The following is a 57,671-nucleotide window of genomic DNA, read 5'->3' as shown; positions in this document are numbered from 1 at the left end:
CCAGCACAACCCGTCGGTGCGTGTGTCCGATTTGCAGGAGGCGATGATGCAGGTGCATCTTGTCCGGACTGAACGGACTGACGCCCGCTTTCGTCCGGCGGATCACGGCCAGGAGCATGTCCAGCATGGGGATGAACATCACAGCTCCGACCAGCAACAACGGCGCGAGAAGGCCGACGAGGTCGCGGGTTCCGTAGGCAGCGAGCGGAATACGACCGGACGCGCTGGTCGAGATCGCAGCCAGCATCAGACCGATCAACATCGACCCGGAATCGCCCATGAAAATGCGCGCTGGATTGAAGTTGTGCGGAAGAAAACCGAGACAAGCGCCTGCCAAGGCTGCCGCGATCATCGCCGGCGGATAGACGCTCGCGTCGCCGCCCTGATCGTGGAGCAGACCGATCGAGAAGATGAGGATCGCCAAGGCCGCGATGAGGCCCAAACCGGCGGCCAATCCGTCGAGACCGTCGACGAAGTTCATCGCGTTGATGGTCGCCACGGCGATAGCCACCGTGAACAGTCCCGATTGAATCTGATCGAGGATGATCGTGGACCCACCGTCTCCACCGAAAGGGTTGTAGATGATGAACCAACTGACGCCCATCACCACAAGAACTCCGGCAGCAGTCACCTGACCCACGAACTTGGTGAGAGCGTCGAGGCCCCACCTGTCGTCGATCACGCCCACGAGGACGATGACGGCGCCCGCGACGAGCGCAGCGTGTACATCTGGACTACCGAAGCCGAAACCTCTTGTGAGCGCCGGTAATTGCTGCGCGAACAGCAGACCGACAGCCATGCCGATGTACATTCCGACGCCACCGAGGCGCGGAATCGGCTCGACGTGAACGTCCCGATCACGAGGAATCGCGACAGCGCCGAACCGCAGCGCCAACAACCGGACAGCGCCAGTCGCCAGGTAGGTCACCACCGCCGCCGTACACAGCACGAGCAAAAGTTCACGGATGGGAACACCCGCTCCCCCGCCACCCTGTGCCAGATACGTGGTCGCCTCGTAGGAAGTGATCACTGCGCGAGATCACCCGTCTGGCGGGCATAGGCAGGCTTTGCCCGGACCAATTCGCGAACGCCGTCGGCAACTGCTGCCAACTCGGCCTCTCCAGACGTGGTGGCGGGGTCCGCGACAACTGCGCGCGCGATCAACTCCCCCACCACGCTCATGTCGGAGCGGTTGAAACCCTGGGTCGTGACGGCCGCAGATCCGACGCGGATTCCGGACGTGACGGCGGGCGACTGCGGATCGAACGGAATCGCGTTCTTGTTGAGCGTGATCGAAGCCAGTCCGCACCTACGCTCGGCGTCGACTCCGGCGACGCCGATTGCGCGCAGGTCGAGAAGCGCCAGATGCGTGTCGGTTCCCCCGGACACGGTGCGCAGACCGCGAGCTTCCAACGACTGCGCGAGTGCCGATGCGTTGGCAACCACTTCCTGTGCATACCAACGATATTCCGGCGTCGACGCCTCTTTGAACGCAACCGCTTTCCCGGCGATCGCATGCATCATCGGGCCGCCTTGAATGAAGGGGAACACCGCACGATCGACAGCCGAGGCATGCTCGCTGCGGCACAGGATCATTCCGCCGCGCGGGCCTCTGAGGACTTTGTGCGTCGTCGCGGAGACGACGTCGGCATAGGGAACGCACGACGGTATCGCCCGACCTGCCACCAGTCCGATGAAGTGGGCGGCGTCGACCCACAGAATCGCACCGACCTCGTCTGCGATCGACCGGAAGGCTGCGAAGTCGATGGTGCGGGAATACGCGGTAGCGCCGGCGACGATGATTTTCGGCTTGTGCGCCAGAGCCAGGGTGCGAACCTCGTCGTAGTCGATCAATTCGGTGGCCGAATCGACGTGATAGGGAACGGTGGTGAACCACTGCCCCGAAAAGCTGACCCGAGACCCGTGAGTCAGATGCCCACCGTGCGGCAGACTCATCGCCAATACGGTGTCGCCGGGCTTGGCGAAAGCGGCATACACCGCGAGATTCGCAGTGGCCCCCGAATGCGGTTGGACGTTGACGTGCTCGGCGCCGAACAGCGCCTTTGCCCGATCGATCGCCAGATTCTCGGCTACGTCGACGTACTCGCACCCGCCGTAGTAACGCCGACCCGGATAGCCCTCGGCGTACTTGTTGCTCAGGGTCGAACCCAAGGCAGCCAGTACGGCAGGGCAGGTGAAGTTCTCGCTCGCGATGAGTTGAAGTCCGTCGCGCTGACGCTCGAGTTCGGCCAGCGCAATAGCCGCGATCTCGGGGTCTGCCGTGGCAAGCTCACCGAAATCCGGTCCCCAGTACTTGGATTCCCCCGCGCGCTCGCCGCCGGCGCCGACCATCGTTACGAAGCTCCCTCTACGAGGCTTTCCGGACTGGTGCCCAATACCTCGGCGATGGATTCTGCCGAGACGGCACCCACTCGCAAGATACGCGGTGAATTGCCGGTCAGGTCGACGATCGTGGAAGCAACGGCGTGTTCGGCCTTGCCTCCGTCGAGGTACACGCTGGCAGATCCGCCGAGCTGATCTCGGGCTTCCTCGACGGTAGTTGCCGGCGGACGCCCCGAAATGTTGGCGCTCGAGACGGCAAGCGGTCCGACATCGCGCAACAATTCGAGGGCAACCGGGTGCAGGGGCATGCGAAGCATGACCGTTCCGCGGGTATCGCCCAGGTCCCAGGCGAGTGAAGGTGCCTGCTCGACGACCAAGCTCAGTCCACCGGGCCAGAACGCGCGGATCAGATCCCGCGCCTGCGGGCGCACGCTGTAGACGAGTCCGTCGATGGTGTTCCACGATCCGACCAGAACCGGGACAGGCATGTCTCGTCCGCGGCCCTTGGCGCGCAACAGACTCGTGACAGCTTCGCTGTCGAACGCGTCGGCGGCGAGTCCGTAAAGGGTGTCGGTAGGGAGAACTACGAGTCGGCCTGCCTTGAGCGCGTTCTTCGCGGCGGCCAAGCCTGCGGTTCGGGAATCTGTCTGACTGCAGTCGTACACGGTGCTCACTCAGCCATCCTTTCACTCTGCGCTTCGGGCGTTCGATTCCGCTGGGCTTCGACGTCGGTGGCGACACGTCTGGCGACGACGAAGCGCGGACGACCGGCAAGATCTGGATGCTGCGCGACCTCGCCGAATACCCGGCGCGCCGAGAACAGCGCAGCGACGCCGTCCCCATTGGTGTCGTCGTGCTCGATGCCTGCCGCGCCGCCGATGCGAAGCCACCGCGCGATGTTGCTGATCATGGGTTTGATGACGGACAGACCGTCGGCACCGCCGAACAGTGCGGTGTGTGGGTCGTAATCGATGACCTCAGGCTGCAATTGCGCGCCTTCGGGGATGTACGGCGGATTGGAAACGACCAGATCGACGCCCCCCTCGAGCCCTGGCAACAGGTTCCGATCGGTGACATCGCCCTGATGCAGATGGATCGGTGTATCACCGGCGGCCTCGCGGTCGGCGGCATTACGACGCGCCCACGCCAGCGCGGCGGGCTCCTTCTCCACGGCGTGCACGACTGCGTCGGGGCGAGCCTCGGCGATGGACAGCGCGAGGACACCCGATCCCGTGCACAGGTCCAGGACTACCGGCGGCTTACTCCCGCAACCTTCGAGGAACGAGAGCGCCCAACCCATGAGCAGTTCGGTTTCGGGCCGTGGAATGAAGACACCCGGACCGACAGCGACGTCGATGTTGCCCATCGACGCGACTCCGATGATGTGCTGCAACGGAATCCGCTTCACTCGTTGCGCAACCAACTCGTCGAACGCCGCGATGACCTCGGGATCGACCAACGGGATCAAACCGAGACGCGTGCGTTCGACGCCGAGCAGGTGGGATGCCAACAACTCGGCGTCGGTGCGTGGGCTGGGCACACCTGCGGCGTCGAGCTGTTTTGCAGCTTCGATCAGCGCCAAACGAAGTGGAAGTCGACTCACGGGTACAGCCTGCCACGCTCGACCGACACGCGGTTCACCGAGTTCCCGGCGGGGGGAAGGTCAGTCATGGTCTGCATCTACTCGGCCGCGAGACGCGCCTCTCGGTCCGCCTTGCCCAATGCGTCGAGGAGTGCGTCGAGGTCACCGTCGAGCACCGCATCGAGGTTGTGTGACTTGAATCCGATGCGGTGATCGGTGATGCGGTTCTCGGGGAAGTTGTAAGTGCGGATGCGCTCCGAACGGTCCACCGTCCGAACCTGACTCTGGCGACCTGCCGACGCTTCTGCGTCCGCGGCCTCCTCGGCGACTACCTGCAAACGGGCTGCGAGCACCTGCATGGCGCGAGCCTTGTTCTGAAGCTGTGAACGCTCATTCTGACAGGTGACGACGATGCCGGTCGGAAGGTGCGTGATTCGAACAGCGGAGTCCGTCGTGTTGACGCCCTGACCGCCCTTGCCGGACGAACGGTAGACGTCGATACGCAGGTCACTTTCGTCGATCTGAACCTGCTCGACCTCTTCGGGTTCCGGGTACACCAGAACGCCGGCGGCCGAAGTGTGAACGCGTCCCTGGGATTCGGTGACGGGCACTCGCTGGACGCGGTGAACGCCGCCCTCGAACTTCAGCCGCGCCCACACTCCGTCCGGGGTGTCGGACTTGCTCTTGATCGACAGCGTGGCTTCCTTGTATCCGCCGAGATCGGAGACCGTCGCGTCGAGAATCTCGACGCGCCAGCCGTGCCGTTCCGCGTACCGGACGTACATGCGGGCCAGGTCCGAGGCGAAGAGTGCGGATTCTTCGCCACCCTCACCGGACTTCACTTCGAGGACGATGTCGTCGCCGTCGTGCGGATCTCGGGGTGCTAACTGATCGGTCAGCGTCTGCTCGAGCTGCGTGACCTCGGCTTCGAGATCGGGGATCTCGGCGGCGAAGCTGGAATCGTCGGCAGCGAGTTCGCGCGCGGCTTCCAGATCGTCTTGTGCGGCCGTGAGCTTGTTGTACGTCGACATAATCGGCGAGAGCTCGGAGAAGCGCTTACCGACACGCCTGGCAGCCGCAGGGTCGTTGTGCAGCGCCGGATCGGACATCTGTGCTTCGAGACCGGCGTGCTCCGCCAAGATGTCGTCGATGGCCGAGGGCTGGGTTGCGCCTGCCATGGTTCGCTCCGCTCTGAGTTTCGATTCCTACGGTGCGCGCTTGAAGGTATTTCGACGCCGGGACCCGGGAAACGCGCAAACCGAGTGCAGGCACAAAAAAGCCGACGCCCGATCTGCGCATGGCAGATCGGGCGTCGGCGGAACAGCTAGGACTCGGTGGCCGGGACCTTGCTGTCTGCGCGCTTGCCGTAGCGAGCCTCGAAGCGAGCGACGCGTCCACCGGTGTCGAGAATCTTCTGCTTGCCCGTGTAGAACGGGTGGCACTGCGAGCAAACCTCGACGTTGATGCGTCCGGACTCCTTGGTGCTGTGGGTCTCGAACGTGTTACCGCAACCGCAGACGACGGTGGTCGCTACGTAAGTTGGGTGGATTCCTGCCTTCATGGTGTCCCTTTCAATGGTCGCCGGGTCGACGTCGCCAATCGACATCGTGAACCGGAACCGGACTCGGCCGTTCAGTATGCCAGATGCGGTACCTCACCAGATAATCCGCGTCTCGCACGCCTCGGGGTGGCTGTACGAAGGTGTCAACGCACTGCCCCTCGGTTTTGTTCCGCCCATGCAAAAGGCCCACAACCAGCTGGTTGTGGGCCTTTTGACGTCGAGTCGATCAGTCGTCGATCGCACCCGGTGCGGTCTTGGAGACCTGCATCAGGAACTCGAGGTTGTTCTTGCTCTTCTTCAGTCGATCAATCAGCAGATCGATGGCCTGATGCGAGTCCAGACCGGACAGGACGCGGCGGAGCTTGTGCAGCACCGCAGCTTCGTCCGGGCTCAGGAGCAGCTCGTCCTTACGCGTGCTGGACGGGTTGACGTCCACGGCCGGGAACACGCGGCGTTCGGCGATCTTGCGATCGAGCTTGAGCTCGGCGTTGCCGGTGCCCTTGAACTCTTCGAAGATCACGGTGTCGCCGGTGGATCCGGTCTCGACCATTGCGGTAGCGATGATGGTGAGCGATCCACCGTTCTCGATGTTGCGGGCAGCACCGAGGAAACGCTTCGGCGGGTACAGGGCCGTCGAGTCGACACCACCGGAGAGGATGCGTCCCGATGCCGGCGAGGAGTTGTTGTACGCACGACCCAGACGCGTGATGGAGTCGAGCAGTACGACGACGTCCTTACCCATCTCGACCAGGCGCTTCGCACGCTCGATTGCCAGCTCAGCAACTGCGGTGTGATCTCCCGGCGGGCGGTCGAAGGTGGAGGAAATGACCTCACCCTTCACACTGCGCTGCATGTCGGTCACTTCCTCGGGACGCTCGTCCACGAGGATGACCATCAGGTAGCACTCAGGATTGTTGGTGGCGACGGCATTCGCGATCGCCTGCAACACGCTGGTCTTACCGGCCTTGGGAGGGCTCACGATGAGGGCACGCTGGCCCTTACCGATGGGCATCACCAGGTCGATGACACGCGTCGTGAGAATGTGCTGCTCGGTCTCGAGGCGCAGACGCTGGTTCGGGTACAGCGGCGTGAGCTTGTTGAACTCGGGGCGCTTCTTCGCGGCCTCGATGTCGCCGCCATTGACCGTGTCGATACGGACCAGTGGGTTGAACTTCTGACGCTGACTGCCCTGCTCACCGTCACGCGAGACCCGGACGGCACCGGTGATGGCGTCGCCACGGCGAAGGCCGTTCTTGCGGATCAGGTTCATGGAGACGTAGACGTCGTTGGGACCGGCGAGGTACCCGGACGTACGCACGAAGGCGTAGTTGTCGAGGACGTCGAGGATGCCGGCGACTGGCTGCAGGACGTCGTCCTCACGGATCTCGGTCTCGCGCGAATCGTTGGGTGCGCCACCCTCACCGCGGTCGCGACCACGGCCACGACGCTCACGGAAGCGGCGTCCGCGGCGTCCGCGTCCACCCTCTTCGTCGTCGTCCGGGCCGTTGTTGCGGTTGTCCGTACGCGGACCGGCGTTGTTCTGGCCTGCGTTGTTCTGGTTACCGCGATCCTGGCGATCCTGACGGTCCTGGTTGCCCCGGTTGCCTTGGTTGTCGCGCTGGCCCTGGTTGTCGCGCTGGCCCTGGTTGTCGCGCTGGCCCTGGTTGTCGCGCTGACCCTGGTTGTCGCGGTTGCGCTCGCGGCGGGGACGCTCGTTGCCCTGCTCAGCGGGCGCCTGATCAGCGTCGGACTTGCCCTCGGTGCGTGCCGGACGCTCGGCCGGAGCCTCAGCCTGGGCGGTCTCGTTGGCTTTCGAGGTATCGGCGGCCTTCGCGGTGTCCGCGTCGGACTTGGCCGAAGGTGCTTCCTGCTCGATGCTCAGTTCACCCTGGTCGGGTGAACCTGCACGACGAGCGGCGCCGCGACGCTGACGTCCGCGACGGGGTGCGCTCTGATCGGAATCCTCGGCGGATTCGGTACGCGCAGGCGCGGCCTCGGCAGGAGCGGATTCGGCTGCCGGAGCTGTTTCGGCTGCGGGGGTTTCGGTACGTGCTGCGCGAGTGCTCTTGGCACGAGTGCGCGCAACGGGTGCGTCGTCGAGCGTGAGTTCGCTCTGTGCGGGTGCAGCCTTTGCGCTGCCGCCCTGGCGCTCCTTGATGGCTGCGATCAGGTCGCCCTTGCGCATACCGGAAGTGCCTTTGATGCCCAGTTCACCCGCAAGAGTGCGGAGTTCGGTGAGCACCATGCCGGAGAGTCCGGCACCACGACGCGTTTCCGCACGCTTCGTGGAGGTCGCCACCGCACCGTTCGATGCTGAAGATGACGCCTGAGAATTGTCGCCTGATTCCGACCCGGCGGGTGCAGAAGTGGCGATGAGGTCCGTATCGGTCACGGAGGTCCTTTCCTTCCCTCACTCGCACTGCGCAAAGTCGAGGGTTCGTCCCGCAGTTCGATTGAATACCGAACTCGGTGGTGCCGTACGTGGTTGCTGTCCAGAACTGCCGGCTTGTCCGCCGTCACATGATTGTCAGAAACTCTCGCCTCAAACTTTTCATGCGCTCGCAAACCTGCCCAACGCGCCTTCGTCGTCGATTCACTCCCCCGTGTGGTGAACCCCAGAGTTGTGGAACCTCTGAGTGTTCGATCCGCGGAGGATCCAAACCTTCGGAGAAGGTACAAGCGCGAGGATCATGCCTGCGAGAATCATGCCAAGGACTGTGGACCCCGATTGGGAAGGAGTTTTGCCCCCTGGTGATGCACCGGCGACTGACGCGCACGATGTACGGACATAGCCCAGGATAGCGCCCAAACCTGAGTCCGGCAAGAATTTGGACGACTGGGTGTGTCAGTTCACTACCGATCGGTAGTGCGCGATCACCAGGACCAAGGCAGGGATCAGACCGTGGTCGTGGATACTTCGACGCCGTCGGCGATGTCCAATTCGAGCACACGGAGTCCGTCTGCCCGCGCCGCTTCGGCGAGTTCGACGGGGAACGGTTCTGTGCTGAGCGCCAACACGGTGGGACCTGCTCCGGAAACGGTCGCAGCGATGCCGGCCTCACGCAGGATGCCGATCCACCGAGTCGTGAGCGGTAGAGCGGGCGCGCGCTGTGCTTGATGCAGGCGATCTTCGGTAGCTGCCATCAACAGATCAGGCCGAGCCGTGAGCGCGACGACGGCAAGTGCACTGCGGCTCGCGTTGAACGACGCATCCTGGTGCGGAACCAATTCGGGCAGGAGCCCACGGGTGTGTGCGGTGGACGACCGTTCCTCGGGAACCAGTGCAACGGCACGGATATCGGGATGTACGTCGAGTTTCGCCGCGGAGTAGATCGGCTCGTCGCCTTCGATGGCCGGCGGGCAACTCCACGAGACGACTGCGCCGCCGAGAACACTGGCAGACGCGTTGTCCGGGTGACCTTCGAACTCGGAAGAGAGCTGAACCAACTGATCTTCCGTCAAACCGATCTCGGCATCGAGCGCGCGTGCCAGACCGTTGGCCGCAGCGAGTCCGCCGACGGCCGCGGAAGCCGAGGACCCCAGCCCGCGTGAATGCGGGATCGCGTTGCGGCACAACACGTCCAGGCCACTTGCCCACACTCCAGCCGCTTCGAGACCACGCTCGATTGCGCGAACCACGAGATGCGAAGGACCCCAAGGGACGTCGGCAGCACCTTCACCCTCGACGCGAATCTGGAGACCTGAATCCGTTGTGGTGACCACAATTTCGTCGTACAACCCCAACGCCAGACCGAGGGTGTCGAACCCCGGCCCCAAGTTTGCACTCGAGGCCGGGACGCGAGCAGTCACCGAAAGACCGATAGGCAGGGTTATAGTCATGTCAGACACCGGATTCCGCGGAGTGGTCGATGAATCCACGGACACTATGCAAGCTCGAGGGCAGCCGCAACGGCAACGGGATCGACACCGATCGGCTCGACGTTCGGCATACCCTTCAAAGCCGTGTCAGGATCCTTGAGACCGTTACCGGTCACCGTGCACACGACGGTCAGGCCTGGCTCGAGCCAGCCCTCTGCACGTGCGGCGAGCAGGCCGGCGACGCTGGCTGCCGACGCCGGTTCGACGAAGACGCCCTCGGTGGCGGCGATCAGACGGTAAGCCTCGAGGATCTTCTCGTCGGTGGCGGCACGGAACGCACCGTTCGACTCTTCCTTCGCGGCGACAGCGCCGTTCCAAGAAGCGGGGGAACCGATTCGGATTGCGGTAGCGATGGTTTCGGGATCCTTGACGGGTGCGCCGTTGACCAGCGGAGCCGCACCGGCAGCCTGAACGCCGAGCATGCGGGGCTTCACCGTGGTCAGACCGTCCGCGTAGTACTCCGAGTAACCGCGCCAGTACGCGGTGATGTTTCCGGCGTTTCCGACCGGGAGGGCGTGCACGTCGGGAGCCTTGCCGAGCACGTCCATGATCTCGAATGCCGCGGTCTTCTGACCTTCGATGCGCACCGGGTTGACCGAGTTGACCAGACCGATGGTGGGGAATTCCGCCGTGGTCTTGCGTGCCAACTCGAGGCAGTCGTCGAAGTTGCCCTGGACCTGAATGATCTTGGCGCCGTGCATGACTGCCTGCGCGAGCTTGCCCATGGCGATCTTGCCCTGCGGGATGAGCACGGCGCAGGTCATGCCGGCCTTGGCTGCATACGCCGCGGCCGAGGCGGAGGTGTTGCCGGTGGACGCGCACAGAACTGCGCGCTGGCCACGGGCCAAGGCGTCGGTGACGGCCATCGTCATGCCGCGGTCCTTGAAGGAACCGGTGGGGTTGAGACCCTCGACCTTGAGGTAGACGTCGCAGCCGGTGATCTCGGAGAGGTGGCCGGCCGGCAGGAGCGGGGTGCCACCTTCGCGCAAGGTGACGGTCTTCCAGTTGTCACCGATCGCGAGACGGTCCCGGTATGCCTCGATGAGACCCGGCCATGCCTTGTGGACGGGGTTGACGATGCCGGTCATTGTTCAGTGCCTTCCAGTCGCAGCACGCTGGTCACAGCGGTGACGAATTCGAGTTCGTTGAGGGCCGCCACGGTCTCGGACAGAGCCGCGTCGGTTGCTACATGAGTGACGACCACCAGACGCGCGCCGGCGCCGGCGCCCTCCTGGCGGACGACGGAGATGCTCACGCCGTGCTTGGCGAACTCGGCGGCGACTGCGGACAGCACACCTTCCTTGTCCGCGACCTCCATGTTCACGTAGTAGCGCGTGAGGATGTCGCCCATCGGGGCGACCTTCAGCTTGGCGTACTTGGACTCGCGGGGGCCGCGGCCGCCGTGAACCTTGTTGCGCGCCGCCATCACCAAGTCACCCATCACCGCGGAAGCGGTGGGGGCGCCGCCTGCGCCCTGGCCGTAGAACATGAGCCGGCCGGCATTCTCTGCTTCCACGACAACGGCGTTGAACGCGCCGTTCACCGAAGCGAGCGGGTGACTGAGCGGAACCAGCGCCGGGTACACGCGAGCGGAAATCCGCTCCTTGCCCTTGGGTGTGACGATGCGCTCGCAGATCGAGAGCAACTTGATCGTGCAGTCGAGTGCCTTCGCCGACGCCAGGTCGGCAGAGGTGATCGTGGAGATTCCTTCGCGGTACACGTCCGCGGCAGTGACGCGGGTGTGGAATGCGATCGACGCGAGGATCGCAGCCTTCGCCGCCGCGTCGTAGCCTTCGACGTCCGCGGTTGGATCGGCTTCCGCGTAACCCAGGCGTCCGGCTTCGGCCAGTGTCTCCTCGTAGTCGGCCCCGGTCTCGTCCATCGCGGAGAGGATGAAGTTGGTGGTGCCGTTCACGATTCCGGCGACCTTGTTGACGCGGTCTCCGGCCAAGGACTGCGTGAGCGGACGGATCACGGGGATCGCGCCGGCAACAGCGGCCTCGAAGTACAAGTCGACCGAGTTGGCCTCTGCAGCCTCCGCCAATTCACCGGTGTGGTCCGCGAGCAGCGCCTTGTTGGCGGTCACGACCGACTTGCCGGAGTTGAGGGAGGAGAGAATCAGCTTGCGAGGGAGCTCGATTCCGCCGATCACCTCGACGACGATGTCGACGTCGTCACGACCGACCAGGGACTCGGCGTCCGTCGTCTGCAGTTCCTCGGGAATTCCGCGGTCCGAGCCGATACGGCGAACGGCAACTCCCCGCAGTTCCAACGGGGCACCGACGCGAGCTTCGAGTTCCTCGGCCTGCTCACGAATGATCCGGACGACCTCGCTCCCGACGTTGCCGAGGCCGAGAACGGCCACACCGATAGCGCGATGCGCCGATTCGCTCGTCACTGCGATACCTCCAAGCTGAGCAGATCTTCCACTGTTTCCCTCCGCAGAATCACGCGTGAGACTCCGTCACGCACCGCCACCACGGCTGGGCGGGTGAGCAGGTTGTACCTGCTCGACATCGAATAGCAGTATGCACCGGTCGCTGCTACCGCTAGTAAATCACCGGGCCCGACGTCCTCGGGCATCCAGGTGTCCCGAATGACCACGTCACCGGACTCGCAGTGCTTACCGACGATACGTGCAACGACAGGATCAGCCTCGGAAGTTCGCGAAACCAACTTGGCTTCGTACTCCGCACCGTAGAGGGACGTGCGGATGTTGTCGCTCATCCCGCCGTCGACGCTGATGTAGCGGCGTGTCAGCGAGCTACCCACCGTGACGTCCTTGATGGTGCCGACCTCGTAGAGCGTCACCGTGCCCGGTCCGGCGATGGCGCGGCCGGGTTCGACGGCAAGCGTCGGCTCCGGCAGTCCGGCCAGTGCGGACTCGTTGCGCACGATGTGACCGAGCTTTGCTGCCAGTTCGTCGACGGGCGGCGGGTCGTCGGACGGGATGTACGAGATCCCCATGCCGCCGCCGAGGTCGATGATCGAAATCTGCTTGGTCTTCTCGACGCCGAACTCGGTGACAACCTCGCGGAGCAATCCGATCACGCGGTGTGCTGCCACCTCGAAACCGTCGACGTCGAAGATCTGCGAGCCGATATGGCTGTGCAGTCCGACCAGTCGCAGGTTGTCGGCGGCGAAGACGCGGCGGACCGCGTCGATTGCCGCTCCCCCAGCCAGCGAGAAGCCGAACTTCTGGTCTTCATGTGCGGTGGAGATGAATTCGTGGGTATGCGCTTCGACGCCGACGGTCAGGCGGATCAACACGTCCTGAACGACACCAGCCTCACCGGCGACGCGATCGAGGCGGTCGATCTCGATCGCCGAGTCGAGCACGACGTGCCCCACACCTGCGGCGACGCCGGCGGCCAGTTCGGCGACGGACTTGTTGTTGCCGTGCATGGCAATTCGCTCGGCCGGGAAGTCCGCGTGCAACGCGATCGCCAGTTCGCCGCCGGAGCAGACGTCGAGCGAGAGGCCTTCGTCGGCGACCCAGCGTGCGATCTCGCCGCAGAGGAAAGCCTTGGATGCGTAGTGCACCTTGGCATCCGGGCCGAAAGCGCGGGCCATGTCACGGCAGCGCGAGCGGAAGTCGTCCTCGTCGATGACGAACAGCGGGGTGCCGTACTTCTCGGCAAGTTCACTGACCTTGACGCCCGCGAGGGTTACTTCGCCGTCGTCACCGCGAGAAGCGTTGCGCGGCCACACCTGCGGTGAGAGTTCACCGAAGGCTTCGGGGGTGGCCGGACGGTCGGGCAAGCCGGGGGCCTGCAACTGCTCGGCATGTTTCGGGCCGGCTGGGTGCGCGTTCACATTTGCTCCGGTGCGGTGACGCCGAGCAGTTCGAGGCCGTTGGCCAGGACCTGTCGGGTGGCGGCGCAAAGAGCCAGACGTGCGCGATGCACGTCAGTGGCGTCTTCGTCGCCTTGCGGGAGGATGCGGCACGCGCCGTAGAAGCGGTGGTACGCACCCGCGAGTTCTTCGAGGTAGCGGGCAATACGGTGCGGCTCACGCAGATTCGCTGCGCTCGACACGACGCGCGGGTACTCGCCGATCGTGCGGATGAGATCACCCTCCTGCTCGACGGTGAGCAGGGCGAGGTGGCTCGCGTCGGCCGAGAGTCCGAGGTCTGCGGCGTTGCGGGCGATCGCGGAAAGGCGGGCGTGCGCGTACTGGACGTAATAGACCGGGTTCTCGCTGCTGGTCTTCGTCCACAGGTCCAGGTCGATGTCGATGCTGGAGTCGACCGACGAGCGGATCATGACGTAGCGCGAGGCGTCGACGCCGATTACCTCGACCAGGTCGTCGAGGGTGATGACGGTGCCTGCACGCTTGCTCATCTTGACGGCGGTGCCGTCCTTGACGAGGTTGACCATCTGGCCGATCAGCACCTCGACGGTGTCCGGATCGTCACCGAAAGCGGCGGCGGCAGCCTTGAGACGGCCGATGTATCCATGATGGTCGGCACCGAGCATGTAGATGCAGAGGTCGAACCCGCGGGCACGCTTGTTCTGGAAGTAGGCGATGTCACCGGCGATGTAAGCGGCGTTGCCGTCGCTCTTGATGACGACGCGGTCCTTGTCGTCGCCGTAGTCGGTGCTCTTGAGCCACCACGCACCGTCTTCGTGGAAGAGGTTGCCCGAACCCTTGAGGGATTCGACAGCCTTCTCGACCGCACCGGATTCGAAGAGCGAGTTCTCGTGGAAGTAGACGTCGAAGTCCACGCCGAAGTCGTGGAGGGTCTGCTTGATGTGCGTGAACATCAATTCGACACCGATGGCGCGGAAGGTTTCCTGCTGCTCGTCGGCGGGCAGGTCCATGACGTCGGGACGCTGCTTCAGAACCGAGGCGGCGATGTCGGCGATGTATGCACCGGCGTAACCGTCTTCGGGAGCAGGTTCACCCTTCGCTGCAGCGATCAGCGAGCGCGAGAAGCGGTCGATCTGAGCACCGTGATCGTTGAAGTAGTACTCACGGGTGACCAATCCACCCTGCGCGGACAGAATGCGTCCGAGCGCGTCTCCGACTGCGGCCCAACGGGTTCCACCGAGGTGAATCGGTCCGGTGGGGTTGGCCGAGACGAATTCGAGGTTGATCTTCTTGCCGGCGAGGGAGTCACCCGAGCCGTACGACGCACCGGCTTCGAGAACCGACACGACGATCGCGCCCTGGGCATCCTTGTCGAGCCTGATATTGAGGAAGCCGGGTCCGGCGATCTCGGCGGATTCGATTCCGTCGGCAGCGGTGAGGGCTTCGGCGATCCAGCCCGCCAACTCGCGGGGATTCGTGCCGACCTTCTTGGCTACCTGCATGGCAATGTTGGTGGCGTAGTCGCCGTGCTCGGGGTTGCGTGGTCGCTCGACGGTAAGGGTTTCGGGCAGCACGGATACGTCGAGGCCACGATCGGCAAGGACGCTCGCTGCGGTTCCGCGGAGCAGTTCGGCAAGGTCAGCTGGAGTCACAGGTATTCATCCTATTGCCTGGACACCGGAAGTGGAGACTCGCCTCACGCCTCGCACGCGGCGAAGCTAGTCGAGGCCGCTGTGGCGTGTCGCACGCCACTCTCCAAGTTTGCCCTCAGACTCGGAAAGTACAGTGGTAATGCCCGAGCTACCACCGCGTACCTTCATGCGCGGGCGCGCCACACCTCAAGCCCACACACCGAAAGAGCCCAATCGATGCCAAGCGGTTCCGATAGTCGCGGTCCCAACAAGAACTCCGGGGCCAAATCAGCCAAGGCCATCAAGGCCGCCAACAAGAACAGTCGGCCGGCCAAGAAGGGCAAGGGTGGCGTCCCCGCTCCCCGCCAGATCCCCTGGCTGTCGATCGGCGCCGGTGTGGCTGTGCTCGCACTCATCGCCGTGCTCGGTATCAATCTGTGGCCCAAGGTCGAGGAGCGGCAGGCCCTCGAGCCGTACAAGTACAGCTCGGAGAACAAGGATCCGTCAGACAAGATCGACGGTGTCCTCAAGATCGAGTACCCGGCGGGCCAGCACGTCGATTCCACTCAGCGCGTCGCGTACGACCAGACCCCGCCGTTCGGTGGCCCGCACGACGCCACCTGGGCGAACTGCACCGGAACCGTGTACGCAGACCCGATCCGCACCGAGAATGCCGTCCACTCGCTCGAGCACGGTGCCATCTGGATCACGTACAACCCTGATCTCGTCGACCAGGACCAGATCGACAGCCTTGCCGGACGCGTCAACGGCAAGTCCTACATGCTGATGTCGCCGTTCCCCGGCCAGAGCAGCCCCATTTCTCTGCAGTCGTGGGGCCATCGCCTCGAGATCGACAAGGTCGACGACGATCGCATCGATCAGTTCATCACCGCGCTGAACCAGAATCCGAACGTGTACCCCGAGGTCGGCGCGAGCTGCACCAATCCGCTGTTCACGCCGTCTACGTCGCCGTTCGATCCGACACCTCCGGGCCCCGACGCCATCCAGATGGACGGTGCGGGCGCTACCCCGGCCACCGACGAGCAGATTCCCGCCGGTGGATAGTTCACAGAAGACCGATCAGTCTTCGAAGCCGAGTCAGCGCACCGCACTGCTGATCATCGGTCTGATCGGCGCGATCGCCGTCGGTTTTGCATTGGGCGCATTTACCAACCTCCTCGGACCCGACGCGAAGTCGTCACTGACCGTTCCGGCTTCGGATTCGGTGGACGTCGGATTCGCGCAGGACATGAGCGTGCATCACAGCCAGGCCGTGGACATGGCGTCGATCGCTCTGACGAAGTCCACCGACAACGACGTGCGCACGCTCGCATTCGACATCTTGACCACGCAGCAGAACCAGCTCGGTCAGATGCAGGCGTGGCTGACCATGTGGGATCAGCCGTTGTCGAAGGTGGGCCCGTACATGGAGTGGATGTCGTCCGATTCGGGCTCCGGCCACGGGTCGCACGAGACTTCGGGCACGATGGACATGGCTCATTCGGGCCCGGTCGACACCATGCCAGGCATGGCGTCCCCCGAGGACCTTGCCGCTCTCCGCGCAGCGGAAGGACAGCAACTCGACACCTTGTTCCTGCAGTTGATGCTTCGTCACCACGAAGGTGGGCTTCCGATGATGGAGTACGCAGCAGCCGACGCCACCGAGGGTCCGGTGCGCAGCCTGGCGCAGACCATGGTCAACACGCAGCAGAGCGAGTCCAAGCTGATGACCGACATGTTGGCAGCTCGCGGCGCAGTTCCACTGCCTATGAACTGAGCAGAACCGAATTGAACTGAGCCGAGAACGTTCAGACCCGAACTGGGCCTGGTCCTGAAATTTCAGGACCAGGTCCAGTTTTCTACCTCCGGCATGTCTTCGAGGTGCTCGACGATGTAGCGCGAGTGCTTTTCGAGCTGGGTGCGGCAGAACTCCGCCAGCTCGGACGCGCCGGCCGGACGACGCTTGGAGCGTCGTAGCGCCTCGATCACCAGGTGGTAGCGGCTCATCTTGTTGAGGACAACCATGTCGAACGGTGTTGTGGTTGTTCCCTGTTCGCTGAATCCGCGAACGTGGAAGCGCTCGGGACTCGGACGCCCGTGAATCAGTTCGTGCACCGCACGCGAATATCCGTGGAATGCGAACACGACGTCGGTCTGCGCGGTGAACAAATCGAGGAAGACCCGCTCCCCGAATCCGTGGGGATGCTCGGTGGGGGTCAGCAGGGCCATCAGGTCGACGACGTTGACGACACGGGTGATCAACTCCGGCGTGTGATCGCGCAGCAACTGTGCAGCAGCCAGGATCTCCTGTGTCGGTACGTCTCCGGCTGCGGCCAGGACCACGTCCGGTTCCTGTCCGCGCGCTTCGGTTCCGGCCCATTCCCAGACCGAAGCGCCCGCCGCACAGTGCTCGTGCGCTTGCTCGAGCGTGAGGTATTGAAGGTGCGGTTGCTTGTCCACGACTATCAGGTTGACGTGGTCGGTACTACGCAGGCAGTGATCCGAGATCGAGAGCAAGGTGTTGGAGTCCGGCGGCAACCAAACGCGGATCACACTGGGGGCCAAGGGAATAACGGCGTCGATCATGCCGGGGCCCTGATGACTGAATCCGTTGTGATCGTTGCGCCAGCATGTACTGGTCAACAGCACGTTGAGCGAAGCAACGGACGCCCGCCACGGCAGGTCGACAGAATGTTGGAGCCACTTCGCGTGCTGGATGAGCATCGAGACACTCACCATGGCAAACGCTTCGTAGCTCGCGAACATCCCGTGTCGGCCAGACAGCAGATAGCCCTCGAGCCAACCCTCGCAGAGGTGCTCACTGAGGACCTCCATGACGCGACCATCCGCGGACAGTCCGTCGTCGTAGTCGGTGATCGGCAGTTGCCAGCAGCGATCGGTTGTCTCGAACACGGCGCCGAGGCGATTGCTCGACGTCTCGTCCGGACAGAAGAGTCGGAAGATCCCGCCGCTGTCTTCAGTTTCGGTCGCGGCGTAGATGTCGCGCAGAAGCTCACCGAGCACTCGCGTCGTCTCGTGGAAGGTCGAACCCGGGGATTGGATGGGAAGCGCGTACTTTTCGAGCGGCGGCATCGGGAGATCGACACGAAGTCGTCCACCGTTCGCGTAGGGAGTGCTCCCCATACGCTTGTCCCCCGCCGGCGAGAGCGCCGCCAGTTCCGCAACCAGTGATCCGTTGGCGTCGAACAACTCGTCCGGACGGTACGACCGCATCCACTCCTCGAGTTGCCGCAGATGTGATTCGTTGGTTCGCACGCCGGACAACGGCACCTGGTGCGCACGATGTGTGCCCTCGACCAAGATTCCGTCGACGGTGTGTGGACCGGTCCATCCCTTCGGCGTCCGCAAGACGATTGCCGGCCACGAACCCGTCCACTCCTCTCCGCGGCGTGCGGCACCCTGCATCTCGCGGATCTTCTCGTGCGCCTGCGAGATCGCTTGATACAGCTGAGGAAACACCACGTCGGGGTCGTCACCGGAGACGACGATCGGCGCCCACCCCTGGCCACCGAGATAGGCCTGGATGTCTTCGTCGCTGCTGCGTCCGTACACCGTCGGTCCCGCGATCTTGGCACCGTTCACGTGCAGGATCGGCAGCACCGCGCCGTCGCGTCGTGGATTCAGGAACGCCGGGAGCTTCCACGAGCCCGACAACGGCCCGGTCTCCGCTTCGCCGTCGCCGATCACACAGGCCACCACTAGGTTCGGATGATCGAAGGCCGCGCCGGCCGCATGGGCAAGGGCGTAGCCGAGTTCGCCGCCTTCGTGAATACTTCCGGGTGTCTGCACACTCACGTGGCTGGGCACCCCGCCCGGAGCCGAGAATCGCAGACACATCCGGTGAATGCCCTCGGCGTCGTCCGAGACTTCCGGATAGATCTCCGAATACGTTCCCTCGAGATACGTCGAGGCGACCAGCGCCGGTCCCCCGTGACCCGGACCGGTGACGTACAGCCAGTCCGCTTCGGTGGCGACGATGTGCCGATTGAGGAGCGTGTAGATCATCGACAGGCCGGGGCTGGTCCCCCAGTGCCCGAGCAATCGAGGCTTGATGTGCTCGGCACGCAACGGTTCACGCAGAAGCGTGTTGTCCTTCAGATAAATCTGCGCAACGGTCAGGTAATTGGCCGCTGCCCACCACTTCAGGTCGAGCGCGAGTTGGTCTTCGGAATAGTGGTGATCGGTCATCAACGACTCCCGTACCTCACGAGGGTGCCCGAGCAGTCCGCCCGAGCCTGTGCTCAGAGCCGAGCCTAGGCGTAAAAAGCATCCGAGTCAGTCGGTACAGATGATTCGACGACCATGGTCCTCGGCCGAGTACTCGACCACCTGGAGCGAGGACGCCATGCCGAGACGGGGACCGGTTTGGTCTTGTCCCCCCGTGATGCGCTACGCTAACGCAGCCCAATCGGCACACCGAATATTCGGTGCGCCCCCGTAGCTCAGGGGATAGAGCGTTCGCCTCCGGAGCGAAAGGTCGCAGGTTCGAATCCTGCCGGGGGCACCACGAAAACGCAGGTCGGCGACAGATTTTCGACCTCGTTACGGTGCCATACCAACAGATCCAGAGTCTTCTCCCCGACTACTGTCGATCTCATGCCTCGCGCCGATCCCGCTCCCACGTACACGATGCGTCAGCTGGCTGCGTTTGTCGCGATAGCCGAGACCGGAACGATCAGCGCCGCGGCCGAGCGCCTGCACCTATCTCCTTCCGCCCTGTCCGCGGCGCTCACCGAACTCGAACGCGCGCTCAAAGTTCAACTGTGCGTTCGCCGTCGCTCATTCGGTATTCAACTGACCCGCACCGGCGAATCCGTTCTGGTGCGCGCCCGGGCGCTACTTCAGCAAGCCGGGGAGCTCGAATCCGATGCGCTCGGAGCCGGCGGAAGCGTGTCGGGGCCCATCGCGATCGGTTGTTATCCCGCGCTGGGGCCGACGGTATTGCCGTCGATGATCGCCGGGTTCACCCGTAAGAATCCTGACGCGCAGGTGGAGTTCCGCGAGGACACTCAGAATCGACTCCAGACACATCTCGAGAACGGCGAGTTGGACCTCGCGATCGCGTACGACCTGGATCTCTCGCCACAATTGCGCACAGTTCCGTTGGCCATCCGCGAACCCTTGATCGTCCTCGGTGCCGAACACCTACTCGCGCGGTCCGAGCGACCGATTCATCTTCCGGACCTCGCGGAACACCCGATGGTTCTCCTCGACGCGCCGCCGAGCACCAAACACGCGCTCGACGTCTGCCGCGCAGGCGGATTCATCCCGAAGGTTGCATACAGAACCGCGAACTTCGAGACGGCGCGGGCATTTGTCGGGCGCGGACTCGGCTGGACGCTGTTACTCCAGCGCCCCAAGATGGACGTCACGTACGAGGGGCTCGAGGTAGTCGTCAAGACCATCGCTTCCCCTGTCGTGCCGTCGGTGCACGTCGTTCTCGCGTGGCACCAGAACACTCGCCTCAGCCGCGTCGCACGCGCTTTCATAGAATTCGTTTCACCCTCGGAACCTGCCCACTAGTCCCACTACCAGGCAGTGGAGCTGGTTCCACGTATTTTCCGTGCAAGAACCTCCAATTCTTTCGCTTTTCAATTGTTGTGGCGCACGTCATTGTTTCTTCAAGCCACATTCATCTCGAAAGGCACTTCATGACCTCCATCGCCTCACCGACCGCTACGCGCACCGCCGCGACGGTCAAGGCGCGCAAGGCCGCCCTCGGCAGCTTTGTCGGCACCGCCATCGAGTGGTACGACTTCTTCATCTACGGCACCGCCGCCGCGCTCGTGCTCGGCAAGCAGTTCTTCCCCGGCACGTCCGATCTGGCCGGCACCCTGGCCGCCTTCGCCACCCTCGCCGTCGGATTCGTCGCGCGACCCATCGGCGGAATCGTGATGGGCCACTTCGGCGACCGCATCGGACGCAAATCCATGTTGGTCACCTCGTTGATGCTGATGGGCTGCGCCACCGTTGCCATCGGCCTGCTACCCAACTACGCCGCCATCGGCGTCTTTGCCCCCATACTCCTGGTGACCTTGCGATTCGTTCAGGGACTCGGTGTCGGCGGCGAGTGGGGCGGCGCAGTTCTGGTCGCAACCGAAAACGCACCGGAGGGCAAGAAGGGGCTGTACGGCAGCGCACCACAAATCGGTGTTCCCGCAGGCGTACTGGTGGCCAATCTCGTCTATCTCCCCCTCGCCGCCTTCATGGACGACGATGCATTCAACTCCTGGGGATGGCGAATCCCGTTCCTGCTCAGCGCAGTTCTTGTGGGCGTCGCGATGTGGATCCGTCTCGGCCTCGAGGAAAGTGACGAGTTCACCGCTTCGAAGTCCGAAGCACCGGCGGAGTCCATGCCGATTCTCGAGGTTCTCACCAGACACTGGAAGACTGTGCTCCTCGCCGGTGGAACCTTCATCGCCACCAACGGAATTGCGTACGCGTACATGGTCTACGTCCTCAAATACGGCGAGACCGAACTCGGCTTCAGCAAAACCACGATGCTCTTCCTCCTCATCGCATCCTGCCCGTTCTGGATGGCGGGAATGGCTTTCAGCGCTCACAAGTCGGACACTCTCGGACGCCGGACCGTCTACATCCGCAGTTCGATCACCCTGGTAGTGGCGGCAGCGGTGTTCTTTCCGCTGATCGACACAGCGATCGTCCCGGTGATGCTCGTATCGATGATCGCCCTCGGCTTCACGCTCGGCTGCTGCGCCGGCCCACAAGCGGCACTGTTCGCCGAATTGTTCCCCGCACACATCCGCTACAGCGGAGCGTCACTCGGATACCAGATCGGCGCAATCCTCGGCGGCGGTCTGGCCCCGATGATCGCCACCGCGCTCTACGCCGCCTTCGACACCTCGTTCGCCATCACCGTCTACTTCGTGATCATTGCCGTGATCAGCTTGGTTTCCATCCTGCTACTCCCGGAACCTCACCTGATCCCGAAAAACACTGCCGCACAGAAAGCCTCGTGACCATGTCGACCTACTTTCATCCGAAAAAGCACCCACCCGAGGACTTCGCTTCCCTGGCGCCTTCGGCCGACGCACTTCCCGTCGTGATCGTCGGAGCCGGCCCAGTCGGCATGGGCGTAGCCATGGGCTTGGCGCAGCGCGGCATTGCCGTCACGATTCTCGAAGCGGCCGATCAGGTCTCCTTCGGCAGTCGCGCGATCTGCGTGTCACGGCACAGCCTCGAAGTTGCCGAACGCCTGGGTTTCGGTGCCGAGCTCGAAGACATCGTTCTGCCGTGGGTGGGTGGTCGGAGTTACTACCGCGATCAGGAAGTACTGCAGTTCCGGATGGCATCCGCCGAGCACGACGCGCGCGGACCCATGGTCAACGTCTCGCAATCCGAGTTCGAGCAGATCATGACCGACAAGTTGCTCGCTCACCCACTGGTGAACTTCCACTGGTCGTCGTCGATCGCCGGCATCTCCGGCGGTGACGACGAGGTGACACTGACCGTCGACACCGCGTTCGGAACCCGCGAACTGCGCGCGGCGTGGGTCGTGGCTGCCGACGGTGGACGCAGCAAGATGCGCGAACTCAGCGGAATCCGCTTGCAGGGCAAAAGCTACGAAGGCAACTATGTCATTGCCGACATTCATTGGAAATCGAAACTTCCGGCCGAGCGTCTGGTGTGGTTCGACGCGCCCAGCAACCCGGGGTCCACGATCATCATGCACCGCCAACCACGGGAAATCTGGCGCATCGACTACCAACTCGATGCGTCCGACGATCCGGAAGCGGAGACGCAAGAAGATCGCATCCGTGACCGCATCACGCGTCACCTCGAATGGCTCCAGAGTGACATCCCCTGGACCCTGGAATGGTTCGGCTTCTACCGCGCCCATGCACTCGCCCTGGAAGATTTCACTCACGGCCGTGTGCTCTTTGCCGGCGACGCCGCGCATCTCGTTCCGATCTTCGGTGTTCGCGGCCTCAACTCCGGCATGGAAGACGCCGAGACCTTGGTGTGGCAACTGGCCGCCGTCATCAACGGAGTTGCCGATACCGCCATCCTCGACGCGTATTCGAAGGAACGTCGCAGCGCGTGGCAGCAGAACGTCGACAACGCAGGCAAGTCGACGCTCATCATGTCGCCAGGCAGTCACGGCTACCGAACCACCCGCGACGCCGTACTCGAACTCGCCACCACTCGAGGCGAATTCGCACACCTGATCAATCCTCGGCAGTCGAGTGCCACACACGTCCGCCTCTCACCACTGACGTGGCCCACACCGGCGGGCACCGAGGGCGTACTACCCGGGGATCCGTTGGAAGACAGAGTCGTCCAGGTCTCGGCGGACGGTTCGGCAACCTCGTTGAACAGTCTGCGCGGCGCCGGATTCGGCCTACTGACTTTCGGACTGCCGGCTGAGTCGGTTACCGAACTCGCCGCACAGGCCGAGATTCTTGCTCAGGCGATTGCTCCGGAAACCATGCGGGTGATCACCACGGGAACTACCGACTCCACGATTCCCGATGCCGAAGGCAATCTCGCATCTACCCTCGGTGCTCGTGTCGGCGAGATCTTCGTGATTCGGCCCGACGGATTGGTGCTCTGCCGCATCAGCGATCCCACGCAATTGAACGACGTGGCCAAGCACCTGACGGCCGGCACTGCGCCGACGCGCTTCGATGCGGCACCGTCGGCGACTACTGCGGTGATCGACGACGAGGGCCGCCGCGAACACGTCTGGCTGACACTGTCGAACGCACTCGATCAGGCTGATCCGTCCGACCGCGAAGCCATGTTGGTGCGGCTGGCGCTGATTCTCGGTTCGCAAGCTACGTCGACAAGCTTCGACGTAGCTCTGAAAGACGCTGCCCTGAAATCTGCCACACGATAGTTCAGACACAGCAACTCGGCCGCGCAGGATTGTCTCCTACGCGGCCGAGCGCATTCGCGGATGAAGCGAGTATTCAGTTGACCTCGGCCAATTCCATTTCTTCCTCAGAGCGACTTTCACGCGCGGAGCTTCCCCGCAGCGACCTCCCACGTAGCAGCGGCGAGACCGTGATCGCCAAGCCCACCAACGCGACCCCGGTGACCAGGATCAGTCCGGGATGGAACTGCTCGAATCCGGCGGTACCGGCGCCGGACGCGGTGTGCGATCCAGCGGTTACGAGGGCAGTGGTCAGAGCGAGCACGAGCGCCGCACCGACCTGAGCGGAGGTGTTCACCAGCCCGGACGCCAAACCCTGCTCCGAGTCGTCGACACCCGAGGTGGCCTGGGCCATGATCGAGGTGTACCCCAGCGCAAATCCGAGTCCGAGCAGGATGACGCTCGGCAGAATCGCCACGACGTACGACGGTGAATCGCTGCCCGCGAAGAGGAACCAGAGGTACCCGACGCTGAGCGACGTCAGTGCCGCGATGATGAGCTTGGCACTGCCGTACAGGTCGACCAGCCGCCCGACGAACGGCGATCCGAATGCGACGATGATGCCCGCAGGAAGCAGTGCCATCGCCATCTTCAGGGGCGACCAGCCGAGGGCCGACTGCAGGAAGATCGTCATCATGAACTGGAAGCTCAGGTAGGAACCGAAGAGCGCGATGATGGCCAGATTCGCACGAACGATGGTGCCGACGCGCAGAAGCCCAAGTCGCACAAGCGGATGCGCCACCTTCTTCTCCACGAAGAAGAACGTCGCCAGAAGCACGGCGGCGACGGCGAACGAACCCAGCGTCGTCGGGTGTGCCCATCCACGGGTCGGAGCCGAAACCATCGTGTACACCGTGAGAAGCATTCCCGTCACCAGGGTGACGGCGCCGACGAGGTCGTGTCCCCCGGTATCTGCGGGACGGTCCCGCGGAATGAGGAAGTACCCACCGATCAGTGCGATGACGGCAAACGGAACCGGCATCAGGAACGTGAATCGCCAACCGGCACTGGTCAACAGCCCGCCGAGGATCAAGCCGGACGAGTAGCCGCTAGCGCCGAACACCGAGAACACCGACAGCGCACGGTTACGGGCCGGCCCCTCCTTGAAAGTCGTGGTGAGGATGGACATTGCGGTCGGCGCAGTGAAGGCCGCAGCGAGTCCCTTGACGAATCGTGATGCGATCAGCAGTGTTCCGTTGTCGACAAGTCCACCGACCAGCGAGGCGATTGCGAACACGGTCAGCGCGATCAGGAAGACCTTCCTGCGCCCGAGAAGGTCGGCGGTACGTCCACCGAGTAGCAACAGGCCGCCGAATCCGAGGACGTAGCCGTTGATGATCCACTGCAGCGAAGTAGTGGACAGGCCCAGTTCATTGCCGATGGACGGTAGAGCGACGCCCACCATCGACACATCGAGACCGTCGAGGAACAACACGAGGCAGAGCACCGCGAGGATGCCCCACAGCTTGAGGGACCAGCCCTCCCCTGTGGCCGGGTCCGTGGATTCCGTAGAACCCGGGGTTTCCGGCGAATCGAATGGTTTGAGTGTCGAGTCTGTGCAAGTCACGTCAGCGAGAATAGATGCACATGCACATAATGCACAAGCATTTAATGCAATTGCACGTAATCGAGTCTTCAACTAGAATGCAGTCGTGACGTCGGAATCCGAATTGCGCAACACCTGGCGCTCGCTGTCGACCAGCTACAACGACATCGCGTGCGAACTCGATCGCCAGATGCAGTCGGCGCATGGGCTGAGCATGAGCGACTTCGAGGCTCTCGACCGGCTCATGGACGCCTCGTGCGAACGTCCACGCATGCAGGAGCTTGCCTCGGAGATGTACCTGAGTCCCAGCGCGCTCTCCCGTAGCGTGGCCCGTCTCGAGAAGGCCGGACTGGTTCAGCGAGCACTGTGCGAAGCCGACCGGCGCGGGGTGTTCGTCGACGTCACCGACAAAGGACGTCAGGTACACGCGGACGCCAGCAAAATCCAACTGGCCGTACTGGATTCACGCCTGCGCGAGCAATAGCCGTACGGCGGAGGAGCACCGTACCGCGCCCGGCCACCGGGCACGGACCGTTCCGGACTAGACTGAGCACATACCGACGCGCCTTTCTGTTGCCGTCGGCGATCGACAGCAGCGCAGCCGGCACGCTTTCACGCGATCCTGGCCGAGGCAATCTGCCAGCGTTTCTGCGGCTTCTGCTAGTCCCTCAGGCGCCTGCCTGACATCTCTACCTGCTCCTATCGAGAGATACACAATTGAACAACGCACGCACCCTTGGAGTCATCGGACAGTCGAGCAAACCGGCAGAACGCCGGTTGCCGATCCATCCTGCGCATTTCGATCGCATCGATGCCGAATTACGTTCTCGGATCTACCTCGAAGAAGGCTACGGCCACCCCTTCGGTTACTCCGACGACTACCTCTCGCGCCTGGTGGCCGGAATCCGCACGCGCAAGCAAATTTTGGCGGAAACCGATGTGGTTCTGCTACCGAAGCCGTTGGTGCGTGACCTCGCCGAACTCCGATCAGGTCAAGTTCTCTGGGGCTGGCCGCACTGTGTCCAGGACACCGAGCTGACACAGATCGCGATCGACAAGAAACTGACCCTCATCGCCTTCGAAGCCATGAACTTCTGGCACAGCGACGGATCGTTCAATCTGCATGTGTTCCACAAGAACAACGAGTTGGCCGGCTATTGCTCGGTACTGCACGCCCTGCAGTTGATCGGTTCCACCGGAGACTACGGCCGCCGTCTCACTGCTGCCGTGATCGGTTTCGGTGCCACTGCACGCGGTGCTGTCACAGCACTCAAGGCTCACGGTATCCACGAAGTGGACGTCCTCACCCAGCGTGGAGTTACCGCCGTCAGCTCCCCCATCCACTCCGCGCGAATGGTCTCGTTCGACAATAACAACGGTGACGTCCGTGGCAGCCACGTCATGCTCGACAACCACAGCGTGCCGGTGCCCGGTTTCTTGGCCGAGCACGACATCGTCGTCAACTGCGTACTGCAGAACACGGACGCCCCACTGACGTTCCTGACCGAGGAAGACCTCATGGACTTCCAACCCGGCAGCCTCATCGTCGACGTATCGTGCGACGAAGGAATGGGCTTCAGTTGGGCTCGCCCCACGTCGTTTGCCGAGCCGACCTTCATCGTCGGTGACAACATCACCTACTACGGTGTCGACCACAGTCCGTCATACCTGTGGAACTCGGCATCGTGGGAAATCAGCGAGTCTCTTCTCCCCTACCTACCCACCGTGATGGCGGGCGAGACGGCCTGGAAGGCAGACGAGACCGTCGATCGGGCCATCGAAATCCGTGACGGCGTCATCGTGAATCCCGCCATCACACGTTTCCAGCACCGCTCGGCGGACTACCCGCACGCCGTCATCGCGGAGTAGCCGCCCCGATCAGCCCTGGCCGGCTGCCGCGTTGATCGGCGCCATGTCGAAATAGTCGCGCCAGGCGCTGATCTTTCCGTCCGCGACTTCGAATACCCCCATCACCGGGAGCGCTACCTCGGCGCCGTTGATGGTGAAGACGTCGACGCGTTCGTTCATCACCACGCTGCCGTCCGCGACCTGACGCTTGATCTGAAAGTCGATGTTTCCGAAGGCACCGACAAACTGCTCGATGAACGCTCGGACGGCCTCGCGCCCGACCACGGGTTCCATCGGAATGTTGTGGTAGACGATGTCATCGGTGAAGTACTCGACGATCTTCGCGACGTCCGCGTTTGCCCAGAGCGCACAGAATTCGGTGATCAGCTTGTCCGGTGTCATTGTGTGCCAGCCTCTTTCGCATCGGATTCATGTGGTTCGATAATTGCCATGACGCTGGCGATCTCGCCTGCCGGTATCCCGAAGCACTCGGTGACGAAGACCGTCACGGACGGCGCTTGCCCAGGTGTTCCGAGGTCCAGCAGATACCGCGCTACGACGCTCTCGCCCCACTCACGCAGCGCGAGTTCACGTATCGCCACGATTCCGCGATACTGCTGCCCCTGTTCGAGCTCGTTGCTGATGAAAGCGCCGGTGTCACCGGTTCGCTGACCGTTCTCGACCCGCCAGGCGTCAGCGGCAAAACGAACCTTCGTTGCGTCGTGAGTGAGCAAGGCATTGACGTATTCACGCGCCATGGCGACGCGCCCGCTGACCGCAGACTCCGTGGAGTGCTTGGCAATTGCGCTCAGGATCGACTCAGCCAATTCTGGTCGGCAGATCACGAGGTCCGGCAGATAGGGATGAGATTCGTTGTAGAGCAACGGCGAACCGTCGATGCGGCTGCAATGCAGTCCCGCCGCCTGCGCAACTCCGACCGGTGCCGCCGAATCCCATTCCCACTGCCCACCGGCGTGCAGGTAGGCGTCGACCTCTCCGCGCACCACCGCCATCGCCTTGGCGCCGGCCGATCCCATGTGCACGACGTCTGCGCCGAGTTCAGCTGCCACGGCTTCGGTGAATGCGGGCGGTCGCGAGCCACTGACGACTACTCGGAGCCGCGAGTTGGCAGCAACCGAGACTGCCTCGTCGCCACTGGAGTACACCGCTCCGAGCGCCGGCTGCGACACCGCGGCTGCGGTAATTCCACTGCCGCGTTCCCAAAGCGCCACGTGCACTGCCCAATCCGCATGATCAGGCAAGCCGTATTCCTTGGAGCCGTCCAGCGGGTCGATGATCCAGACCCGGGATGCCTCCAGACGATTGCGATCATCGGCCGACTCTTCCGAGAGCACGGAATCCTCCGGCCGCTCGGCGGCCAACCTGTCGAGGATGTAGGAATCGGCAGCCTTGTCGCCTCGTCGGCCCAGCTCACGACCGTCGTCGACGCCCAGGCCCTCGGCTCGGATCCCCAGGAGGATCGCGCCGGCGGCCTGCGCCAATTCCGCTGCCAGCGCCTCGTCGGCGATTCGGCTGTGTGTGGGTTCGCTCACCGGTCCAACACTTCCATAATGCGCAGTGCAAGTTCGGTAGGCGTTCCGTCTTCGGGCCGAATCACCAGTTCGGGACTTGTCGGAGCTTCGTAGGGATCGTCGACCCCGGTGAAGCCCGTGATTTCCCCGGCCCTGGCCTTGGCGTACATACCCTTGGGGTCTCGGGCTTCACATTGTTCGATCGGGGTGTCGACATAGACCTCGACGAACTTCAGTCCAGCAGCCTCGTGGGCCGCCCGAACTCGATCGCGATCCTCGCGGTACGGACTGATCAGGCAAGCCACTGCCACTGCACCTGAATCAGCGAACAACTGCGCCACGGCGCCGACTCTGCGAACGTTTTCCGCTCGGTCCTCGGCACTGAACCCGAGATCCGCATTCAGGCCATGCCGGAGGTTGTCACCGTCGAGGCGGTACGCCGGGATACCCGCGGCCACCAAACGGCGCTCGAGTTCCACCGCGATCGTCGACTTACCCGAGGCCGAGAGTCCGGTGAGCCACACAGTCCCACCGGTGGTCGCACGCTCCTCGCGAGAGACCTCCGAACTGTGCCAGACGACGCGCGACTCCTTGAGCGTCGGACCGTTGATCATTCCGGCTGCGACGGTATTGCCCGTGGTCTCGTCCACGAGAATGAAGCTGCCCGTCACGCGGTTGCGGCGGTAGGGATCGAACATCAACGGCTGCTGCGTCTTGATCGAGATGCGACCGATCTCGTTGAGGGACAGAGATTCTGCCTTCTCGTCGCGGTGCAGAGAATTGACGTCCAGCCGATAGTCGAGCTTGACGATCTGCGCCTTCGTGGAGCGCGTGGTGTGCAACAACGAGTAGCGATTGTTCTCCGACAGCGTGGTCTGTTCGGTCAGCCAACAGACCATCGCATCGATTTCCTGCCCGACTTGCGGCCGGTTGTTGAGTCGACACAATTGGTCCCCACGGCTGACGTCGAGATCGTCGGTCAGCTCGATGCACACGGCCGCGGGCGCAAACGCCTCGTCGATCACGTCGCCGCCCGGCCCGTGGACAGCCTTCACCGTCGATGTGAATCCCGAAGGTAATGCAACGATTTCGTCGCCCGGCTTGAAGACACCGCTGGCCACAGTTCCGGCGTAACCACGGAAATCGTGAAGGTCGGCGTCGGTCTGCTTCTGCGGACGGATCACGTACTGCACCGGGAACCGAGCATCGATCAAGTTGCGATCCGACGCAATGTGCACCTGCTCCAGATGGTGCAACAGCGACGGTCCGTCGTACCACGACATGTTCTCGGTCCGGGCAACGATGTTGTCTCCCAACAACGCCGAGACCGGAATGAACGTCAGATCGTGGACGTCCAACTTGATCGCGAACTGCCGGAATTCTTCTTTGATCTCCTCGAATCGTTCCTGAGACCAGCCCACCAAGTCCATCTTGTTCACACACAACACGAGGTGGGGAATTCCCAGGAGAGTCGACAAGAACGCATGGCGCCGCGTCTGTTCGAGCACTCCTTTGCGTGCATCCACCAGGATCAGTGCGAGATCTGCCGTCGAAGCGCCGGTCACCATGTTGCGGGTGTACTGCTCGTGCCCGGGAGTGTCCGCGATGATGAACTTGCGGTGAGGGGTCGCGAAATACCGATGCGCCACGTCGATCGTGATGCCTTGTTCACGCTCGGCGCGCAAACCGTCGGTCAGGAGCGCAAGGTTGGCATACTCGTCGCCGCGTTCTCGACTGCTCCGCTCCACGGCCTCGAGTTGGTCCTCGAAGATCGACTTGGAGTCGTAGAGCAACCGGCCGATGAGTGTGGATTTACCGTCGTCGACGCTGCCCGCCGTAGCGACTCTCAGGAGTTGCGGCATCAGAAGTACCCCTCTTTCTTACGATCTTCCATGCCTGCTTCGGAAATTCGGTCATCAGCTCTGGTTGCGCCACGCTCGGTAATACGGCTCGCAGCAACTTCTTCCACGACGGCAGCCGGGGTTTCGGCCGACGATTCGACGCATCCGGTGCACGTTGCGTCGCCGACCGTACGGAAGCGCACCAACGCCTCGTAAGACTCCTCACCCGCGCGGAGCTCGAGGAAGCGGGTGCGTGCCAACAGCATTCCGTCGCGCGGAACCACCTCACGCCGATGGGCGTAGTAGATGCCGGGAAGGTCGATCTGCTCGCTCTCGATGTACTGCCAGATGTCGAGCTCTGTCCAATTGGAGAGCGGGAAGATCCGAATGTGTTCGCCCTTACGGTGTTTGCCGTTGTACAGGTTCCACAGTTCAGGCCGCTGCACCTTGGGATCCCACTGCCCGAACTCGTCCCGGAAGCTGAACACCCGTTCCTTGGCTCGCGCTTTCTCTTCGTCGCGGCGAGCACCACCGAACACTGCGTCGAACTTGTTGTCGCGAATTCCGCGCAGCAACGCGTGCGTCTGCAGGCGATTGCGACTGGAACCGACTCCGGTGTCCTCGATGACGCGTCCGGCGTCGATGTCGTCCTGCACGCTGGAGACGACAATTCGCAGGCTGAAGCGATCGACCGTGTGGTCACGGAACTCGATCACCTCGTCGAAGTTGTGACCGGTGTCGACGTGCATCACGGCGAACGGCAATGGTGCAGGCCAGAATGCCTTGGCCGCTACGTGCAGCATCACGACGGAATCCTTACCTCCGGAGAACAGGAGGACCGGCTTTTCGAAAGTCGCTGCCACTTCGCGGAAAATGTGGACCGCCTCCGCTTCGAGTGCTCGCAGATGCGACAACTCGTAGGCGGGCGGGGTCTGGAGTGTTGCCATGTCTTTCGCTCCTGAGCATCACTGACTCCGTTGCGGGAACTTCGTCACCGCATCGGTACATTTATGTACCGGACTGGTTCTAAATTGAACGCAATCACAGAATAGAACTCGTTCTACCAAAAGGTCAATGACCGGCAGCCAGACGTCACAGACCGCGAACCGGACTCAGGCCACCAACTTCCGCCGTCACCGCATCGGCCGCCGAGACCAGCGCCGCGGCGCGTCGCTCGATCTCGGCACCCGAAATTGCGCCGCCGACATACAGCGTGAGCACGAGCGCCTGATGCCCTTCGGCGTCGTAGGTCGGGGCGGCGATAAGACTGACGGGATGCTCGTCGTCGGAACTGATGTCGCGCCCGAGATACACCCTCTCGCCGAGGCTCGACACCATTTCACCGAGCAGTTCACGCACCTCCGGCGGAAGATCGTGCGTCGCAACACCCGCCATCAGCGTGTGAAGTCGCTGCCCGACAGGGTCCAGACTCTCGACCAGATACCCCGCGGCGCGGCACTCGCGGACCACATTCCACAGACGCTCGCGATCCAAGCGCACCGGCAGGCTCGGTTCCTTGCTCAGCCAACTGTCCATGTCGTGATCCGAACCCCAGAGGACGTACATCAGTCCGACCGGCGGAGCGAACGGGTACACCTGACCGACCTTGGCAGCGCGACGCACTCCGACCGGTCCGGTCACTTCGAGAACGCTGATCTGATCACCGATGACACCGGATGCCGTGCATGTCGTCCCGAACTCCGCGCTCACCTTCTCCAGATGAGTGCGGGCGATTGGGCCGACGGCGAATCCTCGCTGAGCTGCACGTCCGGCGGCAATCAAGGCCGGACCGAGCCCGTAGGTCTTCGACACCTCGTCCCGAGTCAGGTATCCACGATCAGCCAGTGCCGTGAGGATTCCCAGGCAGGTGGGCTTGCTGATCTCGAGCGCGCGGGCCAGTTCCGACAGCCCGAACCGCTGATCAGGACGGCCGACGAGGTAATCGAGTACCTGAACCACCCGCTCGGTGGGAGGCGATTGCCTCCCCCTCGGGCGACCATCTTCAGGCACCTTCTCCGGTCCACCCATTGACCACTCCCTAGAACGCGTTCTATTGTCGGAATACCAAACATCTACCCCATAGGTACATATTTGTACCACGACGCTCTGGACCGGCGACATAGTCGGAACTGTGAGGAGCCAGCGTGCTGACGGACCCGTTTGCCGAGGCGATCGCCGAAGCCGAGAAATTGATCGAGACTGCGCCGCACATCAGATCCGAACAGGATCTACTGGAGGGATACCAATATCTGGCCGGCGGAATCATCGCGACGACGCATGCCGCCTGGGCCAGCGAAAAGACCCATCCGAGTTTCATCCAGGGCACCGGGCCGTTCACCAAGATGGGTCTCGACAACCCGGACACCCTGTACTTCGGCGCTCGCATCAACGACGACAAGGAATACAAGGTCACCGGAAAGCGCGGCACCACAGCCGATCTCAGCTTCCAGGTGTTGAGTGGGAACTACACCAACTCGAATGTCCCCGGAAGCGAGATCGCCTTCGACGACCGCGAACTGGAGATAGACGACGACGGCAACTTCGTCGCTTGGTTCGGCCCCGGCCCTGCCGACGGCCGAGCCAACTACTACACCCTGGCGCCCGGTTCCTCGCAGTTGGTCGTTCGCGAGGTCTACAGCGACTGGAGTCAGCAGCGCGGCATGATTCGCATCGAGCGCACCGATTCAATCGGGATCGCACCGCCACCGCTAACCGCCGAAGAGACCGAGAAGCGGTATGCACGGGCTGGAAAGGCACTGGTCACGCGGGTCAAGACGTGGCTGCAGTTTCCGGAGTGGTTCTACCTCAAGCTCACGGTCAACACCATGACCGAACCACGTCTGACGCCGGGCGGACTGGCGACGCAGTACTCGTCGGTGGGACATTACGAACTGACCGACGACCAGGCGATGATCATCACAGTTCCAGCGTCGGACGCACCGTATCTCGGCTTCCAACTCGGGAGCCTCTGGTACATCTCACTCGACTACGTCAATCATCAGACCTCCCTCAACAATGGCCAGGCACAGGTGGATCCGGACGGGATGGTCCGAATGGTGGTCAGCGAGAAGAACCCCGGTGTCACCAACTGGATCGAAACCGTCGGGCACCCGCGCGGCATTCTTCAGTTCCGGTGGCAGCGGGTCTCGCGCGAGCTGACGCCCGAGGACGGCCCCACCGTCGAGATCGTTCCAGTGCAAGACATTGCGAAGCACCTGCCGCATTTCGACACCAACGCCATCAGCGCCGAGGACTGGGCAGCGCGAATTGCCCAGCGCCAGGCCGCCATCGACAACCGAATGCTGGGGTAAACATGACCGCCTTGCTCGAAGACCGTGTAGTAGTCATCTCCGGGGTCGGCCCCGCTCTCGGCCGCGCTCTGGCGCTTCGCTGTGCGTCAGCCGGCGCGAGTCTTGTTCTCGCAGCGCGCACGCAATCGCGGCTCGACGACGTCGCGAAGGAAATAGTCGATGCCGGTGGGCGCGCCGTCACCGTAGCCACGGACATCACCGACCAGGCTTCCGCCGAGAATCTGGTGGCCGAGTCCATTGCTGCCTACGGCAAAGTCGACACTCTGATCAACAATGCATTCTCGATTCCGTCGATGAAACCGTTGGCTCGCACCGATTACCAGCACATCCGCGACAGCATCGAACTGACCGTACTGGGCGCGTTGCGTCTGACTCAGCTGTTCACGCCGGCACTTGCCGAGTCGGACGGCTCCGTGGTGAACATCAATTCGATGGTGTTGCGGCATTCGCAAGAGCGTTACGGCAGCTACAAGATGGCGAAGTCCGCCCTGCTCGCCATGTCGCAGTCCCTGGCCACCGAACTCGGCCCGCAGGGAATTCGTGTCAATTCGATTGCCCCCGGCTATATCTGGGGCGACACCCTCAAGGGCTACTTCGCGCACCAGGCGGAGAAGTTCGGCATGACCGTCGAGCAGATCTACGAGCACACCGCGTCGAACACCGACCTCAAGCGTCTGCCGACGACGGATGAAGTATCCGATGCGGCGATCTTCCTGGCGTCTCCGATGGCCAGCGCGATCACCGGCCAATGCATCGACGTCAACTGCGGCGAATTCCATCACTAGGAGCACCATGACTGAACGCACTCACGTCGGCACCGTCGAGGATCTCCATGCCTCGGCGACGCGGATGACCGGCCTGACGGACTTCGGCGTCGACGATTACACCGAAGCTCTGTCGGTCCTGCTCGAGTCCTACGACCGTGACGAGGATCTGACACCGTTCGGCAGCAAGATCTCTCGGGTATTCCTTCGCGGCGCCCTGGTGGCACGTCTGCTCAGTGAATCTGCATGGAAGGAGCATCCGGAGCACGCCGACGTCAAGATCGAGCGGCCGATCTTCGTTACCGGATTGCCACGCACCGGCACCACTGCCTTGCACCGCCTCCTCACGGTCGACCCGGCCCACCAGGGTCTCGAGATGTGGCTGACCGAGTTCCCCCAGCCTCGCCCGCCTCGCGATACGTGGGAATCGAACCCGGTCTTCGCCAAAATCGAGGAGACGTTCGGCCAGCACCACGTCGAGCATCCCGAATTCATGGGCGTGCACTACATGTCGGCCAGTGAAGTCGAAGAATGTTGGCAACTCCTACGTCAGACATTCAAATCCGTGTCGTACGAGTGCCTGGCGAATCTGCCCACGTACTCCGCGTGGCTGAAGGACCAGGAGTGGTCGAACGCCTATGCACGACACAAGAAGAACCTGCAGCTGATCGGTCTGCCCGATCAGGATCGACGGTGGGTCCTCAAGAACCCCAGCCACCTGTTTGCGCTCGACGAATTGATGCAGGCGTACCCTGACGCGCTGGTCATTCAGACTCACCGCTCCCCTACGACGATAATCCCGTCGGTGTGCAGCCTGGCCGCCCAGGCGACAGAGGGTTGGTCGAACACATTCACCGACAAGGTGATCGGCGAAAGTCAGCTCGAATTGTGGGCCAGGGGTCTCGAGCAGTTCGACCGAGCACGCGCACACCACAATCCGGCACAGTTCATCGACGTCGACTACCAAGACTTCGTCACCGATCCGCTGGGCACCGTCGAGAATATCTACACGCACTTCGACATCCCGTTGACATCTACTGCGCAGCAGTCGATGGAGGCCATGCACGAGGAGAGCCGCTCGGGTGCTCGCCGACCTTCGCACAAGTACACGCTCGAGGAGTTCGGTCTGACGAAGGAGCAGGTGGAAGAGCGATTCGGAACTCGCTGACAACCGCTGGCCGACGACCTTGCTGACAACTGAAGCCCCGCCGATCGGCGGGGCTTCAGTGATCGAAACGCGTTCAGCTGCTGAGATGCTCACCCAGCAGTCGGTCCAACTCGTCCGGCGCCTCGTCCGGAATCCAGTGGCTCACGCCGCTGAGAACCTCGAACCGGTACGGGCCGTCGACAAACGCGGGGGTGAGCGCAGAACCCTTGGGCCCGATGGCAGCATCGCCATCGCTCCAGACGTGCAGGGTCGGCACAGTGACCCGGGCAGTTGCGGGGTTCGGCTTGGTCATCCACATCGCGCGATACCAGTTCAGACCACCGCGCAGGCGACCGGGAGCCAGCATGGCGTTCAGATCGCGCCGTGCGTTCTCCGGCGTCTGTCCGCTCGAGATCAGGAACTTTTCACCTGCCGACGTGGAGGACAGAATCTTCTCGGGGACGAAGGGCAATTGGAACGCCCCCATGTACCACGACTTGAGTCCCTGTGTGCTGGTCACCATCGCCTTGATGAACGCCAGTGGGTGCGGAACCGACACCGCGGTAACGGTATCGAGCAAGTCCGGCCGTTCGGCAGCCACCTGCCATGCGACTGCGGCACCCCAGTCGTGGCCGACCAGGTGCACCTTCCCCACTCCGAGCGCGTCGATCAGCGCGACAGTGTCAGCGGCGAGTTCGGACCCGCGGTAGGCCCAGCGCGCTTTCGGCCGGGCACCGGGTGAGTACCCTCGCTGGTCCGGCGCCACGGTGCGGAAGCCGCGGGCGTGCAGTAGCGGTGCGAGCTGATCCCATGAGCTCGAATCCTGCGGAAAACCGTGCAGGAGAACCACCACCGGACCGTCTGCGGGTCCTTCGTCGCGTACGTCGAAGGTCAGTCCGGACCGGGAATACGAGGTGAGGCGATCCGCCGGTGAAGTCATAGCGCCACGCTAGTCTTCGCGACACCAGTAACCGGAGCCTTTTCACCGGCGCGCAGGAATTGACCTGTCTTTTCGGTTCCGAATCCCGGGGCGAATTGGCCGTCGCTGTAGACGAGTCGGCCGTTGATCACGGTCGCGACGGCTGCACCGTCGCTGAGGTTGACCATCCGGCTGATTCCGCCGTACTCGGGGACGGTTGCCTCGAACAACCCGTCGACCGACTCGTCGAGCCCGGCCGGGTCGATGACAACGAAGTCCGCGCGGTCACCCTGGCGTAGATGCCCGGCATCGATTCCGTACCAGTCCGCCAACTCACCGGTCAGGCGGTGGATTGCGCGCTCGATGGTCAGGAACGGCTTGCGATCACTCTGGGCGTCCTTGACGCGCTTGAGGAGCCGCACAGGGTAGTTGTAGAACGCCATGTTGCGCAGATGCGCACCGGCATCGCCGAAGCCCATCTGTACGCCGGAACTCGCCGCCAGCTTCTTGGCGAACTTGGGACGATGATTGGCAATGGTGGTGCGCCAACGAAGATCTCGCCCGTACTTGACCACCAAGTCGAGGTACGCGTCCACCGGGTGTACTCCCCGGATGTCTCCGACCTGACCGAAGTTCTTGCCGATCAACGTCTCGTCCGGGCAACCGACGATGACGGCGTCGTAGAAATTGCGGTGCCAGATGCGGGGTGAGAACTTGTTGTCGTAGTCCTTGCGGAATGCGCGGCGGTACGACTCGTCCTGGAGCAGCTTGTTGCGCTCCACCTGGTCCTTGAGATGCAAAGCGGCGGCGCCGGCACCGAACTCCTCGAACACGACGAGGTCGATTCCATCCGCGTAGACGGTGAAGGGAACCGGAAGGTGCTGCCACTTGAAATCGGTCTTGGCGAAACGGTTCAGCAGTGGGGCCGCAGCGAGCATGAAGTACACGATCACCGGGTAGGCCTTCGAATCCGCACCGGAGAGCAGCGACGTCTTGAGCGGCTTCTTGCGGCCGATCGCAGAACTCTCGGCGAAGAACGCCGCGACGTTCGGATGCAGGTTGATGGTCGGAGCGCTCTGCAAGATCTTTCCGCGATCACGAAGGATACGGTTGAGAAATCGGAACTCTTTCCACCGCGCGTACGTCGACGGCAAAGAGCGAGAGCGGTATTCGTCGCCGTCGATCTTGTCGAGGGCATTGGTCATCGACGACAGACCCAGCATCCCCGCATCGATGGCGTCCTCGAGCATCGAGCCCATTCGGCCGAGTTCCGAGCGGCTCGGCTTGATCTTCTTGTCTGTGCCTCGCCCCAATCCGAGTACGTGCGTGCGAATGTCGGAGTGACCGATGAATGCCGCGACGTTGGGTCCGAGCGGGAGCGCGTCGAGTGCGGCGGTGTAAGCGGCGGGGCCGCTCCAAGTCTTGTTCGCTTCGAGGATGCTCAGCACCGCATCGTGGGGAACTGCTTCGACTCGGCTGAACAGGTCAGCGATCTCGCGCGGAGTCGAATACACCGTCGACAGCGAGCAATTGCCGAGCACGACCGTCGTGACGCCGTGGCGAACCGATTCCGGAAGCCCTGGACTGACCAAGGCTTCGGCGTCGTAGTGCGTGTGGACGTCGACAAAGCCCGGGAGAACCCATTTGCCGGCCGCATCGATCACCTCGGTGTCCGGCCCGATCTCCAGGCGCGTCGTGGACACCTCCGCGACCACGCCATTTCGAATTCCGAGATTACGACGCAGACCTGGAGCCCCCGTCCCGTCGAACCACAACCCGTCGTTGACCACGATGTCGAAAGCAGACACTGTCGGACTCCTCGCCTCACGTATGTGTTACCTCACGTTATAGACAGCGTTGAGTAAAAGTCAATGAACGTTTCGAGCCAATACATAGAATGTCGGAATGGCTGCAGTCCCCCGCTCCCCCGAAGACCGTCAGAGGCAAATCCTCGAGGTGGCAGTACACATGTTGAGGACCGAGCCTTTCGACCAATTGTCGATGGACCGAGTTGCCGCCGAGGCCGGCGTCTCACCGCCATTGCTGTTCCACTACTTCAAGAACAAGAAGGGCTTCCAGAACGCCATCCTCGAGGCTGCCTCGTCCGATCTCGAGGATCGAATGCGACCGGATCCCGAGCTACCCATCACGTCCCAGCTGCGTTCAGGTATCGAAACTTTCGTCGACGCCGTTATCGAGCATCCCACCATTTACCTCGCCGTGATGCGGATGGCCGGCAGTGGCGACGTCCGGATGCGCACGATCTACCGCGGTATGCGCCGCACTTTCACCACGTGGATCGTCGCTGCGCTGACGAATCTAGGCATCGAATCGAACGCGACCGTAGAGGCGACAATCGCCGGGTGGCAGGCATTCATGGAGGAAATCGTCGTCAACTGGATCGACGAGCCGACGCTCGAGCGAGGCGAGATGGTCGACCTCTGCGAACGAATTTTCTACCACTGCCTACCGGCAGCGGGCATCAGCGTGGAGCAAATAGTGGCAGCCACCGTGGTCGCGACGGCCAGTGAGTCCGGCGCAACACAACTGTGATCTTCGCGCCGGGGTTTCACAGGTGGTCACGATTGGGTATCTTGCTTGCAGTGGCACTGGACCACGACCCCAACACATGAAGGATCCAACATGGAGTCTGTCGAAAACGTATTGCCCGAGGGTGTCAAGCTCGAAGACGTCTTGAGTGTCCTCAAGGTCGCAGTTGCGGGCATCGGCCTCATCAGCGCACTTTCGGCATTCAGCTGATCGCAAAGCGTCATCGACAGGCCGGACTTCGGGGAGTCCGGCCTGTTTTTTGTTTCCGTTCCTGAACAAACCGTGAACTCTTCGGCAACTTCAGCGCAAAGTGGTCATTTCAACCCAAACAAGCGTCCAGTTTGCTAATTTGTGTCTGCGACACAAGGTCGTACAGAAACACCACGCAGACACAAACCTTGTACATACAAACCTGTACATACGACACGGAGGACCGAAACATGGGTTCCATCAACACCCTCAGCGCCGTCATCGACATCATTAAGGTCGTCCAGCCGTTGATCGCCAAGCTGGGCCTCAGCTGATTCGCTTGCACCACACCCCTGCCAGGGCGTAACTCGAAATGGGGCCGACATTGTCGGCCCCATTTTCCGTCGGTGCTTTACTTCAGCCGAGCGCCTTCTTGATCTCTCCTGCCAGCGCCGAAGCCAGTTGCGGCGGCACGGCATTGCCGATCATCGTGCGCACCGCTCCCCACTTGCCTTCGAAGACGTAGTCGTCGGGGAAGGTCTGGAGGCGAGCAGCTTCTCGAACGGTCAAGGATCGCGTGTGTTTCGGGTGCACGTTGCGTGAAGCCGAGATCATCCCGAAGGTGGTTCCGACCGTCGACGCCGGCTCGTCCCAACGCAATCGCTTGTACGTCGTGTTGTATCCGGACGACGGTCGCATGGCCGGATCTTCGTTGTCGTGAGCCGACATTCCTTCCGGCACGTCGCGCAGCCACCGCAGGACGTGCTCGGGATGCTCGACGGCCCAGTGCAACGGATCTGTTTCGCAGGCCTGTCCCGATTCCAGCGGAGCCAGGTCGACGGTGGCGTCACGAAAAGTTCGCAGCGGCGCAACACCATTCACGCCGTGAGTCTTCGGCGGAAAACGCAGTGGCCCGATACCACTGTCGCGGCGGGTCGCTACGATGAACACTCGTTCCCGGAACTGCGGGACGCCGTAATCCTGTGCATTGACCGTGTTGACCGACGCGTCGTAACCGCGTGCAGCCATCTCACCGAGAATCCGGTCGACGACCATCCCACCGTCCGGGTCCTTCATGCTGAGCAGCAGTCGCACGTTTTCCATCACCAAGACCTTCGGCTTCACCAGTTCGGCGAGCTGTAGCAGGTTCCGGAAGAGATGGTTGCGCGGATCGTCGCGGTCTCGCCGGCCGGCGAGGCTGAACCCCTGACACGGCGGTCCCCCGGCCAACACATCGATGTCCACTTGTGCCAGAAGATCTTTCACCCGGGTTTCGTCGATCGCCCGAATGTCGTCGCCGAGGCACCTCGCGCCGGGGAAGTTCCGATCGAAGGTCGCGCGCGCCTCAGGAACGACTTCGATGTATCCCTCCACCGAAAACCCCGCCATCCGAAAGCCTTCGGCCATACCGCCACAACCCGAGAACGCTGTCAATACGGTGGGGCCGCCGGTTCCCGCCCCCGCGACGGCACGCCTGGCCACCGAGGCGGGGTCGTTGACCGGTGTCGCTCGACGCGCACGGGTACTACCGCTCGATCGCTTCCGCGGGGCCGCGTACGTGCCCTCGCGCTTCGCAAATTCCAATGCGGTCAGGGTAGCGAGAACTGCTCGCTCCGCCGATGATTTGGGATATGCCTTGTCGAGTTCCCACGCCGATACGACGGCTGACGAGACTCCCGCGAGGCGGGCGAACTGGATCTGACTGATCCCCACGTCCATGCGCCGCGATCGCAGGTCCTGTCCCGAAATCAATTCAGTGCCTCACTCATGTGGTCCGCTCGCCCCGGCATCCCAGACTATCGCAGCCGAACCGGTAGACCAGGACCACGCAAAAGAGACCGGCAGGCGGTATGCCTGCCGGTCTCCGACCCGAGCGGATGACGGGATTCGAACCCGTGTGAACGGCTTTGCAGGCCGGTGCCTAGCCAATCAGCCACACCCGCGTCAGTGAGTAACAATGCAGGGCAAAGCGCTTCCTGACCCGTATACAAACCGCATTCGCATCTTCCGTACCTCCCCCGTACCTCCTAATTGCTGAGTCTGGGTAAGACAAGTCAGCCACACACGCTAATCTCGGACGACTACCCCGCCGAGATCGGAGCAATAAGTGACCAAATCAGTTGGCCTCGAGAAACTGCGGGGTGACATCGCGGTCACAGCGTCGATGGAGAAGCTTCAAGACGCATACCTTGGAGCAATCGCCGCTGCAGCGGGGTGCGAAATGGCCAAGCCGGATCCTGATCCCGGTCTAGATTGGACAATCGGACTCAAGTCGAAGGCACATACCAAGATCCGGACGCCAAAAATTGACGTGGCGCTGAAGAGCACCTACCAGACTGGGCCGAACGACAGCGGAGAATTTTCGTTCACACTCGAAAATCCGCACTTCGAAATTCTTGCCGAGCCGCTCCTTCTAGCCCCACGACTCCTCATCGTAATGCTACTTCCCCGCGAGGTGGACTCATGGGTTTGGTCGCGCACCAACTGGATGGTCATGCGCCACTCTATGTATTGGGTCAATCTTAAGGGGAGGAGCGTCAGCGGGAGACACAAGACGAACGTACGAGTTCCCTACAGTCAAAGGTTTGACGCGATGGAGCTTTGCCGAATTCTCTACTCGGTTGGTTCAGGTGGTCAACCATGAGCGGGTACATACTTGACACTAAAGACCTAGATCGAATTCAACCAACAGATGTTGAAGCAGTCTTGCGCTCTTTGGGGTGGCAACTAGGTGGCGGTGTTCCGAATTTGGCCAGCCAATGGTTCAAAGTGGACGAGCCCGACGAACCCAGTGTGCTCGTCCCACTAAATCACGAACTGGCCGACTATCGACAGAGAATGACTGAGGTCGTCAGAAGCCTGTATCGATACCATTCGAACCAAGTCGATAACCTTGTACTCCGGCTGTTAATACCCGGAGTAGATGAAATCAGCAACCACAAGGAAGAATCAACCATTGGCGGGTCAATTCCGTGGGTCGCTGGAGAAAAGCAGATCGTAGGCTTCCGTGGCGTCCTTGTCGCTGCAGCAAAGTCAGCGGAGCAAAAAGAACGCCATTTTGGCAACCGCCGATGGAAGACGGGAAATCGATACCTGTCCCAGCTTAGAATGGGTCAAACTCGGGTGGGCAGCTACGTGGTTACAGCTCTTTCGCCTGTGGGTCCACTTCCATTGACCGATCAGACTCAGCAGTACGATGCCAATCTTGGAATCACCGGCCGCAATGTGGTGGAGGGTCTAGTTTCTGGATTAGAGTCGCTACGCACGTCTTCCGAAGAGTATCTGCGAAATCAGAACGATGGGGTCTTCGAAGAAGCAGTCCAGTCCGGAGTATCCCTAGACCTCGTGAAGGCAGTCCAGACCAACCTTGGCGAAGCCGATGGAGTTTTTACCACGATAAAGTGGAGCTCTCAAATCGAGACGACCGCAAAGACTTCAGAAGTCTCTTTCGATAAAAAATTTACAAACGCTCTACAAGCCGCATCAACGCGCCTGACTGATGTCATAAAAAGTAAACGAGTGATGATTATCGGCAGAGTCACCGGTCTCGACCGTGACGTACCAGGAGAGCAAGGGAAAGTTGTCCTCCACGTGTTAGACGGCGCCGACGAGAATGTCGACTATGTAAGTGTCACACTGGGGAACGATTATAACCAGGCGATCGATTTCCATAAGGGCGGGCAACTCGTCCACGTTTCAGGTGAACTTAATCGCGTGAGACGAAAATGGGAGCTGACCGATATCACCAGTTTTCAGTTAATATCATCAGCGGGAGAGAACTTGAAGATAGATATTTCTGGGAACGATGAACGGGAATTGCCACCATCCTGATTGCCGTGCCCGGGCACCTACCGGCGGAAGACGCCGCAAGATGCCCGCCCTTCGGGCCGATCACTCTGGTCGAGGCAGTCCGTCGAGAAGTTTCCCCGGCGTGGTCTGCAAGCCTGTCGAGAGCTTAAGCAGGTTCTCCACGCGAGCACTGCGTTGCCCGCGCTCAACTTGCCCCATATAGGTCCAATGCACGCCGCACTGTTGTGCGGCGTGTTCTTGGCTCCAGCCCAGTTCGGTGCGGCGCGCACGGATGCGCTCGCCCAGTTCTCGCAAGGTGGGACTGAGGGGCTGCTTTGGAACGTCGGACACGACTACCTACCCCATATGTCCCAACTGCAATGGTCCAGAGCAGAAACGTCCCATGTGTAAACGTCTAGAGCAGAAACGCCTTACTATGCATTGACCCGAACGGCGACACCAAGGAGCAACACGTGAGCACTGAATTTTCCGGAGCCCTCTTCATCGGTGGGGCCATTTGGTTCCTGTGCGGCGTGATCGCTGCGGTGATCGCAAGCTGGAAAGACCGCAGCCAAGGCGGGTTCTTCGTGTTGGGCTTTTTGTTCGGACCTATCGGCATCCTTGTTGCGGTACTCGCAGCGTCGGGCACACCACCCGCCCCCAAGGGAACCCGCGCCGTGGTGTGCCCGCGCTGCAACGCACAGCAGAACGTGCCGACAAGCCAGTTTCAATACGAGTGCTGGCAGTGCAAGCTGGTCAGCCCTGCCGTTGCCGTCTAGACCGCACGGATTGGCACCACATTGTCGGTCTGCGGTGGCTGTCCGAGCGCACCCAGTGCTGTCATCGCGTCCGCGTGGTCGTCCTGGAACAGGTGCGCGTAAACGCCCAATGTGACATTGGTATTGGCATGACCCATGAACTTGGACAACACGAACGGCTGAATCCCAGCCGCAATACACAGACTGGCGTACGTGTGCCGCAAGCTGTGAAAACGAAAGTCGTCGGGCAGTCCCGCGCCTGCCAGATTCGCCCGATGGACGGCGGGCCGGTACACCTGCCCATAGAAATTCCGGTGGACTACCGGCGACTCCCAATCCAGCAGCAAACGCGCCTCAGCATCCGCGAGCGGTTGGCGGGCGGACTGCTCGGCTGGGGTCATCCGGTTACCCTTACGCGGTCCGCTCTCGTGTGTAGGCGCTCGCTTGCCGCTCGGCTTCTGCAACTTCAGCGCGGACGCAGGGAACAACGGAGCAAACGGCTCGTCTGCTCGCGGGTGCATCAGCAGATAGTCACGCAATACCGCGACCGTAGCCGGGGTCAGTGGCACCTTCCGCCGGCTCCCCCGCGTCTTGGGGGTGTCGTAAACAATCTCGGGCTTGCCGGGCGTCGCCTTGGATTCCGGATTTCCGAGCGGTCCGTACTTCACCAACACCGTCCGCGCCACATGAACCGCGCCGGGAGCCGTGTGATTGTGCGGTTGAGGCAGCTTGACGTCACCCACCTGCAAACCAGCCAGTTCAGCGGCACGTAGGCCAGTCCAGGCGGCAACATGCACCATCACGTTGTACGGCCAGGGCGTTGCTGCCGCCAGTGCAGCGGCCTGGTCTGCCGTGAGAAACTGTTCCGGGTCCACCACGCCATCTGTCACCTTGTTGCCGGACTTCGCAGCATCCACCACTGCAACGACGGCGGTCCGGTCAGTGGGCAGGGTGACGTGGTCGCACGGGTTGGCGCTGAGCCGTCCATCCGCGACGGCCTGGTCCAGCACCTGTTTGAGAATGAAGTACTGATGCTTGATGGTGCTTGGGCGTTTGCCCTCGCTCACACGGCGCGCAATCCAACTGACAATCAGCGGGCGGGTGATCTTCTTCAACGGGTAGCCACCGAATGTCGCGTCCAGGTCCGCACCTGTATTGAGAATGTAGGCGTAACCCTGACGGGTTCGTGGCTTCAGGTCCATCCGCGAGGCCAACCAGTCCCCCGCCACCGACCGAAACGTAACCCCGCCAGCTTTCGCGTCGAACGTGGTGCCCCGGTTCTGGTTGAAGTCCACTTCGGTGGCGTAGTCCTCGGCTGCCTTCTTCGTGGTGAAGCCGCCCTTACTGCGACCTTTCCCGTCGGGCGTGCGGTACTTGACCACATACCGCGTCTCACCGCTGCCTGTCGTGCGCTTTTGTACGTGAGCCATCAGACCGCCACCTTGTCAATGGAAGTGATTGCACGGCTGAGGATTCGCGCAACCGTGGGACTGGACCATTGGCCTCCGCGTTTTGTCCGGTGCCGTTCCTCGGTCAGCGTTCGTGCAATTTCGCGTGTGCTCACGCCCTGCGCCGCGAGTTCACGCATCCGCCTGAGCGCTTCTTGCTCGGCCGGGACCTCGACCAGTGCGCCATGCGGGTTGGAGGCAGTCCGCGGAGCGGGTGCCCAGCCGTATGGCGCGCTACCGGTCGCATGACCGCCCTGTTCAGCTTTCGCCTTGCGCCCGTCCTTGAGACGCTTCGCTGTCATGCGGCGCTCAAGACCAGCGAACACCGCTGCCATCTCTCGCATCGCTGTACGCATGGGGTCGTCTGGGTCGTCGCGCCGCACTTCCTGAGCCGGGACAGACGTGAACACGCTTGCTGTGTTCTTGCTCCACACTTCCGCGAGCACGGCCTCTTGCACAGTGACCGCACGAGCCAGCCTGTCCAGGTCACGCACGATCAGTCCATCAGCTTCGCCCAGACGCATCGTGGTCAACGCCTGCGTGAGGCCAGGACGTTCCACGGCGGGCAATGCACCACTGAGGCCCTCGTCCACTGTCCACAAAACGATACGAGCATTTATCGCCTTCGCCGCTGCCTTGATCGCAGCTCGTTGCGAGTCAAGACCGTAGCCATGCTTCGCCTGCTCGATCGTGCTCACTCGCAGGTACGCCACCAATCGCAACCGTTTCACACTCATTTCCCCTGCCTCCCTTAGCTATTGACGACGACGCAAAGAAATGCGCCTACCTGGGGTGCCGCCAAACCTACAGGTGTAGCGGCAGCTTGAACAGCAACACACTTTCGAAATGCGTTGCTTCACTTGAATATTGACTCACTCACTGGGGCGTCGCCATCGTTGTAAGCGCGTTGAAGTGGGCACCCCAACAAGCACCCACGGCAGGCATACACGCCAGCCGTGCCGACGCTCAGGCATGTCTGATGCGCACCCTGCGCTACGGGCGTGCACGCAATGCACCTAGCGGTGCGTACGCCCTTGTCTCCCCGCCATTTCCGCGAGCCTGGATACCGCTTCACTGAACGGGACCAACCCCTCGCCCTGAACCTGACGCCGAGGCGGTGGCGGCACCTGGTCCGCGAGGGGTGGCCCCGGCCGGAGGTCCTCTGCCAACCGTGCGGCGTCGCTGCGTTCAATCGCAACGATCTCGTCCTTGATCCATTTGGCAGCAGTTTCGCCAGTCATTCGAATTCTCCTCAACTACAAAAAGGGGGGGTTATGCGTTCCGCGCACGCGAGGCGAGCACCGGACGGGATGGGCAGTCAAATGGCCATTTGGTCAGTGCTCAATAACCAACCAGCCCAACGGAATACATCACACCGTCCAAACTCCTATCGCAACACTACTAACGGTTTCGGGTCGATAGATCTGTCCCCGAATCAAAAGAAGTGGCTTATAGGAATCGAAAGAAACTACGCCCCAAAGCGCGACAGTTTGAACGTGTACCAAACCAACTCGTACCTAAAGGGAAGTGGTACCGGTACGGGTTGCCACCCGTAACCCGGTATCCACACCCCTGCCCACCCTGCGCCCAGCAACCTGTACCAATTGCCGGTACAGGTTCAAAACATATTGCTACCTGCACTTATAGCCCGCCATTGACCAACACGTACCAACATGTACCAAATGCACCGGGCCAGGTTGGCCATGCCGCTGGCAACATGTACCGGGCCAACCTGGCTGCTCGGCCGTCATTTGGCCCGAAAACCAATCCATCCCGGGAGCTTTCACGTATCGACGGTGAACTGAAACTTGCCCGGTGCCTCGCACATCCCGAGGACCCTGCGCTTCACAGAGCGCCCGCCCTCGTCGCGGGCGATTGACCGTTCTTCAATTCTGAACTCGTCTTTCAGGTCTTGAATGGCCTGCCGCGCGCCATCGCGGTTTCCACCGACCGCCTTCGCTAGCGCGCTGGCCGTCAACATCAAGGGTCGCTCCGCGAGAATCTTCTCAATGCGGTCATGCAAGGCTCGGCGCGACCCCTGCTTCTTCGCGGATGGATCGGCGCTGCCGTCAGACCGGACGACGGCCCAGGTAATCAAGTCATCGGTGGACGACTCATCTTCGTCTTCAGGACCGCCGCGCGTGGGCAGGTTCCAGTCGACATCCCAACGCCCACCGCCCCACTGCCGGGAACCGAATTCCACCCCAAGCTGATACAGCCCGTTCTCCAAATCGGCTCTTACACGATGCCTTTGCAGAATCCAACTGTCAGCCCACTGCGCCATTCCCGCTTGCGAAATGGAGTCCAAATCGAGGTCCGAGCCGCCCGACTTCTTGAAGTGATCCGCAATGATCAACGCTGCCTTTCCTGCCACTGCACCAGACACCTCGGCCAACATCCGCCCGCGGTCATACAGGTTCTGCGCTTCGACCCCCGGCGGGTGGAACGCATACAGCGGGTCAATAATCACCAACGCAGGCTCGATCGCATCGAGGTTCCGAGCCAAAGCAGCGGTGAAGTCCGACTCCGCCAACGAGCCGACCTCGAACACGGCATGAATGGGCAGGTCGGCAAGATTCACCTTGTACGCGGCGCACACAGCCTGCAGACGACGCTGAAACGGACGCTGCCCGCCCTCGCCCACGTAATACAGCACTGGCCCCGGAGAGACGACCTCGAACTTTCCGAACAGCGGCTCACCGCTAGCCACAGCAACAGCCATCGCCATAAGGTTGTACGACTTGAGGGTCTTCTTCTCCCCGCCCATCGGGCCGAACGAGTGCTCTGGCCACACGTCGCGGATCAGCCACCGCATCGGCGGCACCGGCTCGGCAAGTTCGCCCGCACCCACAGGGATAAACCGGTCACTGTCCGAGGTTCCCGAACTGGCACGTGCGTCCTCGAGCAGAGAAGCCGTCAGGGACGAGAACTCCGTGACCGAACCGCCCTCGACAGTATCTGGAGCCACAAACTGAATTTCCCAACCTTCGTCGACCTTCGTTCGCTCGACTCCGAAGGCACCCGAACCGACTGCAGATTTCATCAGTTTCGGCCCTTCTCCGAGAACAGAACAACTCGGCCGTCGGGACCGACCCGAGGCGTTGGACTTTGAATTCGTCCGCGTGCCTTGGAAACCGCACCGACCACAGCACGATAGAAATCGGATTCTGCCGCGCCCTCTCCCCTACCCTCGCCGGGAAGTTCACCAAGCCGCCGCCGACCCATCACCTCCAGATACGCGGTCCGCACCAATTCGAGGGCACGCACAACCCCGGCGCTCCCATCGGTGCTCGTCAGAATCACCGCCAGCACACGGCGGACCATAAGCGAATGCGCACTGACGTCGTCATCCAAACCATGTGCGAACATCTGCACCAGCGCGCGATAGTCGCAGAGCCGCTGCATCGCCGTATCCATGTTCTTCCACGTCACGGTTGCTCCCGGCTGGTTGGCCAACCATTGCTGAGCCTCCCGGAACGTTGTGGGAACGCGCGTCAAATGCCGTTGAGCAACCCCGCCCAGTGCAGGCGGTGGCAACACTGCGTCAAGCCGCGTGGGGCGAAGCATAGGCACCAGGGAACGGCCATTGTGCGGCCCGCTACCACCGGCAAAATGCGGGTGCAGGTGCGTGACCACGGCCACCGGTTCGTCGGCCCGCTTCCAGTTCACGCTTCCGGGGCAACGCAACACACGATCCGGATTGAACACCGAATCAGGTCGCGCGTTCGGATTCACACGCTTGACTGCAAGATTCACCAACGCCGACCAGCGGGCACTCGTCTCGGACCAACGGGACCCGTCATCTGTGACCAGATTCGGCACACTCTTCGTGTTGGACACGCGCCAGATCGGTTGCAGGCCATGCCCGGATTCGACTGCGACTGCTGGAGGGACACCCTCCAGCCAAACGGTGAGCAGGTCAATAACTGCCCTGCATTCGTCCAGCGAGGCCAGCGAACCCGACTTCACATCGAGATCGGCGAAGAGCGTCTGTCCGCGAGCAACATCGGCGATTCCACCTCGCCTGCCCGGACGAAGCCTAGCCCTCAACGGATTTGGAGAGAACCACACATCGCGGTCCTGCGGAGCCGACCACTCTCGAAGGCTCTTGACGGTACGCGTTTCGGGCAACCATCTACCCGCAAGCCGACCCTCTCGCGGACGAGTATTGACGCTGACGACATAGTCGTCACGATGACCGATTGCTTTGAGCACTATGTACAGCGACGGATCTTGCTGTGGTCGAACAACTTCCACTCGCCCACTAGTTGCGCTCCGCCTTCCGGTGCGGCTATTATTCACTTTGCGTTCCTTCTTCCGTGGCGTTACTTCGGATGTGGTCGGCCCACCACCGTGGATGGAAAGATGGGCCGACTGCACACTCTTACAATGGATTTGGCGCACCACGCCGTGCTACCGCACCGCTTATACTGAATTCAGACCGCAAGTTGCGGTCACTGGGAAGCTCCGCTCCCTGTTGCGAGACGAGACCGCCGGTTAGAACTTTGAGCCGGCGGTCTTCGCGTTCGTCCCGTCGGACAGCTGACGGGAAGGTCGCACTTTCACATGCCATCCGCTGGATAGCCTGCCGCCACATGCCAGCCGTCATTCGGAATGAAGCTGAGCGGACCGTCTGGTTCGCTCGCCCGAATCTCCCAACCTCGCGGGGTCACATCTTTACCGAGTTCCCACAGGCACCGGTCACATGTTGGAAACACGTAGGTGGTACTCCCTGCCGACACTAGGACGCCCCAATCGGGTCCGCCACAGGACAATCCCGGGTGTTCGACCTTCGTGCGCTTCCCCGCCCAGTGACAGACACTGGAATACTGATCCATCAACTGCCGAGCGACGCGTGTTGCGCTGTATCCGTACATGACAGGGAACGCGACACGAGCACCTTGAATGTTGCCACTGCCGTCTCGCCACTTCCAAGGCAAGGGCGGAACATAGGTCGGCGTAGCTGGGTCCACCAACACCACCACACGAATTCCATATGGCCCGCTCAATGATGCATCGAGACCGAGCCTGAATTCGGTCACGCGTTCAGCATGGTCCATTTCGACGACCTTCAGTTCATGACCGATATCACTGGGGCAGCATTCACACTCGTTCCCGTAATTGGGCGGGAGCGGCTTTCTACCAGGAAGATTCGAGTGCTGATACGTAAACCCGCGCTCTTCAAGCCAGCGGGCATCGGGAATCGCCTGCGCGGCCGAACGCGCAAGGTCGAGCTCGGCACGGATATCGGGATGAAAAGACCTCGCAGGGCTGAAATTCTCGCCAGCCACCAAAGCTGCATCAATCTGATCTCCCGCAGGAGTGATATCCCTCCAACCATTCTCACGAATTTCGTCGATCTCACGCTCGTTCATGCGGCGTCACCACCGCTGTTGCGGAGTGACAGCACCCATTCGTATAGATCGGCTTCGCTATACCAGTTGTGCGCGCTGATCTTAAATCGCCTCAGCCGCTTACTTTCGGTGGCTGTTCGGATCAGATTTCTGGTGACCGGAACACCAAGCACCTCAGTGATGAAGTGATGGGCTCCGTTGAGGCCCTTTATTGTCGGCAATCGTCCCGAATCAATCTCGATACTTGAAGCTGGTCGATCCATCTGCACACGTCCCATGAATACCCTCCACATACTCAGCTCCGGGGCGTTACCCACCAGAGAAACCATCATTGGTTTGCTGATTGGGCCTGAGAGCTGCAGGAAGTCTCTCGACCGAGAAGCGCGCACCCGCAGAGCCAAAGCGCGCATCACACCTGGACTGGATCCAAGATAAAATACGAGCTTCAATCTGTTAAGCCGGAATCAAGTTCCGTGGGCTGTTCGGCAGTACACACTTTCGCTAGCACTCTCGGCCGCATCGGGCGCGTGCACACCACATTCACGTGCGCAAACCGCTTTGATGCTGCGTAAGCAACCATACACAACCCACCCCAGGTCAGCAATAGCACGCAAATCGAGTATTGTTCTGCCGCAAACCTTTTGGTTCAAACTGGACGCGAGAGCGAATCTAAGAGCGTTTCTCGTCATTCCCCTATCAACCGAAGGGTAAAAAGAAGTCAAGCATTCGCAAATGTTAGAAACGCCGACCCAAAAATGCCCCGGCTCCGCAATTGGGAGCCGAGGCATTCTGCGCGGTCCCAGGACCGCTCCCACATCCACCGCGAGACAAGTCAATCGTTGGTGTCGTGGTCTGCTCATCGCCAGAACAAGTTCACGTCCGATGAGCTTCTGCCGGAGGAAAGGACTTCCGGCCCGCTGGGGTTTTGTGGCCGCTGGTGCGCAGCGGTGGTGGGTGGCGTTGCCGGGTGGCAGCAACACGCAGGCACTTGCTGGGTGGGTCGGTGCCAGTGGCTACCACTGGCAATACTCAAGGCATCAACGGCGCATTTTGGTGCCCGAACTTGCCGAGCGAGGCGGCGTTTTCGGCTTGCTGCCTACCTTGCTTCCGGCGGGGTTCTTCCGAACGGTCACGGTCAGCTCGCGGTTGGGCTTGTCCAGCGTGGGGGTGACATCAAGCTTGCGATCCGGCCGTCCATGGTATCCGAGGATAGCCTTTCCTAATAGTCCACGTCCTGCGGGCGTACGGAACTCGACGCCGACCTTCGCGCCTTTGTAGTCACCGCCCTTGCCTACAACGAGGTGTTTCTCGAAGCTGCCCTTGACGTAGGACCGGCGGACTTTCCTCGTGACGCTGCGACCAACTGCGCGAGTCGCAACCTTTGCCGCGCCTTTTGCTCCAGCTACACGTGAGAAGCGTCCTTTGCTGTCGCGTTTGAATGACCGACGGGCCATCAGAGACCTCGCGGACGCGAGTTGATCCGCTCGGTGGCGCGCTGAAGCTTCGCCAATCCAGCCTCGCGGGCAAGTCGGTCACGCTCGGCTTTATCCAGTGCAGCGGCAGCTGGTGAGAGTGGCGTGGTTCCGCGATAGCGCCCACCTTGGCTCGGCGGTGCCTCTTCAAGCCCTTTCGGGGTCATACCCGTACCCCAAGAGAACTCACTCGCATCGGGATTGTCGCCGTGAAACTTGCCTGTGTAAACCATTGCGATCACCGGTTGAATGTCGGTGCGGTGTACGAGAATCCCGGAGTGATCTGCATGACGGCAGCCGCTCCACGATGTCGCACGCCGGTGCCGAACGAGCGCTGGAAGAACGAATCCTGCAGGGGAAAGGCCGGGACAGAGCCCGAGATCATTCGTAACCCCTGGTACGCGGGGTTGACATGCTGACGGAACGCAACCGGATTTCGTTCGGAGTTCGGTCCGCCAGACGCAACCACGGCGATGTATCCAGCTGGAACGAAGGCGCTCTCGATCAGCCACGAGGGCCCATACGATCCCGCGACCGGCAACGACCCGTACTCGGCCGGGGCAATTTGACCGACGATGTTCTCTTCGGTCAGGTAGGCGGGGGCAGAGGCACTCGGGATGAAGTCGTACTTCGCAACGGGAGCCGTCGTTTCAGCGCCGATGCGAGGACGGGATTCGAGGCCCTTCTTGAACGCCTGAATCAGCTCGCCCTCAACAGGGTTGGCAAGGATCAAGAGCTGCGTGCCCGCCTGTAGGCCATAGCCTTTGGACTTGACCTTCGCAATCAAATCCTCAACGTCCGCGGAGTCGACTAGCGCTGAGCCAGACGCCAAATAGTGGCTGTCTGCAGAGGGGAAGGTGATCCCTGCATGCGGTGGTGGCGTCATGCCATCGGTGCCGTTCCACAGTCCGAACACCCGATGCTTTTCAGGGCTGAGCAACTCGGTCGGATTGAAGAGCCGCTCGAGGATGGTGGTGTTGACCAGCTTGTTGTCGGCTTCGATGATCCGCGTGGCTACGGAACGCACTTGCTCTTCGCGGGCGTCACGTAGGAATTGCCAGGTCCACCGCGAAGCTAGGTCCCAGTCGGAAAGTGTGTATCCAAGCAGCAAAGCCTCGGCTCCCTCGCGGACTCCTTGCGGCACACCAAATTCCGATGCTTCCTCGAAGGATTCGGATCCGATGGACTGCGGCACTGCATCCGCGATCGCTGTGGTGCCGTACGACAGGAGGGATGCCAGACGGGAACGCTCACTGTTGTAGAGGCCCAGAACTTGGCTGATCTCGCTGTAGATGACATTTAGATCTATGCCGTCAGCCGTTTGGTTGACAAGCACGTCGCCTTCCGTGGCGTAACCACGGTCGCCACCAAAAATTGGGGCAAGAAAGGGATCGAGAGTGGTGAGGGGTAGGTGAGTAGTCATTTGGATTCTCCGATAGCGATATGAGGCGGATATGGGAAACACCCACGCTCTGCGCGAATGGGGTGGCCTCGGGCCGAATCGGTAGCGTCCGCTGACAACTGCCAACATCTACGCCGTACAACTAACACCAAGGCTACCTCACGTGCCCGGCCCAAACTGCGCTCAGCCAGTACCTCCCCGGTACCTCCGCACACGCAAAATGAACGGTATTCAATAGGTGGCAGCCGCTCAGCAAAAGGTCAGCATTCTCAGCGTTTCTAAGTCTCTCACCTGCAAATACGAATCGGGGCTGACCGTGTGGGCCAGCCCCGACGCCCGAGCGGATGACGGGATTCGAACCCGTGTGAACGGCTTTGCAGGCCGGTGCCTAGCCACTCAGCCACACCCGCGTCAGTGAGCAACTCTGCCCCGAGCGATGACGTCGAACCACAGTTCCGCTCAGCATGATTCGAGCGCAATCCCACAAGGCGTTCCAGTCTCTGGGAAAACTGCGGGCCCTTCGGGAACAAATCGGTCAGTCTCGATGCTGACTCCCTCGGTGGGCGCAGGTCATACGAAGTGCGGCCCGAATTTCGCCCGAACGACCGAGCAGTTCGCCAAACCCAGACAACCCAGAAGGTTTCATGAGTGCCGAGAACACCGCCATCGCCCCGCACGTTCAGGCAGCCCCGCCGATAGAGGCAGCCCCGCTCGAGGCGAGCACCATCGAGCGTAAGCCGAGCGTCGGAAAGATCCTGGCCCTCGGTTCCATGACGGCACTCGGACCCTTCACCATCGACATGTACCTGCCTGCGCTACCGGATATCGGCGCCGATCTCGGAGTCTCGTCGTCAACGGTTCAGCTGACGATCACCGGAACCCTCATCGGCCTCGCGCTCGGCCAACTGTTGGTCGGGCCGCTCTCGGACACGCTCGGCCGCAAGAAGCCGCTGCTGGCCGGAATCGGCGTCCACATCCTGGCTTCGCTGCTGGCGGTCTTCGCACCGAGCATTGCGGTCCTCGGAATCCTGCGGGTCTTCCAGGGCATGGGCGCGGCGGCCGCGGCAGTGGTCACCATGGCGATCGTCCGCGACCTCTACAGCGGCAACACCGTTGCCGTCGTGATGAGCCGGCTGATGCTCGTGCTCGGCGTTGCGCCGATCCTGGCGCCCAGCATCGGTGGCGCCCTCCTCGTCGCCCTCGACTGGCGCGGGATCTTCGTCGTCCTGGCACTGATCGGCGTCGGCACGGCGATGATCGGTGCGTTCGGACTGTCCGAAACACTGCCGAAGGAAAAGCGTCGCCCGAGCGGATTGAAGTCGGTTCTCCGCACCTACGGCTCGCTGCTCGGCGACCGCACGTTCATGGTCCTGACGCTCGTCTCCAGCGTCGGCATGGCGTCGTTGTTCGCGTATGTCTCCGGGGCATCGTTTGTCTATCAGGACCAGTACGGCCTCAATCAACAGGAGTTCGCGCTGCTCTTCAGCGCGGGCGCGATCGCGTTGATCGGTGCTTCGCAGGTCAACGTCCGGCTGCTCGACCGGTGGACTCCTCAGCAGATCACCAAGTGGGCCCTCGTGGCTGCGGTTGTCTCCGGCGCTGTAGTCATTACTGTCGCGGTCCTGGAACTGGGTGGGCTCGCCGGATTCGTGATCGCACTCTGGGTCATGGCCGGTGCCATCGGGTTCGTTCTGCCCAACGCCCCGGCACTGGCTCTCGCTCGTCACGGCGAGGCGGCCGGTACTGCGGCGGCGATGCTCGGCGCCTTCCAGTTCGGTGTCGGCGCGGCGATCGCGCCCGCCGTCGGCCTGCTGGGAAACACGAGCACGGCCTTGGCCGTCACGATGACGGCGTGTGTGTCGCTCGGTCTGATCGCTCTTCTGGCTACGACCCGGAAAAGCGATCCGACCCGAAAGAGCGAATCGGTCTAACCGGCAGCGGAGAACCACTCGCTGTAGAACGTGGCAAGTCCCAGGACGCACGAGATCGCGACGAAGATCCAGAATCTTGCGATCACGACGGTTTCCGGCCAGCCGAGTAACTCGAAGTGGTGGTGGATCGGGGCCATCTTGAATACGCGTCGGCCGGACGATCGGAACACCAGAACCTGGATGATCACCGACAGGATCTCAGCCACGAACAGGGCTCCGATGATGACCATCAGAAGCTCGGTGTGCGTCGTGACGGACAGGCCGACCACCAGGCCGCCGAGCGCCAAGGAGCCGGTGTCGCCCATGAAGATCTGAGCCGGGGCGGCATTCCACCAGAGGAAGCCGAGGCACGCCCCGCCTGCCGCGGCAGCGACGATAGCGAGATCCAGGGGGTCACGAACGTCGTAGCAACCGGCGGCAGGCTCGAGGACACACGAGTTCCGGTACTGCCAACCGGCGATGACGACGTAGGTCCCCAGGATCATGCCCATCGAACCGGCCGCGAGACCGTCGAGGCCGTCGGTGAAATTGACTGCGTTGGACCAGGCGAACACCAGAATGCAGAAGAAAACCACGAATCCAATGGCACCCATGGAGAACACCGAGATGTCACGAACATGGGACAGGTACTGGCTTCCGGGAGTGACTCCGTTGTTGTTGGAGAACTGCAGGAACAAAATGCCGAAGATGATGGCACTCGCCAGCTGACCGACAGTCTTTGCCGTCTTGTTCAGCCCGAGATTGCGCTTCTTGCGGATCTTGATGAAGTCGTCGAGAAAGCCGACGATTCCCAGTGACGTCGCCAGCGCGAGAACCAGCCAACCGGATGCAGACAGCCGCGGTAGCCGCGAGCCGAAACCGATGATGTGTGCCGCCAGGTAGCCCGCCCACATGCCTGCGATGATCGCGATGCCGCCCATCGACGGGGTGCCACGCTTGCCCTGATGGCTCTGCGGACCCTCGATCCGAATCTCGTGCCCGAGCCCCTGCCGCGAAAGCACACGAATGAGAAACGGAGTCAGGAAGAGCGCGACGAACAACGAGACGCCACCCGCTACGAGGATTGAAATCACCCGTGGGACTCTACAGACGTAAGCGGCTGCGACACACAATCAGACAAGGCACCCGACCGCTTCGCAGCATGGGATGATCGAACCTATGTCTCCCCCCGCGCCGCTCCCCCTCGACCCCATCGAAGAGGCGCATCGTCAGTGGACGGAGCACGGGTGGAGCGACGTCGCCGACGGTATGGCGGCGGTCACGTCGGTGATGCGTGCGCAGCAGATCATGATGGCGCGGGTCGAAGAGGTACTCAAGCCGCTCGGGTTGACCTTCGCTCGCTACGAACTGCTGACGCTTCTCACCTTCACCAGGTCGGGCGCACTCCCGATGGCCAAGGCGAGCGCCCGACTCCAGGTTCACCCCACCAGCGTCACCAATGCCGTCGACCGTTTGGAGAAAGCGGAGTTGGTCAGGCGGGTCCCGCATCCCAGCGATCGCCGTGCGACCCTCATCGAGATCTCCGACGCGGGTCGCGCGCTGGCCCTCGAAGCCACCGAAATGCTCAACAGCAAGGTGTTCGCTCACCCCGGACTCCAGCAGGACAAGCTCGAGCAATTGGTGACGATCCTCACTGAACTTCGCAAGACTGCGGGTGACTTCGACACCGGCGGCGCACCGACCAAGTGGTGAACCGACCACCCGTACACACAAAAAACTGCCCTCACACTCTCGACGAGTGTGAGGGCAGTTTCAGCTGTTTCGGAACTCAGCGGTACCCGAATTCAGCGGTGCTTGAATTCTGCCGACCGCTTCTCCACGAACGCGGTCATGCCTTCCTTCTGATCCTCCGTCGCGAAGGTCGAGTGGAACACCCGACGCTCGAAGCGGACGCCCTCGGCGAGGGTGGTCTCGAAGGAGCGGTTGACTGCTTCCTTCGCCATCATCGCGATGGGCAGCGACATCTCGGCGATGGTGGTTGCGGTCTTCAATGCGTCGTCGAGCAGATCGGCGGCCGGAACGATCCGGGCAACCAAGCCTGCACGTTCGGCTTCTTCTGCGTCCATGTTGCGACCGGTGAGGCACAGTTCCATGGCCTTGGCCTTGCCCACTGCGCGCGTAAGGCGCTGCGAGCCACCGATACC

Annotated in this window: 51 protein-coding genes and 3 tRNA genes (2 of these 54 only partly in view); 17 read left to right on the top strand and 37 right to left on the bottom strand. The window is 62.1% G+C overall.

The features are described 5' to 3' along the window. The 12 genes from R4P65_RS27785 to argS all read right to left on the bottom strand — a co-directional run. On the bottom strand, positions 1 to 1,030 hold the 5' portion of the coding sequence (locus R4P65_RS27785) for an MraY family glycosyltransferase (protein WP_317828907.1). The gene continues 158 nt to the left of window position 1, outside the view; 1,030 of the gene's 1,188 nt are visible here — the first part of the coding sequence; its start codon is at positions 1,028 to 1,030; its stop codon lies beyond the left edge, outside the window. Further along, positions 1,027 to 2,352 carry a serine hydroxymethyltransferase gene (gene glyA / locus R4P65_RS27780; protein WP_317828906.1) on the bottom strand — a complete coding sequence of 442 codons (1,326 nt, stop codon included), beginning with the start codon at positions 2,350 to 2,352 and terminating at the stop codon, positions 1,027 to 1,029. Before glyA ends, R4P65_RS27785 begins: the two co-directional genes overlap by 4 nt. Before the next feature lie 2 nt (positions 2,353 to 2,354). Continuing rightward, on the bottom strand, positions 2,355 to 3,017 hold the full coding sequence (locus R4P65_RS27775) for an L-threonylcarbamoyladenylate synthase (protein ID WP_317828905.1): 663 nt from the start codon (positions 3,015 to 3,017) through the stop codon (positions 2,355 to 2,357). Beyond that, a complete protein-coding gene (prmC, locus tag R4P65_RS27770) occupies positions 3,014 to 3,946 on the bottom strand; it encodes a peptide chain release factor N(5)-glutamine methyltransferase (RefSeq protein WP_230817058.1) in 933 nt (310 codons plus the stop codon). The genes R4P65_RS27775 and prmC overlap by 4 nt, the downstream gene beginning before the upstream one ends. A gap of 77 nt (positions 3,947 to 4,023) precedes the next feature. Beyond that, the gene (gene prfA / locus R4P65_RS27765) at positions 4,024 to 5,103 is read right to left on the bottom strand and encodes a peptide chain release factor 1 (protein ID WP_230817057.1); all 1,080 of its coding nucleotides are present in this window, start codon (positions 5,101 to 5,103) and stop codon (positions 4,024 to 4,026) included. A 146-nt stretch (positions 5,104 to 5,249) separates the two neighbouring features. Further along, positions 5,250 to 5,486, bottom strand: coding sequence for a 50S ribosomal protein L31 (rpmE, locus tag R4P65_RS27760; RefSeq protein WP_003941310.1), 237 nt, complete (start codon positions 5,484 to 5,486; stop codon positions 5,250 to 5,252). A gap of 226 nt (positions 5,487 to 5,712) precedes the next feature. Beyond that, on the bottom strand, positions 5,713 to 7,878 hold the full coding sequence (gene rho, locus R4P65_RS27755) for a transcription termination factor Rho (RefSeq protein WP_317828904.1): 2,166 nt from the start codon (positions 7,876 to 7,878) through the stop codon (positions 5,713 to 5,715). 503 nt (positions 7,879 to 8,381) lie between these two features. Then, complete coding sequence (thrB, locus tag R4P65_RS27750) at positions 8,382 to 9,326, bottom strand: homoserine kinase (RefSeq protein ID WP_317828903.1); 945 nt, start codon at positions 9,324 to 9,326, stop codon at positions 8,382 to 8,384. Between the two features lie 44 nt (positions 9,327 to 9,370). Further along, a complete protein-coding gene (gene thrC / locus R4P65_RS27745; protein ID WP_003941280.1) occupies positions 9,371 to 10,453 on the bottom strand; it encodes a threonine synthase in 1,083 nt (360 codons plus the stop codon). Next, entirely contained in the window at positions 10,450 to 11,763 is a 1,314-nt protein-coding gene (locus R4P65_RS27740; RefSeq protein ID WP_007726192.1) for a homoserine dehydrogenase, read from the bottom strand. The genes thrC and R4P65_RS27740 overlap by 4 nt, the downstream gene beginning before the upstream one ends. Beyond that, positions 11,760 to 13,181, bottom strand: a complete 1,422-nt coding sequence (lysA, locus tag R4P65_RS27735) for a diaminopimelate decarboxylase (RefSeq protein ID WP_317828902.1) — start codon at positions 13,179 to 13,181, stop codon at positions 11,760 to 11,762. The genes R4P65_RS27740 and lysA overlap by 4 nt, the downstream gene beginning before the upstream one ends. Next, on the bottom strand, positions 13,178 to 14,830 hold the full coding sequence (gene argS, locus R4P65_RS27730) for an arginine--tRNA ligase (protein ID WP_317828901.1): 1,653 nt from the start codon (positions 14,828 to 14,830) through the stop codon (positions 13,178 to 13,180). The genes lysA and argS overlap by 4 nt, the downstream gene beginning before the upstream one ends. 216 nt (positions 14,831 to 15,046) lie before the next feature. On the opposite strand from argS, the gene R4P65_RS27725 reads away from it, so the two are divergent. After that, positions 15,047 to 15,874, top strand: coding sequence for a DUF3105 domain-containing protein (locus R4P65_RS27725; protein ID WP_230817053.1), 828 nt, complete (start codon positions 15,047 to 15,049; stop codon positions 15,872 to 15,874). Beyond that, positions 15,867 to 16,586 (top strand): DUF305 domain-containing protein, encoded by a 720-nt coding sequence (locus tag R4P65_RS27720; RefSeq protein WP_317828900.1) that lies wholly within the window; start codon positions 15,867 to 15,869, stop codon positions 16,584 to 16,586. Before R4P65_RS27725 ends, R4P65_RS27720 begins: the two co-directional genes overlap by 8 nt. Before the next feature lie 62 nt (positions 16,587 to 16,648). Here the strand turns inward: R4P65_RS27720 and R4P65_RS27715 are convergent, their stop codons facing one another. Further along, a complete protein-coding gene (locus tag R4P65_RS27715) occupies positions 16,649 to 19,018 on the bottom strand; it encodes a phosphoketolase family protein (RefSeq protein ID WP_317828899.1) in 2,370 nt (789 codons plus the stop codon). 243 nt (positions 19,019 to 19,261) lie between these two features. Between R4P65_RS27715 and R4P65_RS27710 the strand changes: the two genes are divergently transcribed. The 4 genes from R4P65_RS27710 to R4P65_RS27695 all read left to right on the top strand — a co-directional run bounded on the left by R4P65_RS27710 (position 19,262) and on the right by R4P65_RS27695 (position 23,690). Then, positions 19,262 to 19,337, top strand: a tRNA-Arg gene (locus R4P65_RS27710). 89 nt (positions 19,338 to 19,426) lie between these two features. Beyond that, entirely contained in the window at positions 19,427 to 20,353 is a 927-nt protein-coding gene (locus R4P65_RS27705; protein WP_317828898.1) for a LysR substrate-binding domain-containing protein, read from the top strand. 128 nt (positions 20,354 to 20,481) lie between these two features. Beyond that, entirely contained in the window at positions 20,482 to 21,810 is a 1,329-nt protein-coding gene (locus R4P65_RS27700; RefSeq protein WP_317828897.1) for an MFS transporter, read from the top strand. A gap of 2 nt (positions 21,811 to 21,812) precedes the next feature. Beyond that, positions 21,813 to 23,690, top strand: a complete 1,878-nt coding sequence (locus R4P65_RS27695) for an FAD-dependent monooxygenase (RefSeq protein WP_317828896.1) — start codon at positions 21,813 to 21,815, stop codon at positions 23,688 to 23,690. Positions 23,691 to 23,763: 73 nt separating this feature from the next. Here the strand turns inward: R4P65_RS27695 and R4P65_RS27690 are convergent, their stop codons facing one another. Next, positions 23,764 to 25,293 (bottom strand): MFS transporter, encoded by a 1,530-nt coding sequence (locus R4P65_RS27690; RefSeq protein ID WP_317828895.1) that lies wholly within the window; start codon positions 25,291 to 25,293, stop codon positions 23,764 to 23,766. A gap of 85 nt (positions 25,294 to 25,378) precedes the next feature. Between R4P65_RS27690 and R4P65_RS27685 the strand changes: the two genes are divergently transcribed. Further along, positions 25,379 to 25,756 (top strand): MarR family winged helix-turn-helix transcriptional regulator, encoded by a 378-nt coding sequence (locus tag R4P65_RS27685; protein ID WP_230817046.1) that lies wholly within the window; start codon positions 25,379 to 25,381, stop codon positions 25,754 to 25,756. A 233-nt stretch (positions 25,757 to 25,989) separates the two neighbouring features. Beyond that, a complete protein-coding gene (locus R4P65_RS27680; protein ID WP_003941354.1) occupies positions 25,990 to 27,141 on the top strand; it encodes a N(5)-(carboxyethyl)ornithine synthase in 1,152 nt (383 codons plus the stop codon). Between the two features lie 9 nt (positions 27,142 to 27,150). Here R4P65_RS27680 and R4P65_RS27675 read toward each other — a convergent pair whose 3' ends face one another. The 5 genes from R4P65_RS27675 to R4P65_RS27655 all read right to left on the bottom strand — a co-directional run bounded on the left by R4P65_RS27675 (position 27,151) and on the right by R4P65_RS27655 (position 32,521). Then, a complete protein-coding gene (locus R4P65_RS27675; protein WP_317828894.1) occupies positions 27,151 to 27,522 on the bottom strand; it encodes a limonene-1,2-epoxide hydrolase family protein in 372 nt (123 codons plus the stop codon). Next, complete coding sequence (locus tag R4P65_RS27670) at positions 27,519 to 28,673, bottom strand: 3'(2'),5'-bisphosphate nucleotidase CysQ (RefSeq protein WP_317828893.1); 1,155 nt, start codon at positions 28,671 to 28,673, stop codon at positions 27,519 to 27,521. Before R4P65_RS27670 ends, R4P65_RS27675 begins: the two co-directional genes overlap by 4 nt. Further along, the gene (cysC, locus tag R4P65_RS27665) at positions 28,670 to 30,514 is read right to left on the bottom strand and encodes an adenylyl-sulfate kinase (protein ID WP_317828892.1); all 1,845 of its coding nucleotides are present in this window, start codon (positions 30,512 to 30,514) and stop codon (positions 28,670 to 28,672) included. The genes R4P65_RS27670 and cysC overlap by 4 nt, the downstream gene beginning before the upstream one ends. After that, positions 30,514 to 31,440, bottom strand: a complete 927-nt coding sequence (gene cysD, locus R4P65_RS27660; RefSeq protein WP_317828891.1) for a sulfate adenylyltransferase subunit CysD — start codon at positions 31,438 to 31,440, stop codon at positions 30,514 to 30,516. Before cysD ends, cysC begins: the two co-directional genes overlap by 1 nt. A gap of 145 nt (positions 31,441 to 31,585) precedes the next feature. Beyond that, complete coding sequence (locus R4P65_RS27655) at positions 31,586 to 32,521, bottom strand: helix-turn-helix domain-containing protein (RefSeq protein WP_317828890.1); 936 nt, start codon at positions 32,519 to 32,521, stop codon at positions 31,586 to 31,588. A 116-nt stretch (positions 32,522 to 32,637) separates the two neighbouring features. On the opposite strand from R4P65_RS27655, the gene R4P65_RS27650 reads away from it, so the two are divergent. From R4P65_RS27650 to R4P65_RS27640, 3 genes are read left to right on the top strand one after another with little or no spacing between them, the layout of a single operon-like run. Beyond that, positions 32,638 to 33,804, top strand: coding sequence for a hypothetical protein (locus R4P65_RS27650; RefSeq protein ID WP_317828889.1), 1,167 nt, complete (start codon positions 32,638 to 32,640; stop codon positions 33,802 to 33,804). 2 nt (positions 33,805 to 33,806) lie between these two features. Continuing rightward, a complete protein-coding gene (locus tag R4P65_RS27645) occupies positions 33,807 to 34,589 on the top strand; it encodes an SDR family oxidoreductase (RefSeq protein ID WP_007726165.1) in 783 nt (260 codons plus the stop codon). Positions 34,590 to 34,596: 7 nt separating this feature from the next. After that, the gene (locus R4P65_RS27640; RefSeq protein ID WP_317828888.1) at positions 34,597 to 35,736 is read left to right on the top strand and encodes a sulfotransferase; all 1,140 of its coding nucleotides are present in this window, start codon (positions 34,597 to 34,599) and stop codon (positions 35,734 to 35,736) included. A gap of 73 nt (positions 35,737 to 35,809) precedes the next feature. On the opposite strand, the gene R4P65_RS27635 is transcribed toward R4P65_RS27640, so the two are convergent. Together R4P65_RS27635 and R4P65_RS27630 are read right to left on the bottom strand one after the other, a co-directional pair. Continuing rightward, on the bottom strand, positions 35,810 to 36,655 hold the full coding sequence (locus R4P65_RS27635; RefSeq protein ID WP_317828887.1) for an alpha/beta fold hydrolase: 846 nt from the start codon (positions 36,653 to 36,655) through the stop codon (positions 35,810 to 35,812). Beyond that, positions 36,652 to 38,442: an N-acyl-D-amino-acid deacylase family protein gene (locus R4P65_RS27630; protein WP_317828886.1), complete on the bottom strand. Its 1,791-nt coding sequence runs from the start codon at positions 38,440 to 38,442 to the stop codon at positions 36,652 to 36,654. Before R4P65_RS27630 ends, R4P65_RS27635 begins: the two co-directional genes overlap by 4 nt. Positions 38,443 to 38,539: 97 nt before the next feature. On the opposite strand from R4P65_RS27630, the gene R4P65_RS27625 reads away from it, so the two are divergent. Further along, on the top strand, positions 38,540 to 39,187 hold the full coding sequence (locus R4P65_RS27625) for a TetR/AcrR family transcriptional regulator (RefSeq protein ID WP_230817035.1): 648 nt from the start codon (positions 38,540 to 38,542) through the stop codon (positions 39,185 to 39,187). A 603-nt stretch (positions 39,188 to 39,790) separates the two neighbouring features. On the opposite strand, the gene dcm is transcribed toward R4P65_RS27625, so the two are convergent. Beyond that, a complete protein-coding gene (gene dcm, locus R4P65_RS27620; RefSeq protein ID WP_317828885.1) occupies positions 39,791 to 41,125 on the bottom strand; it encodes a DNA (cytosine-5-)-methyltransferase in 1,335 nt (444 codons plus the stop codon). 120 nt (positions 41,126 to 41,245) lie between these two features. Beyond that, a tRNA-Cys gene (locus R4P65_RS27615) sits at positions 41,246 to 41,316 on the bottom strand. Between the two features lie 164 nt (positions 41,317 to 41,480). Between R4P65_RS27615 and R4P65_RS27610 the strand changes: the two genes are divergently transcribed. Next, the gene (locus tag R4P65_RS27610; protein ID WP_317828884.1) at positions 41,481 to 42,017 is read left to right on the top strand and encodes a DUF4365 domain-containing protein; all 537 of its coding nucleotides are present in this window, start codon (positions 41,481 to 41,483) and stop codon (positions 42,015 to 42,017) included. Then, a complete protein-coding gene (locus R4P65_RS27605; protein ID WP_317828883.1) occupies positions 42,014 to 43,204 on the top strand; it encodes a hypothetical protein in 1,191 nt (396 codons plus the stop codon). Before R4P65_RS27610 ends, R4P65_RS27605 begins: the two co-directional genes overlap by 4 nt. A 60-nt stretch (positions 43,205 to 43,264) precedes the next feature. Here the strand turns inward: R4P65_RS27605 and R4P65_RS27600 are convergent, their stop codons facing one another. Then, positions 43,265 to 43,513, bottom strand: coding sequence for a helix-turn-helix transcriptional regulator (locus R4P65_RS27600; RefSeq protein ID WP_317828882.1), 249 nt, complete (start codon positions 43,511 to 43,513; stop codon positions 43,265 to 43,267). A 122-nt stretch (positions 43,514 to 43,635) separates the two neighbouring features. Here R4P65_RS27600 and R4P65_RS27595 point away from each other — a divergent pair, with 122 nt between their 5' ends. Continuing rightward, positions 43,636 to 43,941 (top strand): hypothetical protein, encoded by a 306-nt coding sequence (locus R4P65_RS27595; RefSeq protein ID WP_317828881.1) that lies wholly within the window; start codon positions 43,636 to 43,638, stop codon positions 43,939 to 43,941. Here R4P65_RS27595 and R4P65_RS27590 read toward each other — a convergent pair. The 11 genes from R4P65_RS27590 to R4P65_RS27540 all read right to left on the bottom strand — a co-directional run bounded on the left by R4P65_RS27590 (position 43,938) and on the right by R4P65_RS27540 (position 54,006). Continuing rightward, on the bottom strand, positions 43,938 to 45,350 hold the full coding sequence (locus tag R4P65_RS27590) for a tyrosine-type recombinase/integrase (RefSeq protein WP_317828880.1): 1,413 nt from the start codon (positions 45,348 to 45,350) through the stop codon (positions 43,938 to 43,940). The two genes, R4P65_RS27595 and R4P65_RS27590, sit on opposite strands and share 4 nt — an antisense overlap. Then, positions 45,350 to 46,105, bottom strand: coding sequence for a recombinase family protein (locus tag R4P65_RS27585; protein ID WP_317828879.1), 756 nt, complete (start codon positions 46,103 to 46,105; stop codon positions 45,350 to 45,352). Before R4P65_RS27585 ends, R4P65_RS27590 begins: the two co-directional genes overlap by 1 nt. Before the next feature lie 279 nt (positions 46,106 to 46,384). Continuing rightward, entirely contained in the window at positions 46,385 to 46,609 is a 225-nt protein-coding gene (locus tag R4P65_RS27580) for a hypothetical protein (RefSeq protein ID WP_317828878.1), read from the bottom strand. 542 nt (positions 46,610 to 47,151) lie between these two features. Continuing rightward, a complete protein-coding gene (locus R4P65_RS27575; protein WP_317828877.1) occupies positions 47,152 to 48,219 on the bottom strand; it encodes an AAA family ATPase in 1,068 nt (355 codons plus the stop codon). A 191-nt stretch (positions 48,220 to 48,410) separates the two neighbouring features. Then, on the bottom strand, positions 48,411 to 49,670 hold the full coding sequence (locus R4P65_RS27570) for a hypothetical protein (RefSeq protein ID WP_317828876.1): 1,260 nt from the start codon (positions 49,668 to 49,670) through the stop codon (positions 48,411 to 48,413). 260 nt (positions 49,671 to 49,930) lie between these two features. Then, complete coding sequence (locus tag R4P65_RS27565; RefSeq protein WP_317828875.1) at positions 49,931 to 50,743, bottom strand: hypothetical protein; 813 nt, start codon at positions 50,741 to 50,743, stop codon at positions 49,931 to 49,933. Continuing rightward, entirely contained in the window at positions 50,740 to 51,000 is a 261-nt protein-coding gene (locus tag R4P65_RS27560; protein WP_317828874.1) for a hypothetical protein, read from the bottom strand. Before R4P65_RS27560 ends, R4P65_RS27565 begins: the two co-directional genes overlap by 4 nt. Before the next feature lie 759 nt (positions 51,001 to 51,759). After that, a complete protein-coding gene (locus tag R4P65_RS27555) occupies positions 51,760 to 52,176 on the bottom strand; it encodes a hypothetical protein (protein ID WP_317828873.1) in 417 nt (138 codons plus the stop codon). Next, positions 52,176 to 52,427: a hypothetical protein gene (locus R4P65_RS27550; protein WP_317828872.1), complete on the bottom strand. Its 252-nt coding sequence runs from the start codon at positions 52,425 to 52,427 to the stop codon at positions 52,176 to 52,178. Before R4P65_RS27550 ends, R4P65_RS27555 begins: the two co-directional genes overlap by 1 nt. Before the next feature lie 5 nt (positions 52,428 to 52,432). Continuing rightward, positions 52,433 to 53,617 carry a hypothetical protein gene (locus tag R4P65_RS27545; RefSeq protein WP_317828871.1) on the bottom strand — a complete coding sequence of 395 codons (1,185 nt, stop codon included), beginning with the start codon at positions 53,615 to 53,617 and terminating at the stop codon, positions 52,433 to 52,435. A 318-nt stretch (positions 53,618 to 53,935) separates the two neighbouring features. Further along, a tRNA-Cys gene (locus R4P65_RS27540) sits at positions 53,936 to 54,006 on the bottom strand. A gap of 234 nt (positions 54,007 to 54,240) precedes the next feature. On the opposite strand from R4P65_RS27540, the gene R4P65_RS27535 reads away from it, so the two are divergent. Beyond that, positions 54,241 to 55,527, top strand: a complete 1,287-nt coding sequence (locus R4P65_RS27535; RefSeq protein ID WP_317828870.1) for a multidrug effflux MFS transporter — start codon at positions 54,241 to 54,243, stop codon at positions 55,525 to 55,527. Here R4P65_RS27535 and mraY read toward each other — a convergent pair. Continuing rightward, positions 55,524 to 56,600, bottom strand: a complete 1,077-nt coding sequence (gene mraY / locus R4P65_RS27530; protein ID WP_003941316.1) for a phospho-N-acetylmuramoyl-pentapeptide-transferase — start codon at positions 56,598 to 56,600, stop codon at positions 55,524 to 55,526. The genes R4P65_RS27535 and mraY overlap by 4 nt on opposite strands. An 85-nt stretch (positions 56,601 to 56,685) precedes the next feature. Between mraY and R4P65_RS27525 the strand changes: the two genes are divergently transcribed. After that, positions 56,686 to 57,219 carry a MarR family winged helix-turn-helix transcriptional regulator gene (locus tag R4P65_RS27525; RefSeq protein ID WP_054825961.1) on the top strand — a complete coding sequence of 178 codons (534 nt, stop codon included), beginning with the start codon at positions 56,686 to 56,688 and terminating at the stop codon, positions 57,217 to 57,219. A gap of 92 nt (positions 57,220 to 57,311) precedes the next feature. On the opposite strand, the gene R4P65_RS27520 is transcribed toward R4P65_RS27525, so the two are convergent. Beyond that, a protein-coding gene (locus R4P65_RS27520; RefSeq protein WP_003941374.1) for an enoyl-CoA hydratase crosses the window boundary here: on the bottom strand, positions 57,312 to 57,671 show its 3' end. 417 nt of this gene lie beyond the right edge of the window; 360 of the gene's 777 nt are visible here — the last part of the coding sequence; its start codon lies beyond the right edge, outside the window — the gene reads right to left on this strand; the stop codon is at positions 57,312 to 57,314.

This window comes from Rhodococcus sp. IEGM 1318 (assembly GCF_033142465.1).
GTDB lineage: Bacteria > Actinomycetota > Actinomycetes > Mycobacteriales > Mycobacteriaceae > Rhodococcus_F > Rhodococcus_F qingshengii_B.
Note: the sequence above shows the minus strand (reverse complement) of the source record. Positions and strands in the feature narration are given on the sequence as shown.

Coding starts and splice junctions, on each gene's coding strand:
- R4P65_RS27700 (WP_317828897.1), top strand. CDS start 20,482: ATGACCTCCATCGCCTCACCGACCGCTACGCGCACCGCCGCGACGGTC.
- R4P65_RS27725 (WP_230817053.1), top strand. CDS start 15,047: ATGCCAAGCGGTTCCGATAGTCGCGGTCCCAACAAGAACTCCGGGGCC.
- R4P65_RS27525 (WP_054825961.1), top strand. CDS start 56,686: ATGTCTCCCCCCGCGCCGCTCCCCCTCGACCCCATCGAAGAGGCGCAT.
- R4P65_RS27640 (WP_317828888.1), top strand. CDS start 34,597: ATGACTGAACGCACTCACGTCGGCACCGTCGAGGATCTCCATGCCTCG.
- R4P65_RS27715 (WP_317828899.1), bottom strand. CDS start 19,018: ATGACCGATCACCACTATTCCGAAGACCAACTCGCGCTCGACCTGAAG.
- R4P65_RS27590 (WP_317828880.1), bottom strand. CDS start 45,350: ATGGCTCACGTACAAAAGCGCACGACAGGCAGCGGTGAGACGCGGTAT.
- rpmE (WP_003941310.1), bottom strand. CDS start 5,486: ATGAAGGCAGGAATCCACCCAACTTACGTAGCGACCACCGTCGTCTGC.
- R4P65_RS27565 (WP_317828875.1), bottom strand. CDS start 50,743: ATGAACGAGCGTGAGATCGACGAAATTCGTGAGAATGGTTGGAGGGAT.
- glyA (WP_317828906.1), bottom strand. CDS start 2,352: ATGGTCGGCGCCGGCGGCGAGCGCGCGGGGGAATCCAAGTACTGGGGA.
- R4P65_RS27655 (WP_317828890.1), bottom strand. CDS start 32,521: ATGGGTGGACCGGAGAAGGTGCCTGAAGATGGTCGCCCGAGGGGGAGG.
- cysD (WP_317828891.1), bottom strand. CDS start 31,440: ATGGCAACACTCCAGACCCCGCCCGCCTACGAGTTGTCGCATCTGCGA.
- R4P65_RS27585 (WP_317828879.1), bottom strand. CDS start 46,105: ATGAGTGTGAAACGGTTGCGATTGGTGGCGTACCTGCGAGTGAGCACG.
- R4P65_RS27580 (WP_317828878.1), bottom strand. CDS start 46,609: ATGACTGGCGAAACTGCTGCCAAATGGATCAAGGACGAGATCGTTGCG.
- R4P65_RS27675 (WP_317828894.1), bottom strand. CDS start 27,522: ATGACACCGGACAAGCTGATCACCGAATTCTGTGCGCTCTGGGCAAAC.
- R4P65_RS27645 (WP_007726165.1), top strand. CDS start 33,807: ATGACCGCCTTGCTCGAAGACCGTGTAGTAGTCATCTCCGGGGTCGGC.
- R4P65_RS27705 (WP_317828898.1), top strand. CDS start 19,427: ATGCCTCGCGCCGATCCCGCTCCCACGTACACGATGCGTCAGCTGGCT.
- R4P65_RS27535 (WP_317828870.1), top strand. CDS start 54,241: ATGAGTGCCGAGAACACCGCCATCGCCCCGCACGTTCAGGCAGCCCCG.
- R4P65_RS27550 (WP_317828872.1), bottom strand. CDS start 52,427: ATGGTTTACACAGGCAAGTTTCACGGCGACAATCCCGATGCGAGTGAG.
- R4P65_RS27605 (WP_317828883.1), top strand. CDS start 42,014: ATGAGCGGGTACATACTTGACACTAAAGACCTAGATCGAATTCAACCA.
- R4P65_RS27545 (WP_317828871.1), bottom strand. CDS start 53,617: ATGACTACTCACCTACCCCTCACCACTCTCGATCCCTTTCTTGCCCCA.
- R4P65_RS27625 (WP_230817035.1), top strand. CDS start 38,540: ATGGCTGCAGTCCCCCGCTCCCCCGAAGACCGTCAGAGGCAAATCCTC.
- R4P65_RS27635 (WP_317828887.1), bottom strand. CDS start 36,655: ATGACTTCACCGGCGGATCGCCTCACCTCGTATTCCCGGTCCGGACTG.
- R4P65_RS27695 (WP_317828896.1), top strand. CDS start 21,813: ATGTCGACCTACTTTCATCCGAAAAAGCACCCACCCGAGGACTTCGCT.
- prfA (WP_230817057.1), bottom strand. CDS start 5,103: ATGGCAGGCGCAACCCAGCCCTCGGCCATCGACGACATCTTGGCGGAG.
- R4P65_RS27555 (WP_317828873.1), bottom strand. CDS start 52,176: ATGGCCCGTCGGTCATTCAAACGCGACAGCAAAGGACGCTTCTCACGT.
- thrC (WP_003941280.1), bottom strand. CDS start 10,453: ATGACCGGCATCGTCAACCCCGTCCACAAGGCATGGCCGGGTCTCATC.
- R4P65_RS27560 (WP_317828874.1), bottom strand. CDS start 51,000: ATGGGACGTGTGCAGATGGATCGACCAGCTTCAAGTATCGAGATTGAT.
- cysC (WP_317828892.1), bottom strand. CDS start 30,514: ATGCCGCAACTCCTGAGAGTCGCTACGGCGGGCAGCGTCGACGACGGT.
- thrB (WP_317828903.1), bottom strand. CDS start 9,326: ATGACTATAACCCTGCCTATCGGTCTTTCGGTGACTGCTCGCGTCCCG.